General features: G+C 59.4%; 49 protein-coding genes (2 of these 49 cut by a window edge). 37 read left to right on the top strand and 12 right to left on the bottom strand.

Annotated elements, in window-relative coordinates; genetic code table 11:
• From AB1S50_RS03895 to AB1S50_RS03870, 6 genes are all read left to right on the top strand, one after another.
• A protein-coding gene (locus AB1S50_RS03895; protein ID WP_367149130.1) for a patatin-like phospholipase family protein crosses the window boundary here: on the top strand, positions 1–415 show its 3' end. The gene continues 476 nt to the left of window position 1, outside the view; 415 of the gene's 891 nt are visible here — the last part of the coding sequence; its start codon lies beyond the left edge, outside the window; the stop codon is at positions 413–415.
• Positions 416–622: 207 nt separating this feature from the next.
• Positions 623–1,159 (top strand): TetR/AcrR family transcriptional regulator, encoded by a 537-nt coding sequence (locus AB1S50_RS03890; protein WP_367149129.1) that lies wholly within the window; start codon positions 623–625, stop codon positions 1,157–1,159.
• Positions 1,160–1,220: 61 nt separating this feature from the next.
• A complete protein-coding gene (locus tag AB1S50_RS03885) occupies positions 1,221–2,288 on the top strand; it encodes an efflux RND transporter periplasmic adaptor subunit (RefSeq protein WP_367149128.1) in 1,068 nt (355 codons plus the stop codon).
• A 33-nt stretch (positions 2,289–2,321) separates the two neighbouring features.
• Complete coding sequence (locus tag AB1S50_RS03880; RefSeq protein ID WP_367149127.1) at positions 2,322–5,429, top strand: efflux RND transporter permease subunit; 3,108 nt, start codon at positions 2,322–2,324, stop codon at positions 5,427–5,429.
• 282 nt (positions 5,430–5,711) lie between these two features.
• Positions 5,712–6,710 carry a carbon-nitrogen hydrolase family protein gene (locus tag AB1S50_RS03875; RefSeq protein ID WP_367149126.1) on the top strand — a complete coding sequence of 333 codons (999 nt, stop codon included), beginning with the start codon at positions 5,712–5,714 and terminating at the stop codon, positions 6,708–6,710.
• A 72-nt stretch (positions 6,711–6,782) separates the two neighbouring features.
• On the top strand, positions 6,783–7,523 hold the full coding sequence (locus tag AB1S50_RS03870; RefSeq protein WP_367149125.1) for a L,D-transpeptidase family protein: 741 nt from the start codon (positions 6,783–6,785) through the stop codon (positions 7,521–7,523).
• Positions 7,524–7,583: 60 nt separating this feature from the next.
• Here AB1S50_RS03870 and AB1S50_RS03865 read toward each other — a convergent pair whose 3' ends face one another.
• Positions 7,584–8,501 carry a LysR family transcriptional regulator gene (locus AB1S50_RS03865; RefSeq protein WP_367149123.1) on the bottom strand — a complete coding sequence of 306 codons (918 nt, stop codon included), beginning with the start codon at positions 8,499–8,501 and terminating at the stop codon, positions 7,584–7,586.
• A gap of 1,274 nt (positions 8,502–9,775) precedes the next feature.
• Between AB1S50_RS03865 and AB1S50_RS03860 the strand changes: the two genes are divergently transcribed.
• The 6 genes from AB1S50_RS03860 (at position 9,776) to AB1S50_RS03835 (ending at position 16,299) form a co-directional block, all read left to right on the top strand.
• Positions 9,776–11,788 (top strand): glycoside hydrolase family 3 protein, encoded by a 2,013-nt coding sequence (locus AB1S50_RS03860; protein ID WP_367149122.1) that lies wholly within the window; start codon positions 9,776–9,778, stop codon positions 11,786–11,788.
• A gap of 473 nt (positions 11,789–12,261) precedes the next feature.
• The gene (locus AB1S50_RS03855; protein WP_367149143.1) at positions 12,262–12,861 is read left to right on the top strand and encodes an amidase family protein; all 600 of its coding nucleotides are present in this window, start codon (positions 12,262–12,264) and stop codon (positions 12,859–12,861) included.
• A 3-nt stretch (positions 12,862–12,864) separates the two neighbouring features.
• On the top strand, positions 12,865–13,578 hold the full coding sequence (pxpB, locus tag AB1S50_RS03850) for a 5-oxoprolinase subunit PxpB (RefSeq protein WP_367149121.1): 714 nt from the start codon (positions 12,865–12,867) through the stop codon (positions 13,576–13,578).
• Complete coding sequence (locus tag AB1S50_RS03845; protein ID WP_367149120.1) at positions 13,571–14,503, top strand: 5-oxoprolinase subunit C family protein; 933 nt, start codon at positions 13,571–13,573, stop codon at positions 14,501–14,503. The genes pxpB and AB1S50_RS03845 overlap by 8 nt, the downstream gene beginning before the upstream one ends.
• A gap of 1 nt (position 14,504) precedes the next feature.
• A complete protein-coding gene (locus AB1S50_RS03840) occupies positions 14,505–15,419 on the top strand; it encodes a glutamate cyclase domain-containing protein (RefSeq protein WP_367149119.1) in 915 nt (304 codons plus the stop codon).
• Between the two features lie 148 nt (positions 15,420–15,567).
• Positions 15,568–16,299 carry a 5-oxoprolinase subunit PxpA gene (locus AB1S50_RS03835; protein WP_367149118.1) on the top strand — a complete coding sequence of 244 codons (732 nt, stop codon included), beginning with the start codon at positions 15,568–15,570 and terminating at the stop codon, positions 16,297–16,299.
• 183 nt (positions 16,300–16,482) lie between these two features.
• Here AB1S50_RS03835 and AB1S50_RS03830 read toward each other — a convergent pair whose 3' ends face one another.
• Together AB1S50_RS03830 and AB1S50_RS03825 are read right to left on the bottom strand one after the other, a co-directional pair.
• Entirely contained in the window at positions 16,483–17,466 is a 984-nt protein-coding gene (locus AB1S50_RS03830) for an N-acetylmuramoyl-L-alanine amidase (protein ID WP_367149116.1), read from the bottom strand.
• A 9-nt stretch (positions 17,467–17,475) separates the two neighbouring features.
• On the bottom strand, positions 17,476–17,799 hold the full coding sequence (locus tag AB1S50_RS03825) for an NlpC/P60 family protein (protein WP_367149114.1): 324 nt from the start codon (positions 17,797–17,799) through the stop codon (positions 17,476–17,478).
• 626 nt (positions 17,800–18,425) lie between these two features.
• On the opposite strand from AB1S50_RS03825, the gene AB1S50_RS03820 reads away from it, so the two are divergent.
• The 3 genes from AB1S50_RS03820 to AB1S50_RS03810 all read left to right on the top strand — a co-directional run bounded on the left by AB1S50_RS03820 (position 18,426) and on the right by AB1S50_RS03810 (position 22,008).
• Complete coding sequence (locus tag AB1S50_RS03820; protein ID WP_367149112.1) at positions 18,426–19,832, top strand: NlpC/P60 family protein; 1,407 nt, start codon at positions 18,426–18,428, stop codon at positions 19,830–19,832.
• Between the two features lie 11 nt (positions 19,833–19,843).
• Positions 19,844–20,938 (top strand): dipeptide epimerase, encoded by a 1,095-nt coding sequence (locus AB1S50_RS03815; protein WP_367149111.1) that lies wholly within the window; start codon positions 19,844–19,846, stop codon positions 20,936–20,938.
• Between the two features lie 278 nt (positions 20,939–21,216).
• Positions 21,217–22,008: a MurR/RpiR family transcriptional regulator gene (locus AB1S50_RS03810; RefSeq protein WP_367149110.1), complete on the top strand. Its 792-nt coding sequence runs from the start codon at positions 21,217–21,219 to the stop codon at positions 22,006–22,008.
• Between the two features lie 87 nt (positions 22,009–22,095).
• On the opposite strand, the gene AB1S50_RS03805 is transcribed toward AB1S50_RS03810, so the two are convergent.
• A complete protein-coding gene (locus AB1S50_RS03805; protein ID WP_367149109.1) occupies positions 22,096–23,541 on the bottom strand; it encodes a transglutaminase-like domain-containing protein in 1,446 nt (481 codons plus the stop codon).
• 239 nt (positions 23,542–23,780) lie between these two features.
• On the opposite strand from AB1S50_RS03805, the gene AB1S50_RS03800 reads away from it, so the two are divergent.
• The 10 genes from AB1S50_RS03800 to glcF all read left to right on the top strand — a co-directional run bounded on the left by AB1S50_RS03800 (position 23,781) and on the right by glcF (position 36,863).
• Positions 23,781–25,346: a serine hydrolase gene (locus tag AB1S50_RS03800; protein ID WP_367149108.1), complete on the top strand. Its 1,566-nt coding sequence runs from the start codon at positions 23,781–23,783 to the stop codon at positions 25,344–25,346.
• Positions 25,347–25,367: 21 nt separating this feature from the next.
• A complete protein-coding gene (locus tag AB1S50_RS03795; RefSeq protein ID WP_367149107.1) occupies positions 25,368–26,417 on the top strand; it encodes a S66 peptidase family protein in 1,050 nt (349 codons plus the stop codon).
• Between the two features lie 100 nt (positions 26,418–26,517).
• A complete protein-coding gene (locus AB1S50_RS03790; protein WP_367149106.1) occupies positions 26,518–27,912 on the top strand; it encodes a Na+/H+ antiporter NhaC family protein in 1,395 nt (464 codons plus the stop codon).
• Between the two features lie 16 nt (positions 27,913–27,928).
• Positions 27,929–29,851: an aminotransferase class I/II-fold pyridoxal phosphate-dependent enzyme gene (locus tag AB1S50_RS03785; protein ID WP_367149105.1), complete on the top strand. Its 1,923-nt coding sequence runs from the start codon at positions 27,929–27,931 to the stop codon at positions 29,849–29,851.
• Positions 29,852–29,886: 35 nt separating this feature from the next.
• The gene (locus tag AB1S50_RS03780; RefSeq protein ID WP_367149104.1) at positions 29,887–30,552 is read left to right on the top strand and encodes a M15 family metallopeptidase; all 666 of its coding nucleotides are present in this window, start codon (positions 29,887–29,889) and stop codon (positions 30,550–30,552) included.
• 210 nt (positions 30,553–30,762) lie between these two features.
• Positions 30,763–31,932 carry an exo-beta-N-acetylmuramidase NamZ family protein gene (locus AB1S50_RS03775; protein ID WP_367149103.1) on the top strand — a complete coding sequence of 390 codons (1,170 nt, stop codon included), beginning with the start codon at positions 30,763–30,765 and terminating at the stop codon, positions 31,930–31,932.
• Between the two features lie 3 nt (positions 31,933–31,935).
• Positions 31,936–33,126, top strand: coding sequence for an acyltransferase family protein (locus AB1S50_RS03770; protein ID WP_367149102.1), 1,191 nt, complete (start codon positions 31,936–31,938; stop codon positions 33,124–33,126).
• 5 nt (positions 33,127–33,131) lie between these two features.
• A complete protein-coding gene (locus AB1S50_RS03765; RefSeq protein WP_367149101.1) occupies positions 33,132–34,556 on the top strand; it encodes an FAD-linked oxidase C-terminal domain-containing protein in 1,425 nt (474 codons plus the stop codon).
• Positions 34,549–35,607 (top strand): FAD-binding protein, encoded by a 1,059-nt coding sequence (locus AB1S50_RS03760; RefSeq protein ID WP_367149100.1) that lies wholly within the window; start codon positions 34,549–34,551, stop codon positions 35,605–35,607. The genes AB1S50_RS03765 and AB1S50_RS03760 overlap by 8 nt, the downstream gene beginning before the upstream one ends.
• Positions 35,598–36,863, top strand: coding sequence for a glycolate oxidase subunit GlcF (gene glcF, locus AB1S50_RS03755; RefSeq protein WP_367149099.1), 1,266 nt, complete (start codon positions 35,598–35,600; stop codon positions 36,861–36,863). Before AB1S50_RS03760 ends, glcF begins: the two co-directional genes overlap by 10 nt.
• 86 nt (positions 36,864–36,949) lie before the next feature.
• Here glcF and murQ read toward each other — a convergent pair whose 3' ends face one another.
• The 3 genes from murQ to AB1S50_RS03740 all read right to left on the bottom strand — a co-directional run bounded on the left by murQ (position 36,950) and on the right by AB1S50_RS03740 (position 40,596).
• Positions 36,950–37,897, bottom strand: a complete 948-nt coding sequence (gene murQ, locus AB1S50_RS03750) for an N-acetylmuramic acid 6-phosphate etherase (protein WP_367149098.1) — start codon at positions 37,895–37,897, stop codon at positions 36,950–36,952.
• A 174-nt stretch (positions 37,898–38,071) separates the two neighbouring features.
• A complete protein-coding gene (locus AB1S50_RS03745; protein ID WP_367149097.1) occupies positions 38,072–39,022 on the bottom strand; it encodes a BadF/BadG/BcrA/BcrD ATPase family protein in 951 nt (316 codons plus the stop codon).
• Positions 39,019–40,596: a sodium:solute symporter gene (locus tag AB1S50_RS03740; RefSeq protein WP_367149096.1), complete on the bottom strand. Its 1,578-nt coding sequence runs from the start codon at positions 40,594–40,596 to the stop codon at positions 39,019–39,021. Before AB1S50_RS03740 ends, AB1S50_RS03745 begins: the two co-directional genes overlap by 4 nt.
• A 543-nt stretch (positions 40,597–41,139) precedes the next feature.
• On the opposite strand from AB1S50_RS03740, the gene AB1S50_RS03735 reads away from it, so the two are divergent.
• A complete protein-coding gene (locus tag AB1S50_RS03735) occupies positions 41,140–41,448 on the top strand; it encodes a hypothetical protein (protein WP_367149095.1) in 309 nt (102 codons plus the stop codon).
• A 116-nt stretch (positions 41,449–41,564) separates the two neighbouring features.
• On the opposite strand, the gene AB1S50_RS03730 is transcribed toward AB1S50_RS03735, so the two are convergent.
• Positions 41,565–43,190: a hybrid sensor histidine kinase/response regulator gene (locus AB1S50_RS03730; protein ID WP_367149094.1), complete on the bottom strand. Its 1,626-nt coding sequence runs from the start codon at positions 43,188–43,190 to the stop codon at positions 41,565–41,567.
• Positions 43,191–43,537: 347 nt separating this feature from the next.
• Here AB1S50_RS03730 and AB1S50_RS03725 point away from each other — a divergent pair, with 347 nt between their 5' ends.
• The 3 genes from AB1S50_RS03725 (at position 43,538) to AB1S50_RS03715 (ending at position 46,696) form a co-directional block, all read left to right on the top strand.
• Positions 43,538–44,941: an amidohydrolase gene (locus AB1S50_RS03725; RefSeq protein ID WP_367149093.1), complete on the top strand. Its 1,404-nt coding sequence runs from the start codon at positions 43,538–43,540 to the stop codon at positions 44,939–44,941.
• Positions 44,938–46,239 (top strand): amidohydrolase family protein, encoded by a 1,302-nt coding sequence (locus AB1S50_RS03720; RefSeq protein WP_367149092.1) that lies wholly within the window; start codon positions 44,938–44,940, stop codon positions 46,237–46,239. The genes AB1S50_RS03725 and AB1S50_RS03720 overlap by 4 nt, the downstream gene beginning before the upstream one ends.
• A 61-nt stretch (positions 46,240–46,300) precedes the next feature.
• The gene (locus AB1S50_RS03715; RefSeq protein ID WP_367149090.1) at positions 46,301–46,696 is read left to right on the top strand and encodes an MAPEG family protein; all 396 of its coding nucleotides are present in this window, start codon (positions 46,301–46,303) and stop codon (positions 46,694–46,696) included.
• A gap of 74 nt (positions 46,697–46,770) precedes the next feature.
• Here the strand turns inward: AB1S50_RS03715 and AB1S50_RS03710 are convergent, their stop codons facing one another.
• The 3 genes from AB1S50_RS03710 to AB1S50_RS03700 form a co-directional block, all read right to left on the bottom strand.
• The gene (locus tag AB1S50_RS03710) at positions 46,771–47,067 is read right to left on the bottom strand and encodes a YebG family protein (RefSeq protein WP_367149089.1); all 297 of its coding nucleotides are present in this window, start codon (positions 47,065–47,067) and stop codon (positions 46,771–46,773) included.
• A 199-nt stretch (positions 47,068–47,266) separates the two neighbouring features.
• A complete protein-coding gene (locus AB1S50_RS03705) occupies positions 47,267–47,884 on the bottom strand; it encodes a LysE family translocator (protein ID WP_367149088.1) in 618 nt (205 codons plus the stop codon).
• Positions 47,884–48,528, bottom strand: a complete 645-nt coding sequence (locus tag AB1S50_RS03700; RefSeq protein ID WP_367149087.1) for a DUF924 family protein — start codon at positions 48,526–48,528, stop codon at positions 47,884–47,886. Before AB1S50_RS03700 ends, AB1S50_RS03705 begins: the two co-directional genes overlap by 1 nt.
• Before the next feature lie 49 nt (positions 48,529–48,577).
• Here AB1S50_RS03700 and AB1S50_RS03695 point away from each other — a divergent pair, with 49 nt between their 5' ends.
• From AB1S50_RS03695 to AB1S50_RS03670, 6 genes are all read left to right on the top strand, one after another.
• Positions 48,578–48,910, top strand: coding sequence for a hypothetical protein (locus tag AB1S50_RS03695; RefSeq protein WP_367149086.1), 333 nt, complete (start codon positions 48,578–48,580; stop codon positions 48,908–48,910).
• A gap of 118 nt (positions 48,911–49,028) precedes the next feature.
• Positions 49,029–49,970 (top strand): DUF6249 domain-containing protein, encoded by a 942-nt coding sequence (locus tag AB1S50_RS03690; protein WP_367149085.1) that lies wholly within the window; start codon positions 49,029–49,031, stop codon positions 49,968–49,970.
• A gap of 12 nt (positions 49,971–49,982) precedes the next feature.
• On the top strand, positions 49,983–50,537 hold the full coding sequence (locus AB1S50_RS03685; RefSeq protein ID WP_367149084.1) for a sigma-70 family RNA polymerase sigma factor: 555 nt from the start codon (positions 49,983–49,985) through the stop codon (positions 50,535–50,537).
• Entirely contained in the window at positions 50,530–50,877 is a 348-nt protein-coding gene (locus AB1S50_RS03680) for a hypothetical protein (protein ID WP_367149083.1), read from the top strand. The genes AB1S50_RS03685 and AB1S50_RS03680 overlap by 8 nt, the downstream gene beginning before the upstream one ends.
• Before the next feature lie 559 nt (positions 50,878–51,436).
• Entirely contained in the window at positions 51,437–52,291 is an 855-nt protein-coding gene (trxA, locus tag AB1S50_RS03675; protein ID WP_367149082.1) for a thioredoxin, read from the top strand.
• 19 nt (positions 52,292–52,310) lie between these two features.
• A complete protein-coding gene (locus tag AB1S50_RS03670) occupies positions 52,311–52,628 on the top strand; it encodes an NGG1p interacting factor NIF3 (protein WP_367149081.1) in 318 nt (105 codons plus the stop codon).
• A 38-nt stretch (positions 52,629–52,666) separates the two neighbouring features.
• On the opposite strand, the gene AB1S50_RS03665 is transcribed toward AB1S50_RS03670, so the two are convergent.
• Entirely contained in the window at positions 52,667–53,206 is a 540-nt protein-coding gene (locus tag AB1S50_RS03665; protein WP_367149080.1) for an NUDIX hydrolase, read from the bottom strand.
• Between the two features lie 365 nt (positions 53,207–53,571).
• On the opposite strand from AB1S50_RS03665, the gene AB1S50_RS03660 reads away from it, so the two are divergent.
• Together AB1S50_RS03660 and AB1S50_RS03655 are read left to right on the top strand one after the other, a co-directional pair.
• Positions 53,572–54,840, top strand: coding sequence for an efflux RND transporter periplasmic adaptor subunit (locus tag AB1S50_RS03660; protein ID WP_367149079.1), 1,269 nt, complete (start codon positions 53,572–53,574; stop codon positions 54,838–54,840).
• Between the two features lie 33 nt (positions 54,841–54,873).
• Positions 54,874–57,671, top strand: the 5' portion of a protein-coding gene (locus tag AB1S50_RS03655; protein ID WP_367149077.1) for an efflux RND transporter permease subunit. The gene runs 373 nt beyond the window's last position; 2,798 of the gene's 3,171 nt are visible here — the first part of the coding sequence; it begins with the start codon at positions 54,874–54,876; its stop codon lies beyond the right edge, outside the window.

The following is a 57,671-nucleotide window of genomic DNA, read 5'->3' as shown; positions in this document are numbered from 1 at the left end:
CCCCAGGGTCAATGGCGAGCCTATGACGGACGGCGGCCTGGCGGACTCTATCCCGGTTGTTCGGGCCTATACACAGGGGGCCCGGGACATCACCGTTATCCTGTCGCGCGCGCGTGGCTATAGGAAGCCGGTGGGCTCGGCGCCCAAGTTTATCCGGCAGTTTTTCCACCAGCACGGGCGTTTGTTTGAGGCGGTACTGGAGCGGGGCAGGCGCTACAACTCCGCGCTGGATTTTATCGACTCCCCACCGGAGGATTGCCGTATGGCCGTTATCGCACCCCCGGAGAAGTTCCCGGTGAAACGCTTTACCCAGGAGGCGGATTTGCTGGAGTCGGGCTATGAATGCGGCAGGGCGCTGGGGTGGCAGTTTTTGCGCGATTCCGCCGGTGTGGGTGCGATGCCCGCCACCCATTGAGTTGGCCGCTTTAGCAGGTTGTTGAAAAACCCCTCCCGGGCTTTCTTCAGTCCGGCCCTGCCAGGGCTATACCCTTCCCGTCGTAAAAACGGTACCCACCGGTCAGGTGGGTAACCTTGCTCCCAAATTACCGCTTGACCTGAAGCTTTACACTGATACCATACCGTCCAGCCGGTCTTTTTTGACCAAAAGTAACCAAGAGGTCACATGTCGAAAGTCGATAAAGAGGCCATCATTCGCGCTGCAGAGGATGTGGTGCGGGAAAATGGTGCGCGCAAGTTAACCCTGGATGCGGTGGCGAACCGCTGTGGCCTCAGCAAAGGAGGGCTGTTGCACCACTACGGCAGTAAACAGGCTCTGCTTCAGGCCATGTTGCAATCGGTAGTGGCGCGCGAGAGCGAACTCGCCAATGCCTACCTGGATTGCAACGACCAGCCCGGAGGATTACTGGTCTCGCGGATTCAAACCCTGTTTGCGATGATGGAGGAACCCGCTGGCCTGCCCCGTTCACTGATTGCCGCAGTGGCCGAAGACCCGGCGCTGTTGGAACCGATAAAGAACCAGGAAGAGCGGATTCGCAACAAAGTCTGTGACGATTCCAGCGACCCCGAGATGGCTTTGCTGCTGCTGTGCGCCGCGCGCGGTATTTTCTTTGGCCGGGTTCTCGGGGTGGTTGAGGAAGACGCCCCCCTGTTTCGGCGGCTGCGTGAACGCCTGCTGAAGCTCGCGCAAGATCTCGATTAACTCCCTTTTATTATTTGGCGGCTTGTGCTTTGGGCACAGCCCTGGTTTATGGATGCATAAGATGAAAATACCCGGTAACAAGCGCTTTTTTTGCGCCGCTCTGGCGCTGACAGTCCTCAGCGGTTGCTTTAATTCCGGTGAGGAAACTGAGCAGGTGGAGCGCCAGTGGCCGGTCAAAGTGGTCACTGTGTCCGGCGACGGCAATGTCAGTCAGCGGCAGTTTGCCGGCCGCGTCAGGGCGGTACAGACGGTAGATTTATCGTTTCAGGTTCGCGGCCGGCTGGAAAAACTGGATTTTCGCGAGGGGGAGATTATTCCCGAAGGGACCGTCATCGCGACACTGGACGACCGGGATTACCAGCGCAAGGTTGAAGAGGCCAGGGTCAACCTGGAGTTGCTGCAAAAAACCGTTTCGCGTCAGCAGGCCCTGGCCAAGCGCAAGGTGATTGCGGAACAGCAATTTGACGAGGCCGAGACGCGCTTCAAGCTGGCGCAGGTTGCGCTGGAGAATGCACAGCAGGATCTCGCCTATACCCGCCTGACCGTTCCCTTCGACGCACTGGTAACCCGCAAGCTGGTGGACAGTTTCACCAATGTCCAGCGCGGCCAGGCGATTGTTCGGGTGCAGAATGTATCGGAAGTGCGTATTCAGGTATCGGTGCCAGGGAAGCTGCTGGCAACCGTCAATGCGGAGCGCATCGCCTCTATCAGCGCAGTTTTTGAGTCACTCCCGGGACAGGAGTTTCCGCTGGAATATCGTGAGCACGAAGCCGAGGCGGACAGTGTGACCCAGACCTATATTGTCGAGCTGGGTATGCCGCGGCCCAAGGACACTCAGATTTTGCCGGGCATGACCGCGCGCGTAATAGTGGCGCTGAAACCTGCACAAAGCGCGCTCTGGATACCACTGTCCGCGGTGCAGACCGGCGCCGACGGCGCTGCATTCGTATGGCAGATCAATGGGGATCAGTCGGTGTCCCAGGCGGCGGTCGAATTGGGAGTCACGGACGGGGACATGGTTCAGGTCATCACAGGTTTGCGGCCCTCGATGCAATTGGTTGCCGCCGGCGGCCAGCATCTTTATGAGGGCGCCAGGGTGCGCAACTACGCACAACAGTCAGCGCGGTAACCGGCCCGAGTCTGGCCTGAAAGGGAAGATGTAGTGAAGATTTCTGATATTTTTATCGAAAAGCCGGTGTATAGCTGGCTGTTGATGCTGATTTGCCTGGTGGGCGGACTTTGGGGGCTGAGCGATATCGGTCGCCTCGAGGATCCGGCTTTTACCATCAAGGAAGCCCGTGTTTTTACTGCCTATCCGGGTGCCACTGCCCGGCAGGTGGAGGAGGAGGTCACGGAAAAACTCGAGGTGGCCATCCAGCAGATGGGGCAACTGAAACGCGTGACCTCCACCTCGAGACCGGGTATGTCTGAGATACGGGTGCAGATCAAGGATCAGTTTGCCTCCAACCAACTGCCCCAGGTCTGGGACGAGTTGCGGCGCAAGGTGCGCGATACCCAGAGCCAGCTGCCGCGCGGTGCGGCCCAGTCGGTGGTGAACGACGATTTCGGGCAGGTATTCGGCATCTATTATGCGGTCACGGGCGAAGGTTTCTCCCCCGGCGAAATGCGCGAGATTACCAAAGTGATTCGCCGCGAACTGCTGGCTGTGGAGGGCGTGGCCAAGGTCTCCCGCTCTGGTGTCATTAACGAAGTCGCCTACCTGGATATCGATGAATCGCGCCTGGCCCGGCTGGGTTTCTCACTGGACGATTTGGCACAGGTGCTGCAGTCCGAGAGCGCTATCCAGCCGGTTGGAGAGGTGGAGGGCAAGGATCTGCGCATGCGGATTCAGGTGGACAGCCCGGCCAGTGACCTGGAGTCGATACGCAATATCCTAATCGGTGTGCCGGGTTCCACGGCCATGCTGTCGGTGCGGGATATTGCCGATGTGTCACTGGGCTACGAGGAGAGCCCGGCCTTTATAGCGCGCTATAACGGCCAGCCGGCGGTGCTGATTGGCGTGGCCGGCGCGGAGAACACCAATATCGTGGACGTCGGCAAGGTGGTGGAAAACAAGCTCACCGAACTGCGACAGAATCTGCCGCTGGGCATCGAGATTAAACCCATCTACGAACAGCACCACGAGGTGGAGAAAAGTGTCGATGGATTCCTGTTCAACCTGATCAGCTCCATCGTCATCGTCACACTGGTGTTGTGTGTGTTCATGGGCTGGCGGTCGGGTGTCGTGGTGGGCACGGTACTGGGCCTGACTGTGCTGGGCACGGTATTGATCATGGACCTTCTGGGCCTGGATTTGCAGCGGATTTCCCTCGGTGCACTGATTATCGCTATGGGTATGCTGGTGGACAATACCATCGTCGTGGCGGAGGGCATGCTGATGGGGGTGCAGCGCAACGAATCGCCAAAGCACGCGGCCTCCCGCGTGGTGCGCCAGACCTTCTGGCCGCTGCTGGGCTCAACCATTATCGGGATCATGGCCTTCTCCGGTATCGGCCTTTCCAAGGATGCCACCGGCGAATTCCTGTTCTCGCTGTTCGCCGTGATTGGTATTTCGCTGTTGCTCAGCTGGGTGCTGGCGATCACTGTAACGCCTTATCTGGGTTACCATCTGTTTAAGCTGGATAAAGACGCGGACAGTGAAGACCCCTATAGCGGGCGCTATTATCAGTGGTATGCGGGCGCTTTGCAGAAGGCCCTGAGTCACCGTGGCCGCACCATTGCGCTGCTGGTGATGGTGACGCTGCTCAGCTATTTTGGCTTTGGTTTTGTTAAACAGGGCTTTTTTCCCAACTCCAATGCGCCACTTTTCTATGTCAACTATTTTATGCCTCAGGGGAGTGACATCAACCGCACCGGGGAGGCGCTGCAGCAGGCGACGGAGTTTTTACAGGAACAGACTGAAGTGGTTTCGGTTGTCTCGGTGGCTGGGCGCGGCGCCGACCGGTTTATGCTCACCTATGCGCAGGAACCGCCTAACCCCTCCTATGGTCAGCTGATTGTCCGCACCCAGTCGCGGGAGCAGATTCCCGCACTGATCGAAAAGGCCAAAGCGCAGTTGCGCGACGCCCACCCGGAAGCGCTGATCACGTTTAAACGCCTGGTGTTTGGCCCCGGTGGCGGGGCCGATGTCGAGGTGCGGCTCTCCGGGCCCGACTTCAATACACTGCGGGCCCTGGCCGCCGAGGTGGAGGGTGAGTTTCGCACGCAGGGGCTGGAGGAGGTGCGCCATAACTGGCGCGGGCGCGAGCTGACCATCCACGCGCAGATGGATGAGGAGCGGTCGCGGGTCGCGGGGGTCAATGCCGCGGATGTCAGCCGCACCATACAATTTGCCACCTCCGGTTACCGTGTGGGAAATTATGAGAGCGGGGACCGCATTGTGCCGATTGTGGCGCGCCTGCCGGAGGGCGACCGCAATCAGGTGGGTTCGCTGCCGGACCGGCTGGTGTGGAGCCCCAATGAGCGGGGGTATATTCCCGCGGGCCAGCTGGTGAAAAAATTTGAAACCACCGCGGAAGACGGGCTGGTTCGCCGTCGCAACCGTGTGCCCACCATTACCGTCAGTGCCAATGCCCCCGAGGGTGTGACTGCAATGGCGGCGTTTGAGAGGGTGCGTGGTGCAGCCGAGGGCATGGCACTGCCACCCGGCTACCGGCTGGAATTCGGTGGAGAATATGAACGGTCCAGCGATGCGAAAAAATCCCTGGGCAAGGGATTGCCACTGGGCTTCCTGATCATGATACTGATCTCGGTGCTGCTGTTTGGCACCATCAAGGAGCCGGTGATTATCTGGCTGGTTGTGCCCATGTCACTGGTGGGTGTGGTTGTGGGCCTGCTGCTGTCGGGACTGCCGTTCGGTTTCATGTCCCTGCTGGGTGTGCTCAGTCTGTCGGGGATGCTGATCAAGAATGCGGTTGTACTTGTGGATGAAATCCAGGTGCAGACACATGCGGGGCTGCCTCGATTGACGGCAATCCAACAGGCCAGTGTCAGCCGTTTGCGGCCGGTATTTCTGGCCGCGATTACCACCATTCTCGGTATGTCACCGCTCCTGTTCGACGCGTTTTTCGCGGATATGGCAGTGACCATTATGGGTGGGCTGGGATTTGCCACTGTGCTGACGCTTATTGCCATACCGGTGTTTTACGCGGTACTGCACCGGGTGGGAGCGGGGGAAATCACCGGCGGGGGGCCGGCACCCCGAAAAAAGGTTAAAGCGGATTCGCAGGAAGTGGCGGCCGCGGATTGAGATGTCATTTATCCGGCAGCCAAATAAGTTGCCGGGTAAATGCGGCACAAGGATGTACCGCCGCCGGCCAGTGGCCAGTGGATGACTGTTAAAAGCGGGTGATTCTGCGCACTGACGCTGGTTTTCAAGAACGGCCAGTCCAATCGATGAGCGGTTCTTGATTGGATTGCCCGGTCAAAAGATATCCCCAATAATGTGCGCCGTGCTGCGGCGCAACTGGTCGATGACGACCAACTCCGGCTGCTGGTATGGGGCCTCCAATACACAACCTGAGGAGATTCCATGGAAATATTGGCGGTTGAGCACCAGATTCACTCGGCGGCGACATCGGACAAAATAAAGGTAGCGCTGGCACAGATAGCGCCGGTCTGGCTAAAACGCGAGAAAACCCTGGAAAAAGTCGCGGATGCAGTTGAACTTGCAGCTAGGCAGGGTTGCCAGCTGGTCGCTTTTGGTGAGGCGTTGGTGCCGGGTTATCCGTTTTGGATTGAGCGCACGGATGGTGCCAGATTCAATGACGCCAAACAAAAGGCCATCTACGCGGAATATTTAGAGCAGGGTGTGGTGATTGAAGATGGCCACCTCGATGCAATTTGCGCGCTGGCGAAGGAATATGGTATTGCCGTTTATCTCGGGGTTATGGAGCGCGCGGCAAACAGAAGTGGACACAGTCTCTACTGCACTCTGGTCTATATCGACCAGCGGGGAGTGATCGGCTCCGCCCATCGCAAACTGCAGCCAACCTACGAAGAGCGTCTCGCCTGGGCACCGGGTGATGGCAACGGTTTACAGGTACATCGGCTAGGTCGCTTTACCCTCGGCGGGCTCAACTGCTACGAAAACTGGATGCCGCTGTCCCGCGCCGCACTCTACGCGCAAGGCGAGGATCTGCATGTCGCTGTGTGGCCGGGTGGATCGCACAACACAGAGGATACGACAAGGTTTGTCGCCCTGGAAAGCAGGAGCTACGTGCTCTCAGTATCCGGGTTGATGCGCCCGGCCGACTTTCCCAGTGATACACCGGAACTCGCGGAAATTATTGCCAACAGTGGTGAATTCCTCGCAAACGGTGGTTCCTGTATTGCCGCACCCGACGGCAGCTGGGTTGTGGCGCCTCAGGTGGACCGAGAGCTTCTTATTACCGCGGAGCTGGATCATGTGGCTGTCAGGGCAGAGCGCCAGAACTTCGACCCCACCGGCCACTACAGCAGACCCGATGTCACCCGCCTGGTAGTTGACCGAAAGCGCCAGCAACTGGCTGAGTTTATCGACGCCGATTAATACCGCGACGATGTGGAGGTGGTAACTTTATCCCATTCCCGGCCTGGGACTGGCCCTGCAAGGTACAAAAAAATGCATAAATATGTCTGGACGTTTGTTTTGGGATTCCTACTTGGGGCGCTGCACGCAGTAGCGAAGGTCCCCGCGAACAGCACACAAATGGTGTTGACCATCAGCGATGGCTGGGACCTATCCACCGGGCAACTGTACACTTTCAACCGGGTGGATGGTCGCTGGCAACGGCATTCCATACAGGCGCGGGTCAATATCGGTCGCGCCGGGCTGGCCTGGGGGCTGGGACTGCATGCACCGCAGGAAGGGGTGCAGAAACGCGAGGGGGACGGCCGGGCGCCCGCCGGAATTTTTCGCCTGGGGGATGCCTTCGGTTATCTTTCCAGTGTGGAGACAGGGCTTGCCTATCGGCCAATGCACGTGAATCAGTATTGTATCGACATGCCTGCTTCCCCCTATTACAACCAGACCGTGGATGTGGGCGAGGTCGGCATTGAGGCGGTGCGGGGCTCAAGCGAGGGCATGCGCCGGGATATTCACTACGGGGATAACCAGTACCGCAAGGGTATTTTCATTAACCACAACCCGGACAATATGGCCGGTGCCGGAAGTTGCATCTTTATGCATTTGTGGAAGAAAGATGGCGCTCCCACCGCCGGTTGCACTTCCCTGTCTGAGCCGGTGATGGACCAATTGCTTAGCTGGCTGAACAGGGAGGCCCGGCCTGTCTATGTGGTGCTGCCACTCAGTGAGTATCTTCGCAAACGCGACCTTTGGAGCCTGCCCCAACTGGACTATTGACCCGCAAACTCTTTGAGTTGCCGGGTTAAGAATACGCCGGGTTGTGCGCACAGCCAGAGTTCAGGCGATTTCCGCACCCTGTGCCGACAGGATGTTTGAAACCTGTTCCAGCAGTCCCCGGCCGGCGGGGCCAAGTGGTTTGTGACGCGGCCAAATCATATCCGTACAGTAAGGGTAGGGAACCAGCTGAAAATCCGTTGGCAGCACCTGTATGCGACCGCTCTCGATGTGGGGCCGGACTATGTGCAATGGTGCAAATGCCCAGCCCTGCCCTGTGGCCAGCATGGCGATGAACAGTGAATAACTCTCCAGATACCAGATGCGATCGCTCAAATCGTTTTCGGGCAGGGCTGTCTGGTCGATGGAGACTTTCATGCGTAAATGCAGGTGGTCCTGCAGATCCCGGCAGCTCACTGATGACAATCGTGTCAAAGGGTGCCGGGTGCCGGTGATCAACACAAAACTGCAGTTTCCCACACCGCGAAATTCAAAATCTTCGGGATAATCACTGCGGCTCAGCACGATACCCATATTGGCTCTACCGTCGCGAACCATTTGTGCGGCACCGTCACCGGGCGCGTGCAAGAGGTTGAGGGTTACCGTGGAATAACCCTCATAAAACTGACACAGCCCCCGCGCCAACAGGCTTAGATCGATAGCTGACTCGTCGATGGCGACCGTGAGGGATTCTTCAAGGCCAGTGTTCAGGCTGCGGCTTTTCGCCTCGAAGCGCGAATAGGAGTTCAGCAGGCAGCGCGCATCCATCAAGAGAGAGCGTCCCTGCGGTGTGAGTTTCGGTTCCCGGCCGGAGCGGTCGAACAGCAGAAGACCCGTATCGGCTTCCAGATTACTGATCAGCCCGGAAATGGTGGACTGCGCTTTGCCGAGGGAGCGCGCGGCGGCGGAAAAGGAACCACTGCGCGCTGTCGCCTCGAAGGCTTCCAGTTGCTCGGGTGCAATGAGCAAACGGGATTCCATGGCAAGCTACCTTTTCGTTCTGGGTTGTACTTCGTACAGGCTTGCGCACCCGTGATGGTTCGGACTCTGTGACCAACGCCCGATACTTGGCGTCAAAACCTATGTACCTCGACTCTAACATACTGTCACAAAGAGTACACAGTGATACTTCAAGCCTGGATTCCTAGAGGTTTTGCAATATTACTCTGTGGTTGCCACGCAGTTGCAGACGCAAATTCAGTTGTAATGCAACGCTGTTTAAGGTGGTAGAGGAAGGTCAAAGGAGCGAAGCTCGAAATTGATTGGAGCTTTGCATTTTGTTTCGTGCTGAAGTTGTTTTGGAATCTGTGACGCGGGTCATGTGTCGCTCAGGGTGGGGACCCCAGGACCGCGAGTGAGCGTCACATACGTACATGTGTACCGAAAACTCTGCAACGACATCCAAGTGGGTGGTGACGGAACATTTGACTGTTGGTGGACCATCTAATAAGGATAGGAACAAAGGCTATGGTACCGTTCAGTAAAACATCACGCTGTCGCTTTACTTCCGCGTTTACCCTGATACGGGCACCAGCAGTATTTGCCCAGCAGCCGCCCGATACGGGCGCAGCGACGGACAACAAGGACCAACGGGCACTGGAGACAATTACCCCGACCGCAACCCGCCGCGAAGCAGCGGTGGAAAAAATTCTGTTCAATTTTTCCGCTATTGGAGAAGAGGCACTGGGCGAGCGCAACATTAAGGAGCCTCTGATTAAGTCAGTGCAATCTCAGGCTTTGCGTCGAGTTCGCCAGTTAGGCGCAGTCGCACAGGAATGTTGGTTACCTTTCAAGCGGCTGCAACGCAGCGGGTGGACTCGACGCAAAGCCCCGCAGGGCGGGCCTGTGGCGCCACTTGGACCTTGTTGCTCCGCTCGTCAAGGACAACCAGCCTTGACCTTCGCGCAGCGCCTTGCCAAGCGGTGCCACAGCCTCCGCTGAGACAGTACTGACTTAATCAGAGGTTCCTTTCCTAGGTACGCAATCTCACCAATGAGCGGGCGGAAGTTTCCTGTTAGAGAAAAAACATGCCGGCCAGCGGTTGATTCAGGCGGGCTGCGGACAATGGGCGTCAACTGGTCTGACCGCTTCTGATGGCCCCAGTTGAAAGCGATGACGCCGGTGCAATGCCGGTGCCACAGGGGGAATTGAACCGGGGCGGGTCCAGTCCCGCCAGTCGCTATCGGAGCCGGGTGGTGATGCCTTTCCGGGTCCGACTGTGTGGCAATTGCCGATAGTGCACTTGCCAGCCGCCAATGAATAAAATATTCTCGACGGGAATAAATTCCTACTGGATTATTTCCGTGATCTTCAAGCCCGCTCTCCTGCGTCGCTCTCTCATCAGCTCCGTCTGCATAGCACTGGTTGTGGTCCTGACCGGCTGTGGCGAAAGGTCGGAGGAGGCCGGGGCGGCTCTGTCGCTGAGAGAAAAAGTTGCCCAGAAGCTCATGCTGGATATCCGCTATTACTGCGGTGCCAGGGGGCAGCCTGATCGGTCGCTGGAAGCAGCCGGGGCTTCGCAGCCCGGCTGTAAGCGCCCCGTCACCGTGTTGCCCGAGGATCTGCGCGAGCTGGTCACCGGGTCCGCACTGGGGGGCATAGTGCTGTTTGCCGACAACCTGGAGAACAGCGAACAGATAGTGCGGCTCAACCGGGATCTGCAGGAGGCCGCGCTGCAGTCTTCAGCCGCGCAGCCATTGCTGCTGGCGATCGACCAGGAGGGCGGCCGTGTGAACCGGTTGCCGCGGGATGAAGCGACGGCATTCGCCGGCAATATGGCGATAGGTGCCACCTACCCGGGTCACGGCACCCAGTTTGCCCAGGGTACTGCCGCGGCCATGGCGGAACAGGTGCGTGCACTGGGATTCAACGTCAATTTTGCCCCCACTTTGGACGTCAACAGCAATCCGGACAATCCGGTGATCAATGTGCGCTCCTATGGCGAAGCTCCGCAGATGGTGGCCGCACTCGGGGCCGCCAGCGTGAAGGCGTTCCAGCGACACGGGGTGGCGGCCACCGTCAAGCACTTCCCCGGCCACGGCGATACATCGGTGGACAGTCACACCGGCCTGCCACGGGTTCAGCGTCCGCTGGCGCAGGCGCAGGGAATAGACCTGCTGCCCTTTGCAGAGGTCATCCGCGACGCCGCCCCTGCGCTGGTGATGAGCGCCCATATCCAGTACCCAGCACTGGATAACAGCAGCCTGCAGGGCGAGGATGGTGAAAGCCTGATGGTACCCGCCACGCTTTCCCACAAGATACTGACCGGAATACTGCGCGATCAGATGGGTTACCGGGGAGTGGTGGTGACGGATGCACTGGATATGGCCGGTATCAGCGACTACTTCAGCGCGGAGCAGGCGGTTGTACACACTTTTGCCGCCGGTGCAGACATAGCGCTGATGCCGATAAAAATCCGCTATGCGGAAGATCTGCCCAAGGTGGAACAGCTGATCGACGCGGTGGTGGAGGCGGTGCGCAGTGGCAGCCTGTTCGAGCGGGATATCGATACTTCCGCAGCCAGAATCATCGCTCTGAAGCAGAGGTATGTAGATACTGAGTGGCTGCGGCGCGATGTGGAAGAGAATATCGCCATGGCGCACAGGGTTCTCGCAGAACCCGCCCATCGCCAACTTGCGGATCAGCTGGCGCGCGCCGCGGTCAGCCCTGTCTATCCACCCGCAGAGGGGGCCCTGCCGGTTATTTCCACTGCAGTCAAAAGCCTTCAGGTCATAGCGCCGAGCCGCGCCATAGGAGAGGCTTTTCGGCTGGCCATAGCCCAGGTCAGCGATGCCGAGGTGGAGCTAGTGCCGCCGGACAAGGCGCTGGAGATATTGCCCGGAAAGGCGGCGCAGGTGCTTGTGGTGGCCAGTATAGTTCCGGGTGAGAGCGCCGTGGAGTGGGGCGGTGCGGAAGACCTGGCGGCTGCTCCGCAGCCGATCCTGGACAGCACCCAACTGCAGGATATCTACGGCGCGAGCCTGCAACTGGCGCGCGCGCGCGGGCAGAAAACTGTCTTCATCAGTATGCGTTCACCCTATGAAGCGGCTAAGTTTCATCAACTGGCCGACCTACTCCTGGCCAGTTACGACTACAAAGCTTTTATCGGCCCGGGCGGCAGCCTGCGGGGGCCTGTCTACACCGCGTTGGCTGCCGCGCTGTCCAGTACCACAGCACCCGAGGGCAGGCTGCCGGTCACTGTACAGTCCGGTTCCCGGCAAACGGTTGTGGGAATGCCTGCGGCCGACGCCCCGGCCAATATTGACTAGGGCCAACTCAGTTAGTGTGAACAGACCTTGGTGTGAACAGGCCCTGGCAGACTGTTAAAAAAGTGTTTGTCAACAATCTGACAAGGTGTCCGCAGCCGGTGGGACCTGAAGCACAGTAGTCGGTGAGCAAGGCGGTGGCTTCTATCGGTTCCACCTCTAGCTACTAATTTAAGTGTGAACCCCTCTTGGAACACTATGGAAGTGATTGTTTTGCGCGTGGCCAAGGGCCGAGATATGTGATCTGTGTCTCTGGAATTGTGTTATCTGGGCGCCAGTGAGGTGATCCGGCGATTTCGGGCGTGTGAACTTTCGCCGGTGGAAGTGTTTCAGTCTCAGAGGCGGGGCTATGAGGCTATCAGAGCGGAGATCAACGCCTCTACAGCGTGCTGTTTTTCGATTTGGCGCTGACTCAGTCACGGCCACCCAGTGGGCATATGGCGCGGGCAGCCTGAAGCCGCCGGAAGGCGCCATCACTGCAAATCAAGGACGAAACCGATATTGCCGGGCAGGTAATTACTAATGGCTCCAAACTGTTGCGCGACGATCGCGTTGCGACCACCGACCCGGTTCCCGGGCGGCTGCTGTCCGCGGGTGTACTAGTGGCGGCGCGAACCTTGACCTCCGGATTTTCGCTGGCGGGCTGTACCCGCTCCCGGCTCAGGGGCGTGACCCCTAACCTCGGGAACCCCGGCACCACCCCGGGCGGTTCTTCCGGACGGGCAGGGCCGCGCTGGCTACAGGTTCGCGCACTGTCGCCAAAGGCGCCGATATGGGTGCCTGCCTATTCCCGCTGTCCTGTGCGGACTGCTGGCGTTCAAAACGTCCTGCGGCCGGATTCACCCCACCCTACAAATACAAAGGACGATGGCGTGAGCCACAACAGCGCTCTCGGTGTCCGTGCCGATATTCGCACCGGTCGCCTTTCACTGTCGGCGGCGGCGTTGCGGCGCGGCGAGCGGAATTTTTGCATCACGCAGCCTCCCGGACAAATGTGGGTTACGGATTGCAGCAATCTGGAGTTACAGGATGCGACCAACTGTGCACAACTGAACTGGGAACAGCACTGGGAATAAAGGATGTTTCAACTGGTCGATTCCGGTGATGAGGCTGTCACTGTCTACCTGGCCGATGAGGTGAGTGCGGATACTCTGGCGCTGATAGTACAGCTGGTGGCCCGCATCCGCCGGGAACTGGCTGATGTAATCACTGACGTGGTGCCATCCTACTGCAGCGTCACCGTCTATTACGATCTTCTGCATTGCACCGGGAGAGAGATTCACACAAGGCTGGACCGGCTGTTGACCGAGCGGAACCCGGTGGCGGTGAGCGATGCGGGAAATGCGGTGAAAGACAAAGCCCGCCTGGTGGAGCTGCCGGTGTACTACGATGACGAGGTGGCGCCGGACTTGCCGCGGCTGGCGGAGTTTGCCAATTGTTCTGCCGATGAAGTCGTGCAGCTGCATGCGGCACAGGAGTATCGGGTCTATGCGCTGGGGTTTCGCCCCGGTTTCGCATTTCTCGGCCAGGTTCCCCCAGCCCTGCAAATGCCGAGGCGGGAGACCCCGCGCAGCCTTGTGCCGGCGGGTGCGGTGGCCATAGCGGGTGCCCAGACCGCGGTCTATCCAGACTCCAGCCCGGGTGGTTGGAATATTATCGGCCGCTGCCCGACGCTGCTGTTTGACCGCGCCAGCACGCCGCCGACAGTGCTGCTGCAGCTGGGGGATTGCGTGCGTTTCGTGCCGGTGGCACGGGCGGAGTTTATCGCGCTCGGAGGAGACCCCGATGACTGAGTACGCAGTCGTGGAGCGACCGGGACCACTGACGCTGATCCAGGACTGCGGCCGGCGTGGACAGCAGCATCTGGGCGTGAGTGTGGGCGGTGCGCTGGACAGTCACGCAGCGGGTTGGGCCAACCGGTTGTTGCACAACCCGCCACAGGCGGCGCTGCTGGAAATCTGCCTGGGACCTTTTGCCCTGCGTTTCCCCGCACACACCTGTATTGCCATCACCGGAGCCGATTGCGGCTGGCAGCTGGACGGCAAGCCTCTGGACAACTGGCGGGCACACCGTGTCGGCGCCGGCAGCTTACTGACAGGGTTGACGGCAACTTCCGGCCTGCGCAGTTATATGGCCCTGGCAGGTGGCATTCTCACCCCGCCTGTATGGGGCAGCCGCGCCACCACGGTGGCAGAAAAACTGGGCGGGCTGCAGGGTGCGCCACTGGCCCGGGGCGATCTGCTGCCATACGGGCCGCAGCAGTGCAATACCCTGCTGGCAGCGCCGCCAGGTTATGTGCGCCAATACTCAACCGAAGTTTTTCTGCGCGTCGCAGCCTCCAATCAATTTACGCAGTTTCCCCCACAGAGCCGGCGCGATTTTTTCAGCCGCAATTACCGGGTCGCGCCCGAATCCGACCGTATGGGCGTGCGTATGAGTGGCGAACCCTTGGGCGAAGTACCGGGCAATATGACATCGGAGGCGGTGGCGCCGGGGGCGATACAGATCCCCGGCAACGGTCTGCCAATAGTGCTGATGCGGGATTGCCAGACCATTGGCGGCTACCCGAAATTGGGGCATGTGTATCGGGTGGATCTGGACCGGCTGGCACAGGCGCGGCCGGGCACCCAGGTCAAGTTTGTCCTGGGCAGCCTGACTGAGTCTCAGGCCGAGCTGGCCGCTCAGTTAAAATTTTTCGGTTCGGGGCAGCGGGTGTGATATGCATGACTTAGAAGGCGTCGACAGGGGAGTGAACCCGCAAAAAACTTCGGTGAGCGCGCTGGCGCTGCAACTGGAAGAGCTGCTGGTCAGCAGTGACCGCCGGGGTATGGCTCAGGTACGCCAGCTATGGACGCCGGGTTATTTGCACACCGCGGCGGAATTGTTTGTAAGGCACTGCCAGCGGGTAGTCATCGTCAGCGGGTTTCCGGTGGGGGAAACCTATGAGACCGATGGACCTGCCGGCGCCATAGCGCTGTTGCAGGGTGTCAAAGACTGTGGTGGCCAGGCCAGGCTGGTGGGTTTTACTCCCTATATTGACCGGCTGCGCAACTGCGTGGCCGAATTGCCGCAACTGAATCAAAGGGATCTGCTGGCCCTTGACCGCAGTGGCGATGTCTGCGAACAGCTGCAAGGGTATATGGCCGGCTTTGCGCCCACTCTGCTGATTTTCGTCGCCGTGCCGGGCCAGGCGGCCGACGGCTGTTACTACAATCCGCGTTTCGAGGACATCAGTGACCGAACGCTGCCCTGGGAAAAGTTGTTGGAGCTCGCCGATTGCTACAGCATTGCGATCGCCGACAGCGGCAATCACCTGGGAATGGGGCGCGTCGCAGATCCCCTGGCCCGTTTGTCGATAGTGCCAGCGGTTTCCTGGACCGATGGACTGGTGATTGCGGATATCGCCAACTGGGGCGCCTGTGGTCTGCTGGCACTGGCCTCCGCCTTTGTACGCAAAAACCTGCTGCGAAACCTTCACCTGACCCCCCTGTTGGAAGTGCTGAGCCGGAGCGGTATTGTCGACAGTGTCACCGGTATGGCCACAGCGTCGGAGGATGGCCTGCCGGCTTTCAGTGGTGAGGCGGTAGTCACCACCCTTAGAAACGCCGCGCAAACGCTGCAATCCGGGTTTTAAATCCCCGGGGAACCTCTGATTAATCCAGGCCGGTGCAGCGAGGCGCCAAGTTGCGACGGGCGGCCCCGCTCGTTCGCGAGCGCTGTCGTCAGCTTCTGTCAATGCTATCCTAGTCCGGCATAAATTCTTGCGGATGGGAGCCAAGTACTTGAAACTCAACTGCGACCTCGGCGAAGGCTACGGTATCTGGCGGCTGGCAGATGAGGCAGAGGTTATGCCCTATATCGACATGGCCAACATCGCCTGTGGCTATCACGCCGGCGACCCCCTCTCTCTGCAGGGTTCGATAAGGTTGGCGAAGGCCAATGGTGTGCAGATAGGCGCACACCCCGGTTACCCGGATCTGGCGGGCTTCGGGCGCCGCTCCATGGCTTGTCAGCCGGAAGAAATCACCGCCATGGTTATCTATCAGTTGGGTGCTCTGCAGGGGCTCTGTCGCGCCGAAGGCACGTTGGTGCAGTACGTCAAACCCCACGGTGCCCTCTATTGGGACACGCTGCGCGACCAGGCCGTGATGCGCGCGCTGCTGGAAGCCGTTGCACAATTCGATACCGCCCTGCCGCTGATGATTCTGGCCTCCCTCCAAATTGATCGGTATCGGCAGCTGGCGGCGGAATATGGTGTGGAGTTGCTGCTGGAAGCCTTTGCCGACCGGCGCTATGGGCCGGATGGCAGCTTGCTGTCCCGCACCCAAGCGGGTGCAGTGCTGGAGACTACGGCGGAAATTATTCACCAGGCGCAGGAACTTGCCCGGGGTGGCGTTACCGCCAGTGATGGCTCCCGCCTCCAGGTCGCCGCCGATACCCTATGCGTCCACGGCGACAATCCGCAGGCCGTCGCGGTTATCCGCGAAATTCGCGAAGCGCTGTCGCGGCGTTGACAAACGGCCGCAAGTTGAATTTTGCCGGCACAGTTTGCAGCACATCGCCGAACTTCGCTGAGGCATTAATGCGTTAGTCAGAGGTTCCCAAGCGATTTTCGACCTGTTTCCAATAAGGGAAACTGTTCTCCGATTCGGTGCCGCGGTACCGGACAGCAGCAGAGGCAGGAGTGTCAACAGGCCCTAATTGCTTGCCGGGCTACTGAGCTCCGCCACTATACCTGTATCTATGTCCTTGTAGCTGCTGAGCTTGCGGGGGTAGTACTTTTCCAGTAGTGCCAGAAGGATCGCGCGGGACTGGTTATCCACCTCACCGTCCACTTTCCAGGGGCGGAAGTGATACTGAAAGGCACGGGTATAGATGCTGATCTCTTCGTCACTGGTATTGTCCGGATCGATACCGTAGCCGTAATCCGCCAACCACTGGGCGAAGTGGTGGCGGATACTCTGCCGGTCGCTGGTGGTATTGCCCTGTAGATAATCCAGGTGCCGTTTAACCGTATCGTCGTCGTACCAGGCGCCGATGCCGGCTTGCGCCAGCTTCTGCCACGGGAACTTGGGGCCCGGATCTATCTTAAATTCAGGTTTGACGTCGCCGTGACCGACGACATTGGTGGGGCGGATATCCGGATAGCGGGCGAGAATATCCTTTGACAGAGCAATCAACAGATCGATTTGCTGGGGATCGAACTCGGGGAAAAAACAATTCTCTTCTCCGGGTTTCACTGTGCCGGTTTCCACCGGCGGTTCGCAATAGCTTTTGTTGACGATCTCGATACCGATGGACTGGTCATTGACCTGAGTGCGGTCGTTCCATTTACCGGGACCTGTGTGCCAGGCGCGGCGGTTCTCGTCCACCAGCTGGTAAACACGCAAATCCTTGTGGGGGTAACTGGCATCGCCGTTTTCGGGAATCAGGTAGTGGGAGCTGACCGGGTGCTCGCTGGGTTGGGTAAGTATGTGCAGCGAAGAGGCGAAGTCGCTGGCGGTATAGTGCAGCACCAGAAAGCGCACCCGCTCACTGGCATTTTGCGATGCCACAGTTTCAATGTGGTAGGCGTTGCTGGAGTGGTTGAAACCACCGGAGCTACAGGCGCTCAGGGTGACCGCACAGCCTGCTGCAAGCAGGGATTTCTTCCACGCTGAGGATAGTACATGGATTGGCATAGCGATTCCTTAAGTCTGATTGCCGAGTAAAAAATCGTCGGCGGGGATGGGCTGAATTCCTACCACTCCATCGTTAGAGGTGAGGCGGTGAATGTAGCTACTGTCGCCGAGCGCTATGCCGACGTGGGTGAGCACAACTTCGGTCCAGTTAATGTGGGTGTTTTTCAGGAACACCAGATCGCCTGGGCGCAAATCGTTGATGCGGGTAATTTTCTCGCCGAACCCATCCCCCGCCGGGAGGGGGAGTACCGAGGCACCCATCACCGCGACCTTCATCAGGTTGGTGAACTTTGGCCATTGGTCGGGAAAAGGTTTCATCGCTTCCGTCATCATTGTTATAGAAATGCGCCGCGTGCCCATTGATATGCCGCCGTCTAAGCAGAGCTGAATAGCTGTAGCGGCAGGTCGTTGCCCATCCCAGAAGGCGCTACTTCAGTAGTTGCGACGCTGATAGTAGCACGACTTTAATAGAAAATTCCAAGATGTAATTAAATTAGTAATTAATTATTCCTGCTTATCTTTTTGAGTAAACCTTTCGGGTCTGCGGTAACCGCCCCAGTGATATCCGACTGCCGCTGATATGGGAGCCGGTCGTGTTTTTCCGTCGCCGCCCCGGCGGTGGCTCCGCAATAGACTCGACAGATAGACCCAGGGAACAAGGCGCCAAGCCGGTTGTCTGGGCTATATGGAATGCTGGGCTGGCGGCCGGCCCCAGGGGCGGGGTGTCCATCAACTGCGGCTGGGGCCGCTGGAACCGTCTCCCCGACCTCCGCCATGGCTCTCATCAGACGACCGCCTGCACCTGTGGGCGTGGCAGATCATTTGATAATCATTTATTCATCATTGTTCGAGACTGTAGAATAATGTATTCTTTTGTCATCAATGCTGTCTTTTGATGGCAAAATCGCAGCGGCAACAAGAAGGTGCGTCCGCAGTACTGGGTGGCCATGATGGTGAAGATGACAACAACAGCAGCCATAGTGGCGCCGATACTATTCGGCCTGGCACTCGGCGCCTGGGCCAGCAGGGCAGAGGTATCACCACCGGCATCTGTTGCGCCGGCGTTCGTGACGGACGTGCCCGGTATCAGGGAGGAGATGCTCGACCCGGAATACTGGATAGGGCGCCTAAGGGACGATGAAATCCGCATGACTGCGGCAGAGATCGGCACCTTTAACGCCAAAAATTTTGCCCGTGGCGAGCATTTACACGACCTGGACCAGTTTCCTCAGCGCCTGAAACGAACCCGGGTGCTGGCATTACTGGATACTGTCAGCCGCCCCGCCTCCACACCCCGCTTTCATACCGATGACTCGCCGCTGACGCCGCGGGACTATGCCGCCCTGGAAGCTTCGACTCAGAGAGCCCGTATTCCCGCTGAAGTGAGGGTGCGCTGGGGAATGGTGGTGCGCCGGGCGAACATGCGCAGCTTTCCCACGCAGATGCGTATATACAAAAATCCGCAGGATACGGATTTGGACCGGCTGCAGGAAACGGGGGTCTTCCCCGGCCAGCGGTTGGCACTATTGCACGAGAGTACCGATGGCAATTGGTGGTTTGCGGTCAACTACCACTATGCGGCCTGGCTGCCAAAATCTGCGGTCGCAGTCGGTGACCGCGATGAAATCGACCGCTGGTCACAGCGGGAGCCGCGGTTGCTGGTGACCGGCGCGCAGGTGCAGACCAATTTCAATCCCGATGATCCCCGCACCTCGCAGGTTGCGCTGGACATGGGGGTGTCGCTGCCACTGCTGAGTGCCGCCGATGTCGGCTACCAGGTAAACGGGCAGAATCCCTACGCCAGTTATATAGTCAGTCTGCCCGCGCGCGCCGCCGATGGTTCGCTGGAATTTGTACCGACCCTGATCGCCCGCAGCCGCGATGTGCACAGGGGGGCTCTGGCGTATCGGGATTCCGCCTTACTGCGCCAGGCGTTCAAGTTTTTGGGCGAGCGCTACGGCTGGGGGCACGACTACAACGGCCGCGACTGCACCGGATTTATCGGCGAGGTGTACAAGTCTTTTGGGATTTTGATGCCGCGCAACTCGGGCCAGCAGGGGCGGGGCGGGTTTGCACCTACGCGGTTCTTCGGCGAGGGGGATGAAAAGCGGCGCCGGGACGCTCTGGGTTCACTCCAGGTGGGGGATCTGATCTATATGCCCGGGCATGTGATGATGTATATCGGCGATGTTTCCGGAGAGCCCTATGTCATTCACGACGTGACCGGACTGCGTTATTACGACAGCGAGAAGAATTTCTACAGTGGCACCTTGTCCGGGGTCTCGGTTACTCCCCTAAAGCCACTGTGGCTGAGCCGCGACAAGAGTTTTGTCGACAGTATTTACGCAATAAAAACCATTCTTTGATCGGGACCACCATGAAAATAGTTGATGTCAAGCTGGGTATGCTCAAAGTGCCACTGATCACGCCCTTTAAGACGGCACTGCGCATAGTCGAGTATGTGGAGGACGTCATTGTCATGCTGGAAACTGACACGGGTCACGTCGGTTATGGCAATGCCCCGGCCACTGCGGTGATTACCGGCGATACTCACGGTTCTGTAATTGAGGCAGTTCGCAGTGTCTATACCCCACTGCTGCTGGACCGGCATGTGGCCGATCTGAACCGGCTCACCGCCGAGATAGATACCGCGATGATCAACAACACCAGCGCCAAGGCGGCGGTGGAAATAGCCCTGTACGATCTGTTTGCGCAAAGTTATGACACACCGCTATACAAGATCCTCGGTGGTGGCGAGAGTGGTCTGACCACGGATATCACCATCAGCGTGGATTATATCGACAAGATGGTCGCCGATGCCGAGAGTGCGGTGGAGCGGGGCTTTGAAATACTGAAGCTGAAAGTTGGGAAGGATATCCGTCTGGATATAGAGCGTATCAAGGCGGTGTACGCGGCGGTAAAGGGGCGTGCACTGTTGCGCCTCGACGCAAACCAGGGCTGGACACCAAAGCAGGCGGTGTCCGCCATCCGCAGTCTCGAGGAGGCGGGGGTAATGCTGGAACTGGTGGAGCAGCCGGTGAAGGCCAGCAACCTGGAGGGTATGCGTTACATTTCCGAACGGGTGCAAACGCCGATCATGGCGGACGAGAGTATTTTCGGGCCACTGGAGGTGCTGGATGTTATTCAGCGTCACGCAGCGGAAATCATCAATATCAAACTGATGAAAACTGGCGGTATCCGCAATGCGTTGAAAATCGTGGATTTGTGTGGGCTTTACGGTACCGATTGCATGGTGGGGTGCATGCTGGAGACCAGTATCGGTGTCTCCGCGGCAGCCCATGTGGCCGCCGCCAGATCGCCAATAGTGTCCAAACTCGACCTGGATGTCCCTTCACTCTGCCAGTATGATCCGGTCATCGGTGGCGCAACTTACCGGGATGCGGATATTATTCTGAACGAAACCCCAGGGTTGGGTATCGAGAAAATCGAAGGACTGCAGCTATTGGTGTAGTATGCGGGCACCTTTGATCAAGCGCGTGATGTCTCCGGCTGTCAGAGCCCGTTGAATTCACATGCGGGTTCAATCCGGGGTTCCCCAACCGGGCATGCGGGAAGACTGTCGGATGCGTGCGGCTAGGGGCAACTGTTGCCCGGGCTGCGGACTGACAGCGTCCGTCGACACATCAATGACGCCACGCATTAGCGCCAGTGTTTTAGCGGTGATACCGGACGGCGGGCTTGATTGCCGGGTTGATAACAACGGATAGTTTGCCTCCTGGAGCGGTGGATATGACGTGTTTACTGAAAATGCGCGCGATGCGCGATCAGATGTCGGTTAACGAGCGCAAGCTGGCCGATTTTATTTTAGAAAATACCAAGCTACTGCGGGATTACTCCTCCCAGCAACTCGCCGATGTGGTGGGGGTGAGCCAGTCCAGCGTGGTGAAATTTTCCCAGAAGCTGGGTTACAAGGGTTATCCGAGCCTCAAGCTGGCTGTATATGAGACTTATGCCGGCGGCGGCCTCGGGGCCGGCCTTGTGGAGGAGGCTGGCGCGAACTTTTCCTACTCGGATACACCGCTGCGCCTGCTCGCACAGAAAAAACTGGAAGTCCTCGAGAACACCACCAATATCAATGAGGCCGATTATCTGCGTGAGGCGGTTGCTGCGATTCAAGCCACCCGCTGTATCCAGATTGCCGCCTGTGCCGGCTCCGCTGCGGTAGCCCAGTATCTGGCGCACCAGCTGCTGGAGCTGGGATACTGGGCTGTTTACGACCAAAGCGGCCAGTTGCAGAAAAGTATGGTCAATTCTCTCGAGGGCCAGGACCTGTTGTGCATCATCTGCGACATGGGGGGAGAGGAGTCCCTGGTGGAAGTGGCCAATTCCGCGCGGACCCAGGGTGCGAAAGTGATGAGCCTCACCCGCTACAATTACAATGCGGCCAGTATCCACTCCGATATCCGCCTCTATGTAGTGCCCCCGGAAGAGAATGGAGCCATGCAGCGCCTGCTGTTTCGGTCCGCACAGCTGCATGTGATCGAGAGTCTTATCAGCGGCCTTTTGGCGGTGGACAAGTAAATCCCCCGGCGGAGTTATTCCCGCCGCCGGGCGGCGATTCGGTGATGCCGCTATTGCCCGGGCAACCTTTGCGATCGCCCGTCTTGTTCATTGCTGTTCCAGCAGCTCCCAGTCCAGCTGGTAATCCCATTGATCAAAATACAGATTGTCGCCGTGCCATTCCACTTCGCCGCGCTGTGAGTCCACGGTTTCCGAGCGGAAATGCTGTTTGGGAGGCACCAGCGGCCGGCTGTAGTCGCTGTTGAAAATCAGGCGATAGGCATCCAGCCCGCCGAGGTAGAACCAATCTGCGGAACTGTCCCCACCACCCAGTTTGCCGTGGGTTACGTCCATGGGCATCCACCCGTAGGGTGCCAGGTAAAACTCGCCCCAGTCGTGCATGGTGTCGAATGCCGTTGGAGAAAACTCCCATCCCGACTGCCAGCGGGCGGGAATTCCGTTGAGGCGCATCAGCGTGATCAGCAGCAGCGTCTGCTGGCCGCAGTCCGCATGTCCCGCTTCTGCCGCATAGCGGCTGATGTTGCGGATAGTGGAATATTCGCGCGCACCGGCCCAGGGAATGGCGTCTACAAAGGCGAACAGTCTCTGGGCGATGCGATAGGGATTTTTCTCGTCGCCGGCGATGCGCTTCGACAGTGCGACCATCTCCGGTGTGAAGCGGATATGGGGCTCGCGCTCCTGCAGGTAAGGCTGCACGGATTGTGGTAGCGAGTCCCTGGGGGTGACTTTTTCGGCATCGATCCTCGTGTAAGCGGCGATACTGTCAAATGCATAGCTGACTTCAAACCGGGTGGGCTCGCCGGCCACCGCCTGTTGCTCAAAATAAATGGTGCGCTGAGGCTGTTGCGCGGGTGCCAGTTGGTGGTGTTTGGGGGACGACTGCAGCAGGGTGATATTTTCCTGGCGTCCCGGCAGTTCCTTGGGAAAGGGAATCCAGGCGCGGATCGTCTCACCGGCCGGCACCGCGTCCGGGTTCACCGAAAGGCGATAGCGGACGCGGAAGCGCCGGCGAACCGGAGTGTCGGCGTTGATGATTTCCAGATGATGTCTATGCAGTGCGTAGAGCGGTGGATTCTCGCTGTACAGCCGGTAGTCGTTACTGCGCCGCGCCGCCGCATCCGAGATATGTACCAGGTTGTAGGCGACTTTGCGAAAGTAGCGGCGCTCGCCGTCAATAACCTTGTATTCCAGCAATTGGTCCCGCTTCCAGGCTGCGATATCTCCCGCTGTCGCGTCGGGAATATAACCTTGGATAGCCGACAGCAGATCCTTTTCATGCAGGGTGAAGTCCAACTGGATACGGCGCATACGCTCGGCTTCAAACAGCAGATCAGTGCGGCTTTGGCCGGATTGTGTCCGCTCTAGCAACTGCGAGATCCGGGCCTGTGCGCGGCTGTACTGCCCCTGGTCCATCAGCGCCTGAACAGCCGCCAGGCCGGTATCCTGGCTGCCCGCTGCCAGCGCCGATAGGGGGCTCAACACGGCAGTGAGCAGGGCGAGCAGCATCGGGTTCGAGCGGTGGGACTTGGACACAGCGGGGCTCCGAGATGTAGGGGTTTGGAATAAATTATATTTACAGAAAATGATCAAGTTGATAAATTATTCCTGTTGTGTCTCGACGTCAAGCCGGAAGCGCTTAGTGCCGTGGTAACGGCGGCCTGGTGGCCAAGCCAGCATGTACCTGCGGGGGCGGTGGTTAGCTGGGCATGTTAGTCGTATAAAAATGATTTGCCGGGGCGGCGGGCGCGACGCCGAGTGCCGGGGAGGAGCGTATGAATATCAAGGTTTCAGTGGCAATCCTGTATTTGCTACTCGCTGCCGCAGTCGGGGGCTGCAGCCATGATGCGCCGCCAAAGCCGTGGGATATAGAGCAGCTGGTTGAACATATCCTGACCGCAGAGCGGGTACCGGGTGCCGCTGTGGGTATCTGGCACCGCGGTGAGCCGGTGCTGCTGCGCGGGTTTGGCGTGACCAATGTGGAGCGGCCGCGGCCGGTGGATGAGCACACACTGTTCAAACTGGCATCGACCACCAAGGCTTTTACCGCCGCCGCCCTGGCGCTGTTGGTGGAGGAGGGCAGGATTGACTGGGACAGTCGCGTGGTCGATTTCCTGCCGCAATTCCGTCTCGGCGATGAGTGGATCACACGGGAATTTCGCGTGGAGGATCTGTTGACCCACAGATCCGGACTGGGCCCGGGCGCCGGGGATTTGATGCTGTGGCCGCAGCCGAATCACTATACCCGTACCGATATCATCTCGGGTCTGCAGTATCTGCCGGTCAGCGGTCGCTTTCGCGCTGACTACGCCTATGACAATCTGCTCTACATCGTCGCCGGCGAATTGATTGCGGCAGTTTCCGGGCAGTCCTTCGAAGACTTTGTGCAGAGCCGGCTGCTGTCGCCACTGGGACTGAAGCACTGTTTTGCGGGTCCGGTACCGGGCGGCGCACGGGACAATCTGGCCGATCCGCACCGGCTGGAAAACGGCACTCTGGTAGTGGACACACCGAATCTGGCCGGCGACCAGCCTATAGTGCTGGCAGCCGCCGGCGGTATGCACTGCAGTGCCGCCGATATGCTGCGCTGGCTGCGCACACTGTCAGCTGGCGGAGTGACACCGGAAGGCCGGCGCATACTCAGCGAACAGAGCCGGGATCGCCTGTGGCGGCCGGTCACCCTGATGCCTCTGTCAGAGACCCGTGCGGAGCGGGACGGGGCACATTTCTACGCCTACGCACTGGGCTGGCGGGTGCAGGATATGCACGGCCGGCGGGTGCTGCACCACACCGGTTCCCTGTCGGGAATGTACGCCTGGGTTGCGATAGTGCCGGAGGAGGAGCTGGCGGTGGTGGTGTTGATGAACCGGAGCGCCGGCGTCGCCCGCCAGGCCCTCATATACAGCCTCCTGAACCTCTATTTGCAGACGGAACAGCGGGACTGGCTGGCGTATTTCCAGGCACTTTATGGCGGCGCCTCGGAACCCCAGGAGCCGGAGCATTATCCGCCCCCTGAGAGTCGCACGGTGCTGGAGGATGAAGAGCTGGCCGGCAGTTACCGGGACCCCTGGTTTGGCCCTGTGCAGATAGGGATTGCAGAGGGACGCCTGCGCTGGCGATCACTTAAATCGCCGCGACTCCAAGGAACCCTGGAAGCGGCGGCGACGGGTGTCTGGAGCCTGCGCTGGGACGACCGCAGTCTGGAGGCGGATGCCTGGCTGATTGCCGGCAACGACGAAAACGGGGAGCTTGTATTGACGATGCAGCCTCAGTCACGGGGGGTGGACTTTAGTTACGATTTCCCGGATCTGAGGTTTGTCCGCATCGGTGCTGACAATTAGGCGTTGGAGGGGGTATCTACAGTGAACAGACGCAGTTTGATCAAGTCTATGCTGGCGGCGCCAGTGCTCGGCGGGCTGAGTGCCGGCGCTGCCGCGGCTGCCACAACTCCGGACACCGGGGAAATGCGGCGGCCGGCGCGGCTGCAGCCGGGCATGACCGTGGGCCTGGTGACACCGGCCAGCAATGCCTGGGAGGATGAGGATATACGCTTCGCGATCGATATCGTGAAGTCGCTGGGTTTTGCGGTCAAAGAGGGGCGCAACCTGTACCAGCGCACCCAGTATCTGGCGGGACCGGATGCGGCCCGGGCTCAGGACATCAATACGATGTTCGCGGACCCCTCGGTGGACGCGGTCTTTTGCCTGCGCGGGGGCTATGGTACTCCGCGGATTCTGCCGCTGCTGGACTATGACACTATTGGCCGCAACCCCAAGGTGCTGCTGGGCTATAGCGATATCACGGCGCTGCTAAACGCCATCAACCGCCGCTGTGGGTTCATTACTTTCCACGGGCCCATCGCAGCGCAGAATTTCACCGATTACACCCTCAATGAGTTCCGCAAGGTGCTGGTCCGGGGGGAGGGGCCGGTTCGAATCGGCGCACCGCCCCGGTTCGAGGCGGCTCCAGGGCGCGCCGAGCACAACAACCGTTTGACAAGGTTTCGCGGCGGCAGGGCGCGGGGGCGGCTGACCGGTGGCAATCTGTCGCTGGTCTGCAGCCTGCTGGGGACTCCCTACGAACCGGAATTCCGGAACCGCATACTGTTTCTCGAGGACGTGGGCGAGGCCCCCTACCGCATTGACCGTATGCTGACCCAACTGTGGCTGGCGGGCAAACTGGAGCAGGTGGCCGGCATTGTGTTCGGCAAATTCACCGAGGCGGATACCAGCGGCAATACCTTCAGCGTGGAACATGTGTTGCGGGAGCGTTGCGGTGGATTGAAAGTGCCGGTGATCCGCGGTCTGATGACCGGCCATGTGGAGGATCAGACGGTGATTCCGGTGGGCGCCATGGCCGAGCTGGATGGCGATGGGGGCAGCCTGACCCTGCTGGAAGCGGCGGTAAGCTGATGGCTTTTGGCCCCAGACAGGTTAGTATGCGCGCCGGTCCGGGCGTTGCGACGCAGCTGCAATCGGTAGCATGACATGAATAATAATGATCAGAGGCTGTATGACTGAGTTGACCTGGATTACACTGCTGCCTCCCTTTATCGCCATCGGCCTGGCGCTGCTCACCCGACAGGTTTACCTGGCGCTGTTCGCCGGTATCTGGCTGGGTTTCTACCTTCTCAATCAATCCGGTATCTTCCCCTCTCTGGCCGAGGCGCTGGATGGCGTTCTGGCCATATTGGCCAATCCCGGCGACGCCAGAGTGGTGATGTTCACGCTGGTGATCGGTGCCTTTATAGTGACACTGGAGCGCTGCGGTGCCGTGAGCGGTTTCGTCCGTTTTCTGGAACGCAGCCGCTGGGTCACCAATGGCAAGCGGGCCCAGTGGATGGCGTGGTTGGTGGGCATTGTTATTTTTATCGAGTCCAACATCACCGTGCTGGTGGCCGGTACCGTTTCGCGTCCCCTGTTTGATCGCTTCAGGATAGCGCGGGAAAAGCTCGCCTACATTATCGATTCCACCTCGGCACCGGTGTGTATGCTGATTCCGCTGAACGCCTGGGGTGCATTCAATCTAGGATTATTGGACGGCCTCGGGGTAGAGGATCCTCTCAAGGTGCTGCTGTCCACCATTCCGCTAAACCTCTATGCGATCGCCGCCGTGGCGCTCACCGCCTATACCATCTCCCGCGACTATAACCCGGGACCTATGGCCCAAGCCCAGGCCCGCACCAGTGGTGGCGACCCGGACGGCATCGACATCGGCATCAGCGTTGGGGAGGCGAAGCACGTCAAGCCGCGGCTGTTGAATATGCTGTTGCCGCTACTGACGCTGATCCTGGCCATGCCCACCGCCCTGTGGATCACCGGCGACGGGGATATCTTTGCAGGCTCCGGCTCCACAGCCGTCCTCTGGGCCTCGCTGACGGCACTGGCGGTCGTATCCACCCTGGTCCTGCTGCAGCGCAGTATGACGCTGGATGAGTTGAGCCACACCTGGATGGAGGGGGCGGGGCGCATGTTGCCGCTGGCGGTCATACTGGTGCTGGCCCTGGCCCTTGGATCCGTGTCCAAACTGCTGGGTACGGGTGAATACGTGGCGGGCATGGTGGGTGATGCGATTCCCCTGGCGCTGCTGCCGGTGGTGATTTTTTTCGTGTCCGGGGTCATCGCTTTTTCCGTAGGTTCCAGTTGGGGCACCTTTTCGATTATGCTGCCGATCGCGGTTCCGGTCGCCTCCGCTTTGGGCGCCGAGCCGACGCTGTTTGTTGCCGCGGTATTGTCCGGTGGTATTTTTGGCGATCACGCCTCACCCATTTCGGATACGACGATCGTTTCGTCGCTGGCGTCCGGCACAGAACATATTGAACACGTGAGAACACAATTGCCCTATGCCCTGCTCGCCGGCGCTGTCAGTGCGCTGGGATTTGCCGCACTGGGTTTCGTGCTGCTGTAACTTTAGAGAGCACCTGATGAATGAATGTAAAATAGTCCTGGTGACCGCGGAGCGAGAGTTCGGTGTGCGCTGGGTCAGCCAGCTGGCCCAGGTGGCCGAGACCGACCAGGACTCACCGATCCGGCTCAGTTTCCTTCATGTAGCACCGCAGCAACTGGAAGATTTGCTCAAAGACGGCCGCACACAGATAGTCGCCCTGGATGACAGCAGTCTGGAGGGGGAAGTCTCGTCCGATTGCTATAACTATTTGCGCGGCTATAGGGCCGAGACCGACTGTGTGCTGTTGACCGCGGACCGGGCGCCCGCCGACGATGGTGCCTACGAGAGTGTTATATCCCGCGCTGAATCCAACTACGGCGTTGTCTATCGCACTCTGCGCAGGATTTTGCTGGAGCGCACCGCCACGCCCTTTGCCGATGCACTGCGCGAATATGTTTACGCCGCCCGGGATTCGTGGCATACGCCCGGCCACTCCAGCGGTGACAGCCTGAGTTGCAGCCCCTGGGTGGTGGATTTTCACCGTTTTATGGGCGAGCATATTTTCAACACCGACCTTTCCGTCAGTGTGAAGATGCTGGATTCGCTGATGGATCCGAGCAGCGTGATACACCAGGCGCAGCAGCTGACCGCCAAGGCGTTCGGGGCGCGCTACAGTTACTTCGTCACCAACGGCACCTCGACTTCCAACAAGATCGTTTTACAGCACCTCCTGCGCCGCGGCGATCGCGTGGTGGTGGATCGCAACTGCCACAAATCCGTCCACCACGCCATGATCATGAGTGGCGCAGTGCCGGTGTATCTGGAGTCATCGGTAAACCAGCAATACGGAATCTACGGCCCGGTACCCCGCAAAACTATTTTTGACGCGATTGACCGCACGCCATCGGCGCGTCTGCTGGTATTGACCTCCTGTACTTACGACGGTTTGCGGTACCATCTCAAGCCCATTATCGACTATGCGCACAGCAGGGGATTGTACGTATTGATCGACGAGGCCTGGTACGCACACGGGCGTTTCCATCCGCAGTTGCGCCCCACTGCACTGGAGTGCGGGGCCGATTTTGTAACGCAATCCACCCACAAGATGCTGTCCGCATTTTCGCAGGCCAGTATGATTCACGTGGGGCACGGTGTAAAAGACTTCGATGTCGCCGGCTTCCGCGAAGATATCAATATGCACACTTCCACCAGCCCGCAGTACGGCATGATTGCCAGTCTGGATATGGCGCGCAAGCAGATGAGTATTGAGGGCTACGAAGTCATGCAGCGCACGCTCGATTTCGCGCAGGAAATCCGCCAGTTTGTGCACGAGTCCACACGCTTTCGCAGTCTCGCGGTGGAAGATATCTGCAGTGCGGAGCTGGGTGAGGACGGTATTCTGCTCGATCCCACCAAGGTCACCATCGACGTGGGGTGCGCGGGCTTGTCGGCACCCCATGTGCAGCAGAAGCTGTTCAGCGATTTTGGAATCCAGCTGGAAAAAAACACCCACAATACGCTCTCCTTTCTGGTTACCATCGGTACTACCGAGAGCAAGGTGCTGCGCCTCAAACAGGCGCTGCGCAGGCTGTCCGAGTCCGCCGGGGGGGCGGTGGCTCCCGCCGACGGCCAGTCCCTGCCAAACCTCAGCCGGATCGGTGTACTGCCGCGCACGGCTTATTTTGCACGGGGTGAAAAGCTGCCGTTGAACGGCGATCAGGCATCGGCACTGGTGGGGCGGGTCGCCTGTGACGAGGTGGTCCCCTATCCACCCGGGATACCGCTACTGGTGCCGGGGCAGGAGATTACCGCGGATATTCTGGCGGCCATTCAATCTTTTGTTTGCGAGCGCGACGATCTTGAAATGCACGGGGTGCGCACCCTGGACGGTGTGCCGGCGCTGCGGGTCATGACCCTTTCTGAGCAGGATGCCGGCATCGGCGAGATGCAACAACTCTAGCGGCCTGGCTACTGCTTGCAGCGGAGCGATAGGTGATGATGCGATTGATTGCTTTTTTACCGACAATTGTGTCGTTGCTCATCGGCTGCAGCACTGGCGGCGCGCCGCAACTGGTCAGTGTTGCGGCGCCGGGTATCAGTGTCGATATGAAGTATTTCTCCGGCGACAACCTCGTCGGTGAACCACTGGACGGCTACCGGGCCAACAAATGCCTGCTGGCCGGGGAAGCCGCCGCTGCCCTGCAACAGGTCGCCACGGATCTGCGGGTGCTCGGGGTCGGCCTGGTAGTGTTCGACTGCTATCGCCCGCAAAGTGCGGTGAACCACTTTGTGCGCTGGGCCAGCACTGCAGAAGACCACAGTACCAAAGAGCGTTTTTATCCGCGCGAGGAAAAAGCCCAGCTGTTTGCGCGCGGTTATATCGCACAGAGGTCCGGGCACAGCCGCGGCGCCACCGTAGACCTGGGCCTTTATGATTTGGCCAGCGGAAATCTGCTGGACATGGGAACGCCGTTTGATTTTATGGACGAGCGCTCGGCCACCGAATACCCCCTGGAGAGCTCCGCCGCTTATCGCAATCGCATGCTATTGCGGGACGCGATGCGCGCGCGGGGTTTCGTCAACTATCCTCAGGAATGGTGGCATTTTACCTATAAGCCCGAGCCCTGGCCGGATCAGTACTTCGATGTGCCGGTAGAGTAGGCCACTGACAGGTTGTTGAAAAAGGCCTCCCGCCTGTTTCAAAACACGAAAAGAGAAAAATGTGATTTTCACTTTTCTCCCAAAATCAGCGACTTAGGCGTCGTCGATTTTGCCGGAACATCCATATTCCGGTACCAGGCGTCGAAATGCTTCGAATTTCAACAGCCTGCTAGAGCATTGACTAAAACGGCTTGGCCAGATGGAGTTTTTATGAGTTTCGCTCGCTCCCTTATAACACTGCTGCTCACGCTGGTATGGTTGCCCGCCTGCGCCGATTCGGCGTTGCGAATCGGTGCCGAGCGGGGTGACCTGTATCTCCCGCTATTGCAGGGAGAGCGCGTGGGCCTGGTGGCGAACCAAACTTCCCGGGTGGGTGGACAGCACCTGATAGATTTTCTGCGCGCCAACAAGGTGGCGATAAAACGCATCTTTGCCCTGGAACACGGTGTGCGGGGTGACGTGGAAAACGGTGGCAAGGTGGCGGACGGTGTCGACGCGCCCACCGGCCTGCCGGTGGTTTCCCTGTATGGCGGACACTTTGCGCCGTCGCGGGAGGATCTCCAGGACCTGGACTGGCTGCTGTTCGACATTCAGGACGTGGGGGTGCGCTTCTACACCTATATCAGTTCTCTGCACTATCTGATGCAGGCCTGCGCGGATTACTCGGTGCCGCTGATGGTTCTGGACAGGCCCAATCCCAATGGCGACTATGTGGACGGCCCGGTACTGGACCCGAAGTTCCGCAGCTTTGTGGGCATGCACCCCATCCCGCTGGTACACGGGATGACCGTGGGTGAGCTGGCCCGCATGATCAACGGCGAGGGCTGGCTCGACGGGGACGCCCGGTGTGCGCTGACGGTGATCCCCGCGGCGGGTTATCGCAAGGGGGATCACTACTCCCTGCCGGTCAAGCCTTCGCCCAATCTTCCCAATGATCTTTCAGTGCGCCTCTACCCATCACTGGCCCTGTTTGAAGGCACGACGGTGAGTATCGGCCGCGGTACCCGGTTTCCGTTCCAGGTGGTCGGTCACCCCAGTGACACTCAAGGGGAGCTGGTATTCGTGCCGCGATCTGTGCCCGGCGCGAGTGAGAATCCAAAGTACCGCGGACTGGAGGTACACGGCGACGATTTGCGCCGGGCCGATCAGCCGAGTCGTTTTACTCTGCGTTACCTGATTGACTGGGCGGGCCGCACCGGGGAAACCGGTCCTGAATTTTTTTCCCGCGCCAGTTTTTTTGACAAGCTGGCCGGCACCGATCGGCTGCGTCTCGCCGTGATGGCCGGCCAGAGTGAGGCCCAGATCCGGCGCAGCTGGCAGGCGGATTTGCAGCATTTTCGCCAGCGACGCAAACCCTATCTTCTCTACCGGGAGGACTAGCCGTTGCCGGCTCGCCACCTGTCGGAAATACTCGGCAAGCTGCCGCCGGGGCGTGTACTGGCCGTGGACCTGTTGCGCGGGCTGGCAATCGCCGCCATGGTGCTGGTCAACAACCCTGGCAACTGGTCCTATGTGTATGCCCCTCTCGCCCATGCGCAGTGGCACGGCTGGACGCCCACCGACCTGATCTTCCCGCTGTTTTTGTTTGTGGTGGGTATATCGATGGTGCTGGCAAACGGCAACAACAGGAAATTTCCCCGGGTAGGCTGGACACAGTGGTCCCGCAGTCTGAGGCTGTTTGCGCTGGGGCTTTTTCTGGCGGTCTTTTTCTACAACTTCCGCGATCCATCCTACAGCTGGCTGGACGACCGGCTTGTGGGAGTGCGATGGCTGGGGGTGCTGCAACGGATCGCGCTGGTTTATATCCTGTGTTGCTATTTGGTCTATTGGCTGTCGCCGCGGGGATTGACCGCGGCAGCAGTTGCCCTGGTGGCGGTGCCCTGGCTGTTGATGATGTATGTGCCCTACGCCAGTGAGCAGGGCGAACTGTTTCGCGGACAGCTGCTGTTTGGCAATCATTTCTCCGCCTGGTTGGATGAAAAGCTGCTTGGCAGCGCCCACCTTTACTATCGCAATGCGGAACCTTTCGCCTTTGATCCCGAGGGGCTGCTGACGACACTGCCGGCGGTCGCCACGGCTTTGGTGGGAGTCCTGGCGGGGTTGGCCTGGAAGCGCAGCGAGCGCGACGGCGTCAGTTGTGCGCGGCTCTGCAGGGACTGGCTTGTGTGGGGAGGCTTGTTACTGCTTGGCGGGCAGTTGCTGCACCTCTGGATACCCATCAACAAAGCCCTGTGGTCACCCAGCTTTGTAATGGTCAGCGGCGGTGCCTCGCTGATGTTGCTCGCGGGACTTTTTTTTCTGGTGGATGTGCGCCGTCACCGGCGGGCACTGGCGCCACTGCTGGTGTTTGGTGTCAATGCCATTGCGCTGTTTATGCTGGCGGGGATAGTGGGGCGCCTGCTGATTATGATTCCGGTGGGAGGGCAGTCCCTCAAGCAGTGGCTGTTCGGTGCCATATACGAACCCCTATTTGGCAGTTACGGCGGTTCGTTGGCTTTTGCGCTGTCCTGCCTGATGGTTTTTTATCTGGTGTTGTGGCAGATGTATCGCCGCAACATCATCTGGAAAGTGTAAATCACATGGATAGGGTGCAATTTAAACGGGAGCTTGTGCGGGCCCTGCCCAGGGGAAGAGTACTCACCGCAGGGGAACAGCTGGCGCCCTTCGAGTGTGACGCACTGCCGGTGTATCGCGCGCGACCCCTGGCGGTGGTGCTGGCCAAGTCCGAGGAGGAGGTGGTCACCGTAGTCGGGCTCTGCAGTGCGCACCGGGTGCCGCTGGTCACCCGCGGCGCCGGTACCGGGCTCTCGGCCGGTGCCAGACCCCATGATCGCGGTGTGCTGCTGGTCACTGCGGGAATGGATCGCATCCTTGAGCTGGATCCGCAGACCATGACCGCGCGGGTGGAGCCGGGAGTGGTCAATGCGCGTCTGTCCCGTGCCGCAGCGGACTTCGGGCTCTATTATGCGCCGGACCCCTCCTCTCAGATCGCCTGTTCCATTGGCGGCAATGTGGCGGAAAACGCCGGCGGGGTGCACTGCCTCAAGTACGGGGTAACCGTACAAAATGTCTGCGCAATGCGCCTGGTGACCATCGACGGCCAAATACTGACCCTGGGTGGCGACTGCCTCGCCCAGCCCGGTTTTGACCTGCTGGCACTCATGCATGGCTCCGAAGGGGGGCTGGGTGTAGTCACCGAAGTCACCGTCAAGCTGACCCCGGTACCGGCGCAAACGCGCACCCTGATGGCGGACTTCTCCAGTGTTCGGGCGGCGGCGGACGCGGTTGCGGCAATCATCCGGGCCGGTGTGATACCCGCCGCACTGGAAATGATGGATGCTCTGGCGATCTCCGCCACAGAAGCTTTTTGTCACGCGGGATATGCGCTGGACGCGGCGGCGATTCTGCTGGTCGATCTGGATGGGGATCCGCTGGAGGTGGAGGCGGAAACGGTACTGGTGCTCGAGGTGTTGCAGATGTCGGGCGCGGCCCGGGTGCAGTCGGCACAGGATGAAGAGCAGCGGCAGCGCTGGTGGAAGGGGCGCAAAAGCGCTTTTCCGGCCATAGGCCGTCTCAGCCCCGATTACTATTGTATTGACGGCACAGTGCCCCGCCGCCGCATCGGGGATGTATTGGAAACCATCGCCCGTCTGGCCGGCCCCTATCGCCTGCGGGTGGCAAATGTATTTCACGCCGGGGACGGCAATCTGCACCCGATCATCCTGTTCGATGGTCGCGAGGACGACGCGCTGGAAAGGGTGGAGCGGCTGGCGGCCGATATCCTGGAATATTGTGTCGCAGTGGGTGGCACCATCACCGGCGAGCACGGCGTGGGTATAGAGAAGATCAATCAGATGGCAGTGCAGTTTAGCGATGCGGAAATCAGCCAGTTTCTGGATCTCAAACGGGCCCTGGATCCTCAGCAGCTGCTCAACCCGGACAAGCTGATTCCCTCTCTGGCGCGGTGCCAGGAATATCGGGCATTGAGAAAAAGCCATGCTTGAACGTGACTGCGGGGCAGAGATCCAGGCCCGTGTGGAAGCTGCGCTCGACTGCGCCGAGCCCCTGTCGATCAGCGGGGCGGCGACCCGGGAAGCTTTCAATCTGCCCAGGCCTGAAATGTCGATTTCCCTTGCGGATCACAGCGGCGTTATCGACTATCAGCCGGATGAGCTGGTGTTGAGGGTGCGCAGCGGCACGAGGCTCGAGGACATTGCCGGACTGTTGCAGCAACAGGGGCAGCGCCTGGCCGCGGATGTCCCCAGACCGGCGCCGGAGAGCACCATCGGCGGCGCCATCGCGACTGGGTGGGATGGCCCCGAGCGGGCTTTTGGGGTGTCCCTGCGGGATACACTGCTGGGCTGCGGGCTGGTCAACGGACAGGCGCAGCTGGTGAATTTTGGTGGCCAGGTCATGAAAAATGTGGCCGGCTACGATCTCTCGCGCCTGCAGGTGGGTGCGCTGGGGACCCTGGGAGTTTTACTGGACGTCAGTTTGCGTTTGTCGCCGGTCGCCGAGTACAGCGAAAGTCGGGCGTTCCAGGTTGCGGCCGACGACTTGCCGCGCTGGTGGCAGAAGACGCGCCAACTCCGTCCGCTCTTGCGCGCCTGTTGTGTGTACCGTGAACAGCTGCACCTGCGGCTGCAGGGGCGCGAGCGAGCGGTGGTGGCGGCCCTGGCCGGGTTGGGCGGAGAGCCATCCGATTTCGACTGGGATGGAGTGCGGGATCTCTGCCACCCCTTTTTCCACAGCGACAGTCTGGCGGTGGTTCAGTTGCCGCGCTTTTCTCTCCCGCGAGTTGCCACCGGCGAGACCTTAATCGACTGGGAGGGGGCGCGGGTGTGGGTGCGGCAGGGCGATTACCCGGAGCTGGTCAGCGCAGCGCAGGCCGCCGGCGGATTTGTGCGCGTCCTGCGCGGCGGCCCGCCACAGGCGGAGGTGCCCGCAGCGGACTGGCACCGGCGTATTAAACAGGCGCTGGATCCGCGGCAACTTTTCAATCCATCGCTGTTTGCGCGCTACTTTGCCGACGGAGCCCAGCCACCATGCAGGTGAATCTGATCCGGGGACTGCTGCAGGACGGAGATGCCCAACGGGCTGAAGAAATTCTCAACGCCTGTGTGCACTGTGGTTTCTGCACCGCCACCTGTCCCACTTATGTGGAGACCGGCAACGAGCTGGACAGTCCGCGCGGGCGAATTTATCTGATCAAGGAAATGCTGGAAACCGGCCGGGCGACGGCGGTGACACGCAGGCACCTGGATCGCTGTGTGACCTGCCAGAGCTGCGAGACCACCTGTCCCTCGGGTGTGGACTACCACCACCTGGTAGCCATAGGCCGCCACACCAGCGAGCAGCTGGCGCCGCGCAATCCCGCCGAGCGACTCATACGCGCGGCACTTCGGCGGCTGTTGCTGTCGCCGCGCCTGCTGCGGATTCTCCTGGCCCTGGGCCGGGCCTGTTCGCCGCTGCTGCCGGCGGCGGTGCGGCGCACCTATTTCCCCCTGCGGGAGCCAGATTGGCTGGGCACCAGGGTCGCCGCAGGTGATTCTGCGCAGGGCGCGGCGGTGATACTGGTACCCGGTTGTATACAGCCGTCGCTGCGCCCGGAGACCGATCAGGCGCTGGCGCGAATTCTGGATCACTTCGCCGTGCCGCTGTTGGCGCCGGGCGCCGCCGGTTGCTGTGGCGCGGCCAGTTTTCACACCAGTGGCGAGGATCAGGCCCGCGCGTTGGCGCGGCGCAATATCGACTGCTGGTGGCAGCTCTATCAGCAGCGTGAGGTGAGGGCCATAGTAACCACCGCCAGCGGCTGCGGCGTGCACTTGAAAGACTACCCGGCGCTGCTGCAGGCGGATCCAATCTATGGGGAAAAGGCGCGGGCACTGGCGCATCTGGTACGCGACCCGGTGGAGCTGTTGGAGGAGTTGTCGCAACAGCAGCCGGGTCTGCTGCCGCGGGAACTGGGGGCCGGCAAGCAATACGCTTTCCACTGTCCCTGCACGCTGCAACACGGGCAGGGTTTGAACGGCAGGGTCGAGCGGCTGCTGATGCATATGGGGGTGGCGCTGCCAACCATTGAAGACGCACATCTGTGCTGTGGATCGGCGGGGACCTATTCGCTGTTGCAGCCAACTATGGCCCGCGCCCTCAGGGCGGCCAAACTTCGCCACCTGCAGGCTACCGGGCCGGATGTGATTGTCACGGCGAATATCGGCTGCCAACTGCACTTACAGGGCGGTACAGAGACTCCGGTGAGACACTGGTTGGAACTGGTGGCGGACGCCCTGAACCAGCCTCACGCCGAGTGAATGTCACTCCCACTGTCTGCGCGAGTCGGTGCAGGTGTTACCGGGCGACTGGGGTCAATGTTGAGCGGGAGCGACTCCTTTTGGGTTCAGGCAAGCAGGTCCTCAGCTTGCCTGGCGCCCTTTACCGAGCGCAATGCCAGCCGTAGAAAGCCGTTGGCGTCTTCCAGCGCCCGCTCCGCCTCGGCGCGCTCCAACCCACTGAGCAAAACCATGATCGCCAGCTTGGCATTGTGGTCGCACGCATCCAAAACCCGGTCCGCCTCCTCCAGGGAGACACCGGTGGCTTCTATCACTATGCGACGGGTTCTTCCCACCAGCTTGGCATTGGTGGCCTTCACATCGACCATCAGGTTGTGAAAGCTCTTGCCCAGGCGGATCATACTGGCGGTGGTGAGCATGTTGAGCACCAGCTTTTGCGCGCTGCCGGCCTTCATGCGGGTGGATCCGGTAAGGATCTCGGGGCCGACTTCCGGCAGTATCGCTATGTCCGCCTGTGCCGCTATGGCCGCCGATTTGTTGCAGGCCAGGGCGATGGCGGTGCAGCCCAGGGAGCGCGCATACTCCAGGCCGCCGGCGACATAGGGTGTTCGCCCGCTGGCGGCAATGCCGACCACCACGTCGCGGGATTGCAAACCGATGTTTTTCAGGTCCTGTGCTCCCAGTTTCGGATTGTCCTCGGCGCCCTCCTGGGCGCGGTAGACGGCGTCTTCGCCACCCGCGATTAAGGCCACCACCATGCCCTCTTCAACCCCGTAGGTGGGGGGGCACTCCACCGCGTCCAGAATACCCAGGCGGCCGCTGGTGCCCGCACCCATATATACCAGGCGTCCGCCGGCCTTAAACGCCGTGACAATGGCCTCGACCGCCGCCGTCACCTGCGGCAATTCCTTTCGCACCGCCTCGGCAACACCCTGATCGGCAGCGTTGATTTTCTCCACGATTTCGGCGGTGGGGAGAAGGTCTATGTCCTCACTATCGGGATTGCGCGCCTCGCTGGGCAGGCGGCTGAGTTCCTGGATAAGTTTCTGATTCATAAATCTCTGCCCACTGTCCGAATAAAAGGCAGCCATCCAACGGGCTTGCCCTGTCCTGCCTAATGATTCCTGTCGAAGCTCCGGCGCTACGGCCTCCGGCAACTGACATCACCATTCCCGTGCCTTGATTGCCCGCCGGTTTCTTTCAGCGGGCAAATCATACCGGTCCCTGGTTTAGTTGTCTGAATATTCAATCGATTCCACCGGCGGATGGCGGCTAAACTCCGGAGTTGTGGCTGCACCCGCGCAAACGCCTCTATCGGCTATCCGCTGCGAGGATGCGATAGCACAGGCTCCATCCAATGATGTGCCCAGAGGCGGAATCCGTCGCGACTGCAAATCCTCGGCCAGCAATGGCCCGAGGTTATCCGCCAGCCCTCCAAGTATAGTCAGGGGCAGGTCTTCCCCGTCACTGGCCAGGCGGATCAGTTTTTCCACTTCGAGGGTCGTTTTTAAAACGATATCCTGCGCAATTTCACAACCGGGCAGGTGTTCGAAAACGACGGGTGCCAGAGCGGCATATTCGCGCGAGCCGGCGTGCTGCAACCAGGGCAGAATATCCGTGCGCCGGCGACCGACAGACTCCATGATCCGCCGGCACAGGGCACTTTCGGGACAACCCTGGGTATCCAGTTCCCACAACATGGCGCGCACGGCGCTTTTTCCTATTGCCGCCCCACTGCCTTCGTCGCCCACCGCCAGGCCCCAGCCACCAAACTGGCGAAAAGATCCGTCTCGGCCCAGGCGCATGGCCACTGAGCCGGTGCCGACTGCCACCATGACCATAGGTTGGCCGCCTCCGGCACCGATCAGGGATGTCTGTGCATCGGAAGTAACGCTCACTGTGGCGAAGCCCTCCGACTGCAAATGCTCGGTGAGCAATCGGGCAGCGCTGGGATTACCGGCGCCGGCCACACCGCACGCAATATTGACCTGGTCGGCCCGCAACTTTTCCGCGGCCAGGAGTTGTCGCGACAACCTGAGGATGGTGGCAACGGCCCCGGTCAGGTTTTGCGTCAGCGAACCGGGCCCGGAACGCAGTTCCCTGGGCGCCATTTTGGGCCCACCCAGCCGCGCCAGAGTTTTACTGGCACCGCCGTCGATACCGAGGAAGTATTCAGTCATGCGCCGCTGCCTTCGCGCCCCCTTGCCAGCTGGTTCTCTGTTACGGGTTTACCGAGGCAGCATACCGCGAACGAGACCGCGGTACCGAGACACAGTTGCAAGGGGAAGGCGACGGCGGTTGCGGGTTCGCTTCCCGTGGCCAGGGCAATCATCCACGGTTGTTGTGCCAGCGTTGCGACAAAGCCGGTAATGAGGGCGAGAGCGGCGCTGGTCCCGTTGCCCCGTTTGGTAAACAGCACAGTAAAAAACACACCCAGGAGCCCGGAGTAGGCAAACACCATCACTGACAGCGCAAAGGTGATCAGGGGCAGGTCGCTCATCTGCTGCCAGTAAAAACACAAGACCGCCATGCCAGCGAGGGCGAGGCCGATGAGGGACATGGCGATACGGCCCGCGACGACAAAGTGATGTGGCGGCCGGCTCAGGCCGCGCCTGGCCAGCCAGCTGCGATAAAGGTCTTCGGTGAGTACACTGGCCATGGAGTTCAGGCTGGAGTTGAGGGTCGACAGCGCCGCGGCGATTACTCCGATAGTAACCAGTCCGCGCAGGCCCGCCGGCATTTCGTTGAGGACGTAATGCATGAACACGGTAATGTCGCCACCGGATGGGGGCGGCATTTCCACCCCACCCATCAGCTCGGGGCGCTGGTAGAAAATGTACAGGAGCAAGCCGATACCCATAAATATCGCCATGACCGGCACTACCATGACGACAGAGGTCAGCATGGCTCTGGCGCCATCCCGCGGCGTTTTACAGGTCAGCAACCGCTGGGTGACATCCTGATCGAGGCCGAAAGCGGCAATATTGAGCAATACGAAACCGGTGAAGGTGGCCCAGAGGTTGAAGGGATCGGCGAGATTCCAACTGGTGTCCACCAGGGTCAGCTTGGAACCGCTGCCGTCTGTGGGGTTATTCAACGCGGCCACTATATCGGCGGGACCCGCTGGGATCTGCCAAAGGAGCACTGCGACCACAGCGATTGCGGCGCTGACATAGACCATGCACTGCAGCACATCGCTCTGGATTACTGAGCGGACACCACCGATAAATGTCTGCAGCAGGCCAGCCAGAGTGAGGATTACCACCGCAAGCACCACGTGGCCGGCCTCAATGTCACTGAACAGGATCATGGAGACAGCAATGGCCGCCATATAGAGCCGCGCACCACTGGCAAATACGCGACCCAGCAGATACATGGCGCCCGCCTGGCGGCTGGCGGATGCACCAAACCGGGTCTGTAGCAATTCATAGACAGTGGTGACACGCTGTTGATAGAACCGGGGGATCAAAAAACGGGCCACCACCATCGCCGCCAGGATGGCGCCGAGGTTGGTGAACAGATAGCTGAGGTCACCCCTGTAGCCCAGGTCCGGGCCGCCTAAAAATGTAGCCGCCGATTGGGTCGTCGCCAGTGTGGAGATTGCCACCATCCACATGGGCATGCTGTTGTGGGCGAGAAAATAGTCGCGGCTGTCGGCGTTCCGTGTACGGCTGAAATACAGGCCGCTGGCGGCCAGAATCCCCCCGTAGACCGCAAAGATCGCCCAGTCCAGCGCCGTAAACTGCAGTTCCATCCGAGAAAACCCCTGTCTGAGCGTTTTTGTGTTGCCGGCCGCAGCCGATGTACCAGATGTACTAATTTATTCGTAAACTATTGATCTATAGGTATCATTTATTCCTGTTTCGGGCAAGTGGCTCTGCGGGGGCTTGATTTGACCGATGAAGAATAATATATTCCTTTTTGACTCCTGAGTGGTAATAAATGGTTGCGACATCCAGCCATTGCTACCTGAGTGGGTTGTTGGGATTTGGGCTGGGGGCGGATTTATTGTTCCCGGGCCATTTCCAACTGTTTTACCTTGAGCTTGCCAATCGCAGAGTTCTCTTCCTGCATAGAGTTGGCTTGGGAGGCTAGGGAACCTCTGATTAAGTCCTGATGGTCTGTGGGGCCTGCCCCGGGGCGCGGACTTAATCAGAGGTTTCCTGGCCCCCTTTTTTTTGCCCGCCAAAATGGTCCCAATTTTTACCCAGACCGGGGTTGAGTCACCGCGAGTGAGGAAAATCGCGCAACTGGTTGCTACACTTTAGCCAGCGATACATGGGTCACGAGGTAGTTTATGTGGCTTAGACTGCTGGTGGCGTGCTGTGGAGTACCCGCCCTCTGTGTTGGCTCCTATACGATGTCTGAGGATGCCCTGTTCAAGCCCAATCTCGGACAGAGCCCGACCCTGAGTTTCTGTCAGCAGCGATTCTATCGGGAAGACGATGGCCGCCTGAGTTGTAACTGGGCGGTGAATTTCAATTTCGCCTGCTTTATATCCCGCCCATCCAATATAGTTATTCAGGCGGGCGCCAAAATTTCCGAACCCGAAATCGTGGGCGAGTGTGATAACGGCGAACCGGTTATCAAGTTGTTTCACTATTGATCGGCAACCCAATCGATAACCCCCCATTGATTGGACTGTCGCCCTTGAAAACCTGCGCGCTTGAGCGCAATCCCCGGCTCTTCAACAACATGGCTGGCTTTTGCCGATGGCGACTGTCAGCAGGGTTCCGGCTCCTTTTCGCGGGTGAAGTTACTCAGCTCGGAAGTGTATAGGCGTTCGATCCGTTCCTGTAACTGCTCGTAGGTGAAGGGTTTTTGAATACAGTCGAGAATCCCGTCCGCAAGTACTTCCTGCAACTGGCTGTCGAGGCTATAGCCGGTGGAAAGGATTGCCTTGATGTTGGGGTTCAGGTCCTTCAAGCGCGAAAACAACTGCTGGCCGTCCATACCGGGCATGATCATATCCAAGATAACCAGGTCTATATTTTGGCAGTGCTCGCGGTAGTGGTTGAGGGCCTCCTCGGCGGAACCAAAACACACCACCTGGTGGCCGTGCATTTCGAACAGGGTTTTGGAGTAGCTGTGTACTATGGGTTCGTCATCCACAAGCATGATCTTCAGTTTCCTGCGATCGTAGTGGGAGGGCGATCTGGGCCGGGTTTTGGCCGTGCCGCCCTTGCTGACGGGGACATACAGATCGAAACTGGTTCCCTCCCCCTGGTGACTCTGGCAGTGGATGGCCCCTTTGTGCAAATGCAATGTGCCATAGACCGCAGCGAGTCCGAGGCCGGCACCGCGGCCATAGGCTTTGGTGGTGAAGAAGGGCTCGAAAATACGCCGCTGCACTTCCGCAGTCATACCGGTGCCGCTATCGCTGATATTGACCAGCAGATACTGTCCGGCTTCTATCTCGAAGTCACCGATGACCGTTGTTCTTTCCACCACCAGATTGCAGGTGGAAAAGCGCAGCCGGCCACCTTCGGGCATGGCGTCCTTGGCGTTGATGCCCAGGTTGAGCAGGGCGCTTTTCAGCTGTGCCGAGTCGCCCGCCACATGGGGGCGGCCGGCATTCAGATCCTGCGAAATGGTGATGCGCCGGTCGATGGTGCGTTCAAGGATCGCGCAGACGTCGCGGATGATTTCGTGGGTATTGCAGTTGCGGATACGGTAGCTTCCCTTGCGCGCGAAGGTGAGCAGTTGTCGGGTGAGTTCGCCTGCGTGTTGCGCGCTGGTAAGGATATGGGTGCTGTAGTCGAGGACACGGGGATCGTCACAGACCTCGCGAATCACCTCTGCATAGCCACTGATGCCGTGAATGATATTATTGAAATCGTGGGCAATGCCCCCGGCGAGTTCTCCCAGCGCCTGCATCTTGTGGGCCTGGCGCAGCTCCTCCTCGAGAATCCTCTGTTTGGTAATGTCTGAGCCGATACTCAATACCCCGAAGCGGGTGCCGCTTTCATCGCTGAGTACCTTGTTTGTCCATGCGACCCAGACTCTGTTTCCATTTTTGGTAATGTTTTCGTTGACCGTATATTGATGCTGCTCCGGATGCCGGCAGATTTGATCCATCAGTGAGCGCAGATCGCGGCCGGTGCTTTCGGTGGCGGGCACAATGGTCCCCACCACATGCCTGCCGGCGATTTCCGTTTCCGAGTAGCCGAAAAATTGCTGGGCGTATTCATTGAAAGCGGTCACGATGCCGTTGCTGTCCCAGCGCAAAATAATCGAGTTTGCGTGCTCTACCAGTTCGCGGTAGCGCTCTTCGCTCTTGCGCAGTGCTTCACAGATATGCTCGGGGTCCGCACCTTTCGCCGCTGGTGGAGAGTCCCTCTTGGACATTGGAACCTCCTGTTTATTTTTTAGGCAAATTCCAGCATGAACACCTTGCAATGTCCATATGTTGCGTACCACTTACTCTGGTAAAAGGCGCCAACGGAAGGTCGAATTAGAGCGGCGGTTAATTTATTCGATTTTTTTAAGCCTCCCCCCTGGGGCAATGGGGAATAGGGCCCATGATTGCTGGTCTGTGTTCGGGGCTGGAACAACCCTTGGGGTGTCGATGATCTCCAGTGTTGGTATGGCGAAATGGCGCCGAACTGATAGCATGCTGGTTCCGGCAGGCGGTTTAACGCGATTTGTTTGACCCCATGCCGGCTCAACGTAACGGACAATTCTGGATAAATAATATGCAATTGCCTTACCTTCGTTTTGCAATAGCCCTGGGCCTAGCCATGCTGCTCAGTGGCTGTGGGGGAGACAAAGCATCCGACAGGGATAGCGAATCCCTGAGTTTTGCGCGTGAACAGGCTTTCCCTTCCACTTATGGGGTCACTCAATCAAAGCCGGTCTTGATTCAGGGCGCTACCCTGTTGACCGGCACCGGCGAGCGGATCGAACAGGCGGATATACTGCTTCGAGACGGAAAAATAGCCGGTATGGGCGATGGGCTAAAAGCATCCGAGGATGCGTTGGTCATTGACGGTACCGGCAAATGGGTAACCCCCGGCATTATCGATGTGCATTCCCACCTGGGAAATTACCCTGCACCGTCTATCGAGTCGTCTCAGGATGGCAATGAAATAACTGCACCGAATACCGCAGAGGTGTGGACGGAACACTCGGTGTGGACCCAGGACCCGCAATTTCCCCTGGCGCTCGCCGGTGGCGTAACCACTATGCAGATTCTGCCGGGTTCCGCCAACCTGTTCGGCGGCCGCAGTGTCACGCTCAAAAATGTACCTGGGCGCAGCGTGCAGGATATGAAATTTCCCGGGGCCCCCTACGGGCTGAAAATGGCCTGTGGAGAGAACCCCAAGCGGGTTTACGGTGGCAAGGGGAGTGCCCCCTCGACCCGGATGGGCAATGTAGCGGGCTATCGCAAGGCCTGGATCGAGGCGGCGGACTATCGCAAGCAGTGGCAGGATTTCGCTGAAAACGGTGGCGATGAACCACAGCGCAATCTGCAACTGGAGACACTGGCCGGTGTTTTGAACGGCGAGATCCTGGTCCACAACCACTGTTATCGCGGAGAAGAGATGGCCGTTATGATGGATATAGCGCGGGAGTTTGACTTCCAGATATCCACCTTCCACCACGCCGTCGAGGCTTACAAGGTCGCCGACCTGCTGGCGGAGAACAATGTCTGTGCGGCCATGTGGGCTGACTGGTGGGGCTTTAAACACGAAGCCTTCGACATGACTGAGGCCAATATTGCCATCGTGGATCAGGCCAAGGCGTGTGCAATGATCCACTCGGACTCAGCGGTGGGAATTCAGCACCTCAATCAGGAAGTTGCCAAGGCGATGGCCGCCGGGCAGCGCGCCGGCTTTGCTATCGGGCCGGAAGAGGCGGTGGCCTGGATGACCCTGAACCCCGCCCGGGCGCTGGGAATCGACGAGCAGACCGGCAGCCTTGAAAAGGGCAAGATGGCGGATGTCGTGGTCTGGTCCGGCAACCCCTTCAGTGTCTACAGCAAAGCGGACCAGGTGTTTATCGACGGCGAGCTGATGTACGACCGCAATGACCCGGCGCGTCAGCCGCATACCGATTTCGAGTTGGGGATACTGAATCCAGAGGGGGAGCGTCTGTGACCAGATTATCGCGGGTAATTCTGCTGCTGACCGGACTGTTGGCGTCCGCAGTGCAGGCGGAAACGATTTTGATCAAAGGTGGCAAAGTCCACACATTGGCGGCCGCTGGCAGCCTTCCCACAGCCGATATTCTCCTGCGGGACGGCCGTGTCGAGGCTGTGGCGCCATCCATCGACGCAGATGCCGATAAAGTCATCGATGCGACGGGAAAAGTCGTGACTCCCGGCGTCATCGCCCCCATGTCGGAGCTCGGCCTGGTAGAGATAAGCGCTGCCAGCAGCACAAATGATTACGGGGTCACCGGGAAGAGTATCGGCAGCGCCTTTGACCCGCTGCCGGCCTACAACCCCAACAGTACCCTGATTCCCTACAGCCGGGCCGGCGGTGTCACGCGCGCGGTGGTGTTTCCCGCCATCAGCACCTGGAATACCGACGCCGAAGAGATGCAGCGGGTATTTGCCGGGCGGAGCTTTGCCATTGCGCTGAACGGCGAGTTCGATAGCGTCGTGGCAACGGATCTCGCCCACAAGGCGTATCTGGGGGATGCCGGAGCCCAGCTGGCCGGGGGCAGCCGGGCAAATGCGTTTGCCAAGATCAAACGCGCGCTCATGGAAGCGCGGGAGTACCGGGCCAACCGCGAGGCTATCCGCTCCGGCAACTGGCGACAGCTGAATTACTCCATAGCGGACCTGGAGGCGCTGCAGAAGGTGATTCAGGGCCAGCAGCCGCTGCTGGTGACTGCAAACCGGGCCAGCGACATTCTCCAGGCCCTCAAGCTGGCCCGCGACTTCAATCTGCGTCTCATCATAGCGGGAGCTGCTGAGGGCTGGATGGTGGCGCCACAACTGGCCGCTGCCGGGGTGCCGGTGGTGATAGATTCACTGGACAATCTGCCCATCGCTTTCGAAAGCCTTGGCGCGCGCGCGGAAAATGCAGCGCTCATGCAGGCCGCGGGCGTCACCCTGGCCATTGCCGGCCCCGGCTATGGCGGTACCCACAATATACACCTGTCGCGCCAGGCGGCGGGTAATGCGGTTGCCTACGGACTTCCCTATGAAGAGGGTCTCAAGGCCATCAGCCGCAATGTGGCGGATATATACGGCCTGGAAGGTGGCACCATTGAGCCGGGCGCCGTGGCTGACGTGGTGGTTTGGAGCGGAGACCCCCTGGAGGTCACCAGCTTTGCGGAGAGGGTGCTGATTGGCGGCGAGGAGCAGTCACTGGTAAACCGGTCGACCCGTTTGCGCGACCGCTACCTCAAGCCGGAAGCGGGCCATGGAGCCGGATACAAGTTTTGAAGTAATGGGCGGTTTGGAGAGCGGCGGACAATCAATTCCACCGCTCTGACGGGAGTTTGGGATGGTTTACATAGCGGGTTTTTACGCGGGCCTCAGTGGCCTGTTGCTGCTGGCACTGGCCTATCGTGTGGTGCGTTTTCGCCGCGATGAGAAAGTTGGTGTTGGTACCGGCGGCAAGCATAGTGGAGCTGTGTTGGTACGGGCCCACGGCAATGCAGTGGAGTATTTGCCGACGGCGCTGCTATTGATGCTGATTGCGGAGTTGAACGGCTTGGAGGCTCTTTGGCTGCATCTGCTGGGGAGTGCACTGGTGTTGGGGCGGCTGCTGCATGCCTATGGTTTAACGGCGGGTAGGGGCGGCTATCATCTGGGCCGCTTCTGGGGCACCATCTTCACCTGGGTGGTGATCTTCGCTTTTGCGCTGATCAATATCTTCTACGTGCTCCGGGCAGCCTGACGACTGCTTGGTGCAAAAAAGCCCGGCCAGGGCCGGGCAGGCTACTACAGGGATAGAATCTGCGGGCTTGGGTGTTACTGGCTGACTGCCAGCGGAGTGATGCGGTCGTCCGCTGCTTCCGGCTGGGCTGGCTCCGCTTCCAGCAACACTTCCGGCTTACCTTTGCAGGCCTTGGCCAGGGCTTCTCTCTGTCGGGCCAGTAGCAGGCCGATTTCCTCGGCTGCGGCCTCGGAGATTTCGTCCACATGACGCTCAATCAAAGAGGTGATGTTGGCGGCCAGTTCCAGCATTTTGTCGTGTTCTTCGGCGTCTTTCTTGTTGTCGAACATTGCTCCGTCCCTATCGCACTTCCATACAGCAACAACAGCCATTGTTAATGTCCCCTTATGGTCTGGTTATGAATACTGTTTAAGCATACAGTATCTGTAAATATATGCAGTGTCAATGGCGGGTTTCGCATTTTGATCACCGGTGGCGGATCGGGTGAGGCGCCCGGGTGGCAAATATGCCTGGGAAGCGGTTGTGGCTTTTTCGTCAGCCGGGTTCCGGGAGAGGGGTGCCCCCGGGGGTTTAGATGGAGAGCACCAGTCGCGCCGCCAGGGCTACCAGCAGGATCCCCAGGAGCTGCTGTAGTCTGCGACTGACGGATTCGCTTATCCAGGCGCCCCGACTGCCGGTGGTGACCGCAATCGCAACCAGGCAGTACCAGGCCGCGTCGATGGCGGAGGCGAGGGCGGCCATGCCCAGCTTGACGGTGAAAGACTGCTGTTCGGTGACGAATTGACTGAACAGGGCGGTGAAGAATATCACCACTTTCGGATTGAAAAAGGCAACCCCGAAACCCTGCAGCGCGGCTCTGTGCACTGGCACCGGCGCCCGCGGTTTCTCCGCTGTACCACTGCCGGAGCCGGTGGCGCGCAGGGATTTCCAGCCCAGATAGAGCAGCAGTGCCGCACCGGCCCACTGCAGGGCGGCGAATACTGCCGGAGAACTGGTGATCAGTACCGCCAATCCAAAGGCCGTCAAGCCGGCGTAGACCGCAATCGCAATACCGTGTGCCACCGCCGCTGCCAAACCCTGGCGGACACCGGAGGCGGCGTTGCGCATCACAATAAGCAGGCTGGGACCGGGCGACATGGCCCCGAGGGTGCATATCCCGGCCAGGGACAACCAGGCGATCCAGTCCATTAGAAGCCGCCTCCCTGCGCGAGCCACTGTCGCTCTTCCGGCCGGGACACCCGACCCAGAGCCGCGTTGCGGTGGGGGTAGCGACCAAAGCGGTCGATGACATCCCGGTGCGCCACAGCGTATTGATAAAAGCTGTCTGCCTGGGCCGTCTCTTCCGCGCTGTTCCAGCGGACTTTGCGCAGCTGGTCGAAAAAGGCCACAGAGCGTTGCTGCATCTCTTCGCTTTCGCCGTGTTCCAGTGGCATACCCAGAAAAGCGCGCTGGTAGAGTCCTAGCCGGTGGTGATCGCCCCGCTGGATCACCGCCAGGGCGAGCTGCTGCGCCCTGGCATCCCCCGCGAAGGCGCTGCTGGTTCCGCGGTAAATATTGCGGGTAAACTGGTCACAGAGCAGCACCAGCGCCAGTTCACCTGTCAATGTCGCACTCCAGTCGTCCAGTTGACCCGCCAGGGCCCGCTCCACCACCTGGCCGAAATCCCGCGCTAACCCCTTGTCGTTCGCTTCGCTGGGGCTAAACCACAGCCGGCGATATGGCTCCTCGACCGGGGCCCGGAGCTCCGCACTGCCGAACCAGGCGCACAGTATCTGGGCAGGCTGCGGAACGGCACCCTGGGAAAAAGTGACCGTCGGTGCATCCAAATGCATTGCTAGTACCATCTTATCGCTGTAAAAGGACAATTGCCTGGAGGCGATCATGGTAACCCTAAATGCAGTGAGTGTGAAAATGGTGCGCGCCTGCGCAGTGGTGGTCATTTTGGTCAGCAGCCTGCCGGCGGCGGCGGGTGAACTGGCCATTCCCATGCTGGAGGTACAGCGGGAACTCACCCTGAAGGCGGAGCAGGCTTTCACCCGCAAGTTCAATGAGTGCGGGGACGGAGTTCGGCACCAGAAAAACCAAAAGGAACCGACCGGTCCGCGCTTTCCGGTAAGAATCGCCGCACAGGAGCAGATCTTTGAGGGTCTGGCGGCGTCACTCGTCGGGATCGAACTGGCGATACGCCCCCGGGGCAATTCGGTGGGCCTGTAATGTCCCTGTGTTGCCGCTCTATAAAGGACAGGCAAAATCCTGTGGGAGGGCCCCTACTGTGGCGGACCGGGCCCCATCTGCCGGACAGGAAGCAGTAAACGACTAGAGAGCACTAACTATGAGAGCGAAAAGAAACTATCCGGCCGCGCTGTGGCTGGCTGTACTGGCCGCCTTCACGGCCTTGAGTTGGGCCCAGGAGCCGGCGGATGTTCAGGTCCCGCAAACACCGGACGCCCCCGTACCGGCGCCTGAGGCCCCCCGGGCCACCGGTGTCGAAGGGCAGATGGAACAGAGGCAGTTGCAGCGGGCGAAGGAGGCACAGGAGCGGCTCAGCCAGGCGCGGGAAGTACAGAGCCGGGCAAGGGACCAGCTGCACAGCCAGGTGCGTATCTATCGTGACGAGGATGGCAGCCTGCGCATAAAAACTCGGGATGAGGACGGTGAAACCTCTGAGGTGCAGTTGGATCTGGGCGAAGAGTTTGGCGGAGCCCTGACCCGGCGCATCTACGATGAGCTGGAAAGCAAAGGGGTGCTCGACGAAAAGGGTTTCGTGGTGGATAGAGTGCTCGATGGCGTGCCGGAGAATGTCAGTATCGGTATCACACGGGAGAGCAATACCGGCGCGCGCAGCGATCATTCCCACCGTCGCGGTGGCAGCGGCCGGCACGATCACGGCTTCGAGTTTGGAGACAATAATATGGAATTGATACCCGCCATCCTGGGAATTCTGGCCGTGTTCGGCACTCCGGTCCTTATTGTGTGGCTGGTGACCCGCAACAGCTATCGCAAGAGGCAGCTGCTGATGGACAATATCAACCGGATGGTGGTCGAGGGCCGCGATATTCCCCAGGAAATGCTGGATTCACTCGAGGGGACTTCGCCGGCGAACCTGAGGGACCGGGGCTTTACCCTCATCGCCGTGGGCCTGGCGCTGCTGATCTGGCTCTCTATAGCGGCGGGGCCGGAAGTGGGGAGCCTGGGCCTGATACCTCTGTTTATCGGAGCGGCGCGTTTTATCAACTGGAGATTCGAACAGCAGAACTCAAGTGGGGCAGGGTAGGGAAGCTGGGTAATGGGCCTCAATGACGAGGATCTGATCCGACGCATTGTTAACGACGGAGACCAGCGGGCCTACGCCCAGCTGGTTCGTCGCTATCAGTCGCAATTGCGGTTTTCGCTGCGGGGATTGTGTAATGATGACCAGGCTCTGGCCGACGATATGGCACAGGAGGCGTTTATCAAGGCCTATAAGGCGCTACCCGCTTTCCGCGGAGATGCGCGTTTCAGCACCTGGTTGTACCGTATCGCCTACAATCTGGTCATGAGCCACAAGCGCAAGCAGACACCCGAAGTCAACCAGGAGCTGGTGGATCGGGCGCAGGCGCAGGAGAGCGTGGAAGAGGCGCAACAGCTGGGTATGTCGCGGGATCTGAATGCGGCGATGGAGGAACTCAGCGAGGCGCAACGACAGGCGGTGCACCTATGTATGCAGCGCGGTTTTTCCCACGAGGAGGCAGCCACTATTATGAAGCTGCCTCTTGGTACGGTAAAATCCCACATCAACCGAGCGCGGGCAAAATTGCAGACATTGCTTTATGCTTGGCGGGAGGAGGTTACAAGTGGATAGATTTGAACACGAGCTCGAGCAGCAGGACAGTGAACTGAGCTTTGACCGCTGGCTTGGCCAGCAGTTGCAGTTCAATGAACCCTATCTGGAGAACGATGGGTTCTGCGAAGCGGTGATGTCGCAACTGCCATCTCCCGTGTGGCGCCGGGAGCGCCGGGTGACGCGTATGCAATATGGTGCGGTCCTGGTGGCTTCCGCCATCGTTGCCTGGCAGTTTCCCTTTGAGGAGGTCCTGGGTGAGGCCGCACGTCAATCCGTAAGCTTATATGGCCTGGTGGGTGCTGGGATAGTCGCTTCACTGGTGGTCATGGCCGGCGGTATTGTTGCGGCACGGCGCTAGCGCCTGTCCACACCAGCTGAGAGAGCCCTGCTACCACCGGTTTTGTGACCTGCGAACAGGAATTGCACAGTGTGGCGGGCTCATCCCTGGATTTAAGGAATCAATGACCGCTATTGAGCCGGCCCAAGGGGAAGTGGCGGGAAGCTCTTTTTTCGAACCGCTACCCAAGCCAAAAGCCCACCCTTTCCACTTCAGTCCGTTCATTTTCACTCGTGATGACTATCAAAACGCTTCTGCTACCAACCCGGCAGCTTATTGAGTTGCCCGGTTAATATTGGCCGAGCGGACCCTGTGGCTCAATGAGATGCGGCAATCCGTTGCCGGGTTCGTCGCCTGAAGTCGTCACAGCGATGGCCAGTGAGCATCTGTATTGTCGATTCAGGTGCAATTCGGGAGGTTATTGAATTCGAAAGCAGTGTGGCCACCCGAGTACCGGTCGGGCCTGTCGCTGTATTGCGGTCGGCGCAGCGTCCATTTGGCCAGGCGGCCGGCACTCAACAAACAGTACGCCTGGGTGTACCATGAGGCGCAGAGCAGTGAGGCTCAATAAGGAGTTTTTGTGAACGATTGTATTGTGGAAGTTACCGCGGAGAGTGCTCAGCAGCTACTGATTGACGAGTCCATGAAGCGGCCCGTGGTGGTGGATTTTTGGGCTGATTGGTGCGAGCCCTGTAAACAGTTGATGCCGGTGATGGAAAAACTGGCCAATGAATATGCAGGTCAGTTTCTGTTGGCCAAGGTCAACGCCGATAGTGAACAGATGTTGGCGGCGCAGTTGGGTGTGCGCAGCCTGCCTACGGTGATGGTTCTGAAAGACGGGCAGCCGGTGGACGGCTTTGCGGGTGTGCAGCCGGAAAGCGAAATTCGCGAGATATTGGATAAGTACCTGCCCAAGCCCTGGGATATCAAACTGCAGCAGGCTCAGGCACTGGTGTCGGAGAACCGATTGGACGAGGCAATGCCGCTGCTTCGTCAGGCCTATAGTGAGTCCTCGGAGCGCGAGGACATCGCCAAGCAGTTTGCGGCGGTACTGCTGGAACAAAACCGTATTGCGGAAGCGGAAACCGTATTGGGGAAGATTCTGCTGGCGGATCAGGATTCCGATTATCAGCAGTTGATGGCGCAGTTGGAACTCAAGCAGCAGGCGGCCGAGTCGCCTGAGATAAAGGCGTTGCAACAGGCACTGGAGGCCGACCCGGAGGACTTTGATTCCGCCTACCAGCTGGCAGTGCAGTACAGCCAGAACCACCGCAGCGAAGAGGCGCTGGAATTACTGCTGAATATTCTTCGCAGCGACATCAACTATGCAGATGGTGCCGCGAGGCAGGCCTTTTTGGATATGGTAAAAAGCCTGGGCCCCGGCGATCCCGTAGCAGCGCGCTATCAGCGCAAGCTGATGACGCTGCTTTATTAGTGCCAACAGGTCCCATACAGTGTTCAAGCTCTGTGTCTATATCCCCGAAGCCCATGTGGAATTAGTCAAGCAGGCGCTGTTTGCCGCCGGTGCCGGACGCATCGGGGATTATGACTGCTGTGCCTGGCAGACACTGGGGCAGGGGCAGTTTCGGCCCCTGGACGGAAGCCAGCCATTCATCGGGCAGGTCGGCTCTGTAGAGCAGGTGCCGGAGTACCGGGTGGAAATGGTGTGCGACGACCAGTGTGTGAATGCGGTGCTGGCGGCCCTTCGCGAAACCCACCCCTACGAGGAGCCGGCCTTCGACCTGTGGCGTCTCGACGATCGGTGCCAGTGAAAGCCGGCGGCCCGCGCCAGCGGGAGTGGCCAGTGGTGTTACAGCTTGCGCTGAATAACGCCCTGGTGCAGCGGAAACTGACCGGTTTCGCGATCGCGGAAATAGTGTTGCAGAGTCTCCCGCATGATGGGGAAGGCGATGTCGTCCCAGGGGATCTCATGGGGGTGCAGCAGTTCCACCTCCAATGATTCCGGACCGGGGCCAAAATTGGTGTCGGTGAGTTCCCCCCGGTACATCAGGTAGATTTGGTTGATATGGGGGATATCGTACAGGGTGTAGAGTGCATCCACGCGAATATTGGCCCTGGCTTCCTCCCAGGATTCCCGCAACGCGCCCTCTTCACTGGTTTCCCCGTTTTCCATAAAACCGGCCGGCAGAGTCCATAGCCCCCGCCGCGGTTCTATGGCCCGTTTGCACAGCAGCACACGCTCCCCCAGGTAGGGGACGACACCCACAATCACCCGCGGGTTGATATAGTGAATGGCGCCGCAACCGGTGCAAATGTGCCGGGGGCGGTCGTCGCCCTTGGGAATCGCAAAATTCACGGCGTCGCTGCCGCAGTGGCTACAGAATTTCATGGTGCCAGTATACCCGTGCGCTGGCGGCGCGTCAGTCCTCTCAAGGCTGTCTGGTTCACGGCCGCGGGCCGGACCCGCAGGCACAGGGTAATTCACAAGCCGGCAGGCCAATGGATGATCTCCCATCAACCCGGCTGCAGTCTGAGAAAACCTGCGCAGTCGCGGGGAATCGCATAATACTCAAGAGGCAGCACCGGCCTCTACCCGGCAGTGGCGCATTCTTGTACCGTATTGACCCGGCGTTATTTCCCCGCGGTATAAGGTTCCGGTATTTCATTCCCCTGTGACCAATCCCACCCGCAGCCGGGGGCACAGCAACTATAGTTTTTCGAGGGAGTTGCTTCGGTGAGTAGGGGTTCAGCCCAATGCCCTGTCGCATTTTTGTCGTATTGCCGGCCTTTACCTTGCTGCTATTGCTTGTCGGGGGGTGCTCTGACCAGGGTGATAAACCGCAGCAGAAGCCCCCGCCAGTGGAAGTGCTGGCAGTGCAGGAGCAGCCGGTAATCCCGAGGTTTGAATTTGTCGGGCGGGTGGAAGCCACCGATGAACTCGAGGTGCGCGCCAGGGTGGAGGGGTACATAGAGAACCGGTTGTTCGAAGAGGGGTCTCTGGTGCAAAAGGGCCAGCTTTTGTATCAAATCGATCCGGCACCTTTTGAGGCCACGCTCGACAATCGAAACGCGGCACAAAACCGGGCACAGGCCGCGTTACAGGTGAGCGAGCGCAACTATCGGCGCGGTCTGATACTGGTAAAAGAGGGCGCCATCAGTCAAATGACGATGGACGAGCTGACGGGGGATTACGAAAAAGCCCAGGCTGACCTGACAGCGGCGAAAGCGGATGTGGAGAATGCGGAGCTGGATCTGTCCTATACCCGCATCTACTCCCCGCTCACCGGCCAGATAGGCCGCTCCGCCTATACGGAGGGTGCTCTTGTTGGCCCCGCTTCGGACCCGCTCACCTCAGTGCTGAAGCTCGATCCCACCTACGTTTTGTTCGAGGTGCCGCAGGATCAATTGTTCGCGGTGCGGAGCGAGGGGGAGCGCCGAAGGGCGCTGGGTCAGGCGCCGGCGACATCGGATATTCGCATTCAGCAGCCGGACGGCAACTATTACCCCTATCCCGGGGCCATTGCCTTTGTGGACAACCAGATTGACCTGAATACCGGTTCGGTGGCGGTGCGGGCCCTGTTTCCCAATCCGCAACAGCTGCTGGTACAGGGCCAGTTTGCACGGGTGTCCATCTGGGTGTCTGTGGGTGGCGACGATATCAAGCCGCTGGTGCCACAGTCGGCGGTACAGGAGGATATGCAGGGGCGCTATGTGTTTGTAGTGGATGATAAAAACATCGCCCACCGGCGCTATCTGAAGCTGGGGCAGCGGGAGGGGGAGTTGAGGGCGGTGGAGAGCGGTATCAAAGTGGGGGAGCGGGTGATCATCGCGGGTTTGCAACGGGTAGTGGCGAACAAACCGGTGACGCCAGAAAACGCCCCGCGCAATCCCTATGCGGAGCGTGCCGAACAGCCGGCACCATCGGGTCGGGGACAGCGATTGCAGCCCCCGGCAGAGAAACCGCCAAGGGATGTGGAGCCGGACGGCGGGAGCGGGGAAGACGAGGGGACCGAAGGGAAGTAAGGGACCGCAGGTATCTGACAGGGAGTAAAGTTTTTGATCAGTGCATTCTTTATCCGGCGGCCGCGCTTTGCCTTTGTTGTGTCCATTTTGATTACCCTGGCCGGGCTGCTGACGCTGCCGATTCTGCCGGTTGCCCAATTTCCCGATATCACGCCCCCCACCATTACCGCCACAGCCCAGTACAACGGTGCCAGCGCCGAGGTGATGCGCGACAGTGTCGCGGTACCGATCGAATCGGAAGTGAACGGTGTGGAGGATATGTTGTACATGTCCTCCACCAGCGGAAACGATGGCAGCTATGCCCTAACGGTCACATTCGAGACAGGCACCGACGACGATATCGCCCAGGTCAACGTGCAAAATCGTGTGCAGCAGGCGAACCCGACACTGCCGGAAGACGTTCTGCGCAATGGCGTGGTAGTGCAGAAAAAGTCCAACACCATGCTGATGGTGGTCAACCTGATCTCGCCGGAGCAGAAATTTGACGAGCTGTTTCTGTCGAATTACGCCGAGATCTTTTTGCGCGATGAATTGTCTCGGGTTCCCGGTGTCAGCGATGTGCAGATACTGGGTGCGCTCAACTACGCCATGCGTATCTGGCTCAATCCGGACCGTATGGCCTCGCTGGATGTCACCACACAGGACGTTATTAATGCCATCCGGGATCAAAACATGGTGGTGGCGGCGGGCCAGATAGGAGCGCCGCCAATCGCCAAAGACCAGCAGTTTCAATACAACATTCTCACCCAGGGACGCCTGGTGGATGCGACACAGTTCAAAGAAATCAGTATTCGTGCCAGCCCGGCGGGGGGCATGGTTCGAATCAAAGATATAGCGCGGGTGGAACTGGGCAGTGAACTCTATAGCGCCTATGGCCAGTTGGACGGCAAACCATCGGCGGTGATCGCGGTATATCAGCTGCCGGACGCCAACGCGCTGAATGTTGCCGAGGGTATCACTGCGCGCGTGGACAAACTGGCCGAGAATTTTCCCGAGGGATTGAAGGCCGAGATTATTTTTGACACCACGGATTTCGTGCGCGCATCCATCTCCGAGGTTGTGGAGACGCTATTTATCGCGCTGGTTCTGGTCATCCTGGTAGTCTTCTTATTCCTGCAGGACTTCCGCTCAATGCTGATCCCCGCCATCGCGATTCCGGTTTCTCTGATCGGCACCTTCGCGTTGATGTACGCCTTTGGCATGAGTATCAATACGGTCACCTTGTTTGCTTTGATTTTGGCTATCGGCATAGTGGTGGATGATGCAATCATCATTGTGGAAAACACGCAGCGTTTGATGAGCGAAGGTCTGGATCCGCAGCAGGCGGCGTTAAAGTCCATGGAGGAAGTGACCGGCCCGGTTATTGCCACCACGCTGGTGCTGCTGGCGGTGTTCGTGCCGGTGATGTTGATGCCGGGCCTGACCGGGAAAATGTACCAGCAATTTGCCATTACGATCAGTTTTGCGGTGGTGATTTCCTCGATCAATGCGCTGACCTTGAGCCCGGCGCTGTGCGCAACTTTTCTGAAAAAAGTCGAGTCCGGCGAAGTGTCCGGCGTGAAGGAAAGCGGATTTTTTGGCTGGTTCAACAAGATACTGCACAAATTCACCCACTGGTATATGAGCATGGTGCGATTTTGGGTAGCGCGGCCGCTGATGGGTATTGCGTCCATTGCCACGCTGTTTGGACTCTGCTACTGGCTGTTTACCTCTGTACCCACTGGGTTTATCCCCGACGAAGATCAGGGGTATTTCTATGTGCACGTCCAATTGACTGAGGGAGCCTCGCTGACACGCACCGGGCCGGTGGTGGACCAGATTCGCAAAATCATGGAGTCGGACCCTGAAATGGCGCATGTGCTGGCGGTGCCCGGTTTCAATATTCTGAGCAACAGTGTCAATTCCAATACCGCCTTTATGATCGGTATCCTGCTGCCGTGGGACGAGAGAACCGAACCGGACCAGCATCAGATGGCGGTGATGCAGCGCCTGCAAAAACAGGTCATGGCGGTCTCACAGGCCAGGGTGATGGTATTTCCCTCGCCACCGCTGCCCGGTCTGGGTACCATCGGTGGTTTTGAGTTTATTCTGCTGGACCTGCTGGACCTGCTGGGCAGGGAATCCTCGGAGCTGGCCCAGGTGACCTTCGATCTTCTGGGTGCCGCCAACCAGCGACCGGAGATTGCCGAGGCATTCACCAACTTCCAGGCCAGCACTCCGCAGCTGAAACTGACCGTCGACAGGGATATGGCCCATGTACTGGGGCTGGAACTGGGGGATGTGTACAACACCTTGCAAACTCAGTTGGGCGGCTATTACGTCAATGACTTTAACCTGTTTGGCAAGGTGTTTCGTGTGATGGTGCAGGGGGAGGAGCAGTTTCGCAATAGCGAGCAGGATTTAGCGGGGTTTTTCGTCCGCGCCAACAGCGGTGGTCTAGTGCCGGTGACTTCGATTGTGGATATCAAACCGGTGGTGGCGCCGCAGTCTATAAGCCGTTACAACCTCTATAACAGCGTTACCATCAACGGCTCCCCGGCGCCGGGCTTTTCCAGTGGTCAGGCCATGAAAACCATGGAGGAACTGGCGGCACAACTGCCCGATGGTTACGGTTACGAGTGGAGTGGTACCAGCTTGCAGGAAATTTCCTCTGGCAACGTGGCACCGATACTGTTCTCCCTCGCGATAGTTTTCGTATACCTCTTTCTGGTGGCGCAATACGAAAGCTGGATGATTCCGGTAGCGGTAATGTTGAGTGTGCCGATTGCGATCGCCGGGGCCATGCTGTTGGTCTGGGTAGTGGGTTCGATCAACAACCTGTATACACAGAT

Source organism: Microbulbifer discodermiae, assembly GCF_040742695.1.
GTDB lineage: Bacteria > Pseudomonadota > Gammaproteobacteria > Pseudomonadales > Cellvibrionaceae > Microbulbifer.
Note: the sequence above shows the minus strand (reverse complement) of the source record. Positions and strands in the feature narration are given on the sequence as shown.

Bases quoted from the DNA above. Each gene is read 5' to 3' on its own strand.
- AB1S50_RS03890 (WP_367149129.1), top strand. From the start codon at position 623: ATGTCGAAAGTCGATAAAGAGGCCATCATTCGCGCTGCAGAGGATGTG.
- AB1S50_RS03885 (WP_367149128.1), top strand. From the start codon at position 1,221: ATGAAAATACCCGGTAACAAGCGCTTTTTTTGCGCCGCTCTGGCGCTG.
- AB1S50_RS03875 (WP_367149126.1), top strand. From the start codon at position 5,712: ATGGAAATATTGGCGGTTGAGCACCAGATTCACTCGGCGGCGACATCG.
- AB1S50_RS03870 (WP_367149125.1), top strand. From the start codon at position 6,783: ATGCATAAATATGTCTGGACGTTTGTTTTGGGATTCCTACTTGGGGCG.
- AB1S50_RS03865 (WP_367149123.1), bottom strand. From the start codon at position 8,501: ATGGAATCCCGTTTGCTCATTGCACCCGAGCAACTGGAAGCCTTCGAG.
- AB1S50_RS03860 (WP_367149122.1), top strand. From the start codon at position 9,776: ATGAATAAAATATTCTCGACGGGAATAAATTCCTACTGGATTATTTCC.
- pxpB (WP_367149121.1), top strand. From the start codon at position 12,865: ATGTTTCAACTGGTCGATTCCGGTGATGAGGCTGTCACTGTCTACCTG.
- AB1S50_RS03845 (WP_367149120.1), top strand. From the start codon at position 13,571: ATGACTGAGTACGCAGTCGTGGAGCGACCGGGACCACTGACGCTGATC.
- AB1S50_RS03840 (WP_367149119.1), top strand. From the start codon at position 14,505: ATGCATGACTTAGAAGGCGTCGACAGGGGAGTGAACCCGCAAAAAACT.
- AB1S50_RS03830 (WP_367149116.1), bottom strand. From the start codon at position 17,466: ATGCCAATCCATGTACTATCCTCAGCGTGGAAGAAATCCCTGCTTGCA.
- AB1S50_RS03825 (WP_367149114.1), bottom strand. From the start codon at position 17,799: ATGATGACGGAAGCGATGAAACCTTTTCCCGACCAATGGCCAAAGTTC.
- AB1S50_RS03820 (WP_367149112.1), top strand. From the start codon at position 18,426: ATGACAACAACAGCAGCCATAGTGGCGCCGATACTATTCGGCCTGGCA.
- AB1S50_RS03815 (WP_367149111.1), top strand. From the start codon at position 19,844: ATGAAAATAGTTGATGTCAAGCTGGGTATGCTCAAAGTGCCACTGATC.
- AB1S50_RS03810 (WP_367149110.1), top strand. From the start codon at position 21,217: ATGACGTGTTTACTGAAAATGCGCGCGATGCGCGATCAGATGTCGGTT.
- AB1S50_RS03800 (WP_367149108.1), top strand. From the start codon at position 23,781: ATGAATATCAAGGTTTCAGTGGCAATCCTGTATTTGCTACTCGCTGCC.
- AB1S50_RS03790 (WP_367149106.1), top strand. From the start codon at position 26,518: ATGACTGAGTTGACCTGGATTACACTGCTGCCTCCCTTTATCGCCATC.
- AB1S50_RS03785 (WP_367149105.1), top strand. From the start codon at position 27,929: ATGAATGAATGTAAAATAGTCCTGGTGACCGCGGAGCGAGAGTTCGGT.
- AB1S50_RS03780 (WP_367149104.1), top strand. From the start codon at position 29,887: ATGATGCGATTGATTGCTTTTTTACCGACAATTGTGTCGTTGCTCATC.
- AB1S50_RS03775 (WP_367149103.1), top strand. From the start codon at position 30,763: ATGAGTTTCGCTCGCTCCCTTATAACACTGCTGCTCACGCTGGTATGG.
- AB1S50_RS03765 (WP_367149101.1), top strand. From the start codon at position 33,132: ATGGATAGGGTGCAATTTAAACGGGAGCTTGTGCGGGCCCTGCCCAGG.
- AB1S50_RS03760 (WP_367149100.1), top strand. From the start codon at position 34,549: ATGCTTGAACGTGACTGCGGGGCAGAGATCCAGGCCCGTGTGGAAGCT.
- glcF (WP_367149099.1), top strand. From the start codon at position 35,598: ATGCAGGTGAATCTGATCCGGGGACTGCTGCAGGACGGAGATGCCCAA.
- murQ (WP_367149098.1), bottom strand. From the start codon at position 37,897: ATGAATCAGAAACTTATCCAGGAACTCAGCCGCCTGCCCAGCGAGGCG.
- AB1S50_RS03745 (WP_367149097.1), bottom strand. From the start codon at position 39,022: ATGACTGAATACTTCCTCGGTATCGACGGCGGTGCCAGTAAAACTCTG.
- AB1S50_RS03740 (WP_367149096.1), bottom strand. From the start codon at position 40,596: ATGGAACTGCAGTTTACGGCGCTGGACTGGGCGATCTTTGCGGTCTAC.
- AB1S50_RS03735 (WP_367149095.1), top strand. From the start codon at position 41,140: ATGTGGCTTAGACTGCTGGTGGCGTGCTGTGGAGTACCCGCCCTCTGT.
- AB1S50_RS03730 (WP_367149094.1), bottom strand. From the start codon at position 43,190: ATGTCCAAGAGGGACTCTCCACCAGCGGCGAAAGGTGCGGACCCCGAG.
- AB1S50_RS03725 (WP_367149093.1), top strand. From the start codon at position 43,538: ATGCAATTGCCTTACCTTCGTTTTGCAATAGCCCTGGGCCTAGCCATG.
- AB1S50_RS03715 (WP_367149090.1), top strand. From the start codon at position 46,301: ATGGTTTACATAGCGGGTTTTTACGCGGGCCTCAGTGGCCTGTTGCTG.
- AB1S50_RS03710 (WP_367149089.1), bottom strand. From the start codon at position 47,067: ATGGCTGTTGTTGCTGTATGGAAGTGCGATAGGGACGGAGCAATGTTC.
- AB1S50_RS03705 (WP_367149088.1), bottom strand. From the start codon at position 47,884: ATGGACTGGATCGCCTGGTTGTCCCTGGCCGGGATATGCACCCTCGGG.
- AB1S50_RS03700 (WP_367149087.1), bottom strand. From the start codon at position 48,528: ATGCATTTGGATGCACCGACGGTCACTTTTTCCCAGGGTGCCGTTCCG.
- AB1S50_RS03695 (WP_367149086.1), top strand. From the start codon at position 48,578: ATGGTAACCCTAAATGCAGTGAGTGTGAAAATGGTGCGCGCCTGCGCA.
- AB1S50_RS03690 (WP_367149085.1), top strand. From the start codon at position 49,029: ATGAGAGCGAAAAGAAACTATCCGGCCGCGCTGTGGCTGGCTGTACTG.
- AB1S50_RS03685 (WP_367149084.1), top strand. From the start codon at position 49,983: ATGGGCCTCAATGACGAGGATCTGATCCGACGCATTGTTAACGACGGA.
- AB1S50_RS03665 (WP_367149080.1), bottom strand. From the start codon at position 53,206: ATGAAATTCTGTAGCCACTGCGGCAGCGACGCCGTGAATTTTGCGATT.
- AB1S50_RS03660 (WP_367149079.1), top strand. From the start codon at position 53,572: ATGCCCTGTCGCATTTTTGTCGTATTGCCGGCCTTTACCTTGCTGCTA.